The 57,671-nt window shown below is 59.4% G+C and carries 46 protein-coding genes and 3 tRNA genes (1 of these 49 running past the window's edge); 17 read left to right on the plus strand and 32 right to left on the minus strand.

Annotation, left to right across the window (positions count from 1 at the left end; all coding sequences use genetic code 11):
- The first annotated feature begins 335 nt into the window (after positions 1–335).
- A complete protein-coding gene (rng, locus tag ACYVI2_RS21340; RefSeq protein ID WP_415822263.1) occupies positions 336–1,799 on the plus strand; it encodes a ribonuclease G in 1,464 nt (487 codons plus the stop codon).
- Between the two features lie 45 nt (positions 1,800–1,844).
- Here the strand turns inward: rng and ACYVI2_RS21345 are convergent, their stop codons facing one another.
- The 3 genes from ACYVI2_RS21345 to msbA form a co-directional block, all read right to left on the minus strand.
- Complete coding sequence (locus ACYVI2_RS21345; RefSeq protein ID WP_415822262.1) at positions 1,845–3,083, minus strand: Hint domain-containing protein; 1,239 nt, start codon at positions 3,081–3,083, stop codon at positions 1,845–1,847.
- 266 nt (positions 3,084–3,349) lie between these two features.
- Entirely contained in the window at positions 3,350–4,075 is a 726-nt protein-coding gene (locus ACYVI2_RS21350; protein WP_415822260.1) for a TerC family protein, read from the minus strand.
- 198 nt (positions 4,076–4,273) lie between these two features.
- Positions 4,274–6,049: a lipid A export permease/ATP-binding protein MsbA gene (gene msbA, locus ACYVI2_RS21355; protein WP_415822258.1), complete on the minus strand. Its 1,776-nt coding sequence runs from the start codon at positions 6,047–6,049 to the stop codon at positions 4,274–4,276.
- A 129-nt stretch (positions 6,050–6,178) separates the two neighbouring features.
- On the opposite strand from msbA, the gene ACYVI2_RS21360 reads away from it, so the two are divergent.
- From ACYVI2_RS21360 to ACYVI2_RS21370, 3 genes are read left to right on the plus strand one after another with little or no spacing between them, the layout of a single operon-like run.
- On the plus strand, positions 6,179–7,090 hold the full coding sequence (locus tag ACYVI2_RS21360; protein ID WP_415822257.1) for a glycosyltransferase family 9 protein: 912 nt from the start codon (positions 6,179–6,181) through the stop codon (positions 7,088–7,090).
- A gap of 14 nt (positions 7,091–7,104) precedes the next feature.
- Positions 7,105–7,869 carry a YdcF family protein gene (locus ACYVI2_RS21365; protein ID WP_415822255.1) on the plus strand — a complete coding sequence of 255 codons (765 nt, stop codon included), beginning with the start codon at positions 7,105–7,107 and terminating at the stop codon, positions 7,867–7,869.
- Positions 7,870–7,883: 14 nt separating this feature from the next.
- Positions 7,884–8,153 (plus strand): YkgJ family cysteine cluster protein, encoded by a 270-nt coding sequence (locus tag ACYVI2_RS21370; protein WP_415822254.1) that lies wholly within the window; start codon positions 7,884–7,886, stop codon positions 8,151–8,153.
- A 105-nt stretch (positions 8,154–8,258) separates the two neighbouring features.
- On the opposite strand, the gene ACYVI2_RS21375 is transcribed toward ACYVI2_RS21370, so the two are convergent.
- From ACYVI2_RS21375 to dnaE, 5 genes are all read right to left on the minus strand, one after another.
- Positions 8,259–9,395 carry a glycosyltransferase gene (locus ACYVI2_RS21375; protein ID WP_415822253.1) on the minus strand — a complete coding sequence of 379 codons (1,137 nt, stop codon included), beginning with the start codon at positions 9,393–9,395 and terminating at the stop codon, positions 8,259–8,261.
- Between the two features lie 6 nt (positions 9,396–9,401).
- Positions 9,402–10,151 carry a glycosyltransferase family 2 protein gene (locus ACYVI2_RS21380; protein WP_415822251.1) on the minus strand — a complete coding sequence of 250 codons (750 nt, stop codon included), beginning with the start codon at positions 10,149–10,151 and terminating at the stop codon, positions 9,402–9,404.
- The gene (locus ACYVI2_RS21385) at positions 10,148–10,999 is read right to left on the minus strand and encodes a polysaccharide deacetylase family protein (protein WP_415822250.1); all 852 of its coding nucleotides are present in this window, start codon (positions 10,997–10,999) and stop codon (positions 10,148–10,150) included. The genes ACYVI2_RS21380 and ACYVI2_RS21385 overlap by 4 nt, the downstream gene beginning before the upstream one ends.
- Before the next feature lie 104 nt (positions 11,000–11,103).
- Positions 11,104–12,204: a glycosyltransferase family 4 protein gene (locus ACYVI2_RS21390; protein WP_415822248.1), complete on the minus strand. Its 1,101-nt coding sequence runs from the start codon at positions 12,202–12,204 to the stop codon at positions 11,104–11,106.
- Complete coding sequence (dnaE, locus tag ACYVI2_RS21395) at positions 12,204–15,695, minus strand: DNA polymerase III subunit alpha (protein ID WP_415822246.1); 3,492 nt, start codon at positions 15,693–15,695, stop codon at positions 12,204–12,206. The genes ACYVI2_RS21390 and dnaE overlap by 1 nt, the downstream gene beginning before the upstream one ends.
- Positions 15,696–15,818: 123 nt before the next feature.
- On the opposite strand from dnaE, the gene lpxO reads away from it, so the two are divergent.
- Complete coding sequence (lpxO, locus tag ACYVI2_RS21400; protein WP_415822245.1) at positions 15,819–16,718, plus strand: lipid A hydroxylase LpxO; 900 nt, start codon at positions 15,819–15,821, stop codon at positions 16,716–16,718.
- 175 nt (positions 16,719–16,893) lie between these two features.
- Here the strand turns inward: lpxO and ACYVI2_RS21405 are convergent, their stop codons facing one another.
- Positions 16,894–17,982: an ankyrin repeat domain-containing protein gene (locus ACYVI2_RS21405; RefSeq protein ID WP_415822243.1), complete on the minus strand. Its 1,089-nt coding sequence runs from the start codon at positions 17,980–17,982 to the stop codon at positions 16,894–16,896.
- A 113-nt stretch (positions 17,983–18,095) separates the two neighbouring features.
- Positions 18,096–19,487 (minus strand): serine dehydratase alpha family protein, encoded by a 1,392-nt coding sequence (locus ACYVI2_RS21410; RefSeq protein WP_460490350.1) that lies wholly within the window; start codon positions 19,485–19,487, stop codon positions 18,096–18,098.
- 240 nt (positions 19,488–19,727) lie between these two features.
- On the opposite strand from ACYVI2_RS21410, the gene ACYVI2_RS21415 reads away from it, so the two are divergent.
- Positions 19,728–21,389 carry a Na/Pi cotransporter family protein gene (locus ACYVI2_RS21415; RefSeq protein WP_415822240.1) on the plus strand — a complete coding sequence of 554 codons (1,662 nt, stop codon included), beginning with the start codon at positions 19,728–19,730 and terminating at the stop codon, positions 21,387–21,389.
- 72 nt (positions 21,390–21,461) lie between these two features.
- Here the strand turns inward: ACYVI2_RS21415 and ACYVI2_RS21420 are convergent, their stop codons facing one another.
- On the minus strand, positions 21,462–21,992 hold the full coding sequence (locus ACYVI2_RS21420) for a TetR/AcrR family transcriptional regulator (protein WP_415822239.1): 531 nt from the start codon (positions 21,990–21,992) through the stop codon (positions 21,462–21,464).
- A gap of 188 nt (positions 21,993–22,180) precedes the next feature.
- Between ACYVI2_RS21420 and ACYVI2_RS21425 the strand changes: the two genes are divergently transcribed.
- A complete protein-coding gene (locus ACYVI2_RS21425; RefSeq protein ID WP_415822238.1) occupies positions 22,181–23,719 on the plus strand; it encodes an MFS transporter in 1,539 nt (512 codons plus the stop codon).
- Positions 23,720–23,866: 147 nt separating this feature from the next.
- Here the strand turns inward: ACYVI2_RS21425 and ACYVI2_RS21430 are convergent, their stop codons facing one another.
- The 3 genes from ACYVI2_RS21430 to polA form a co-directional block, all read right to left on the minus strand.
- On the minus strand, positions 23,867–24,655 hold the full coding sequence (locus tag ACYVI2_RS21430) for a dienelactone hydrolase family protein (protein WP_415822237.1): 789 nt from the start codon (positions 24,653–24,655) through the stop codon (positions 23,867–23,869).
- 636 nt (positions 24,656–25,291) lie between these two features.
- Positions 25,292–26,137 carry a ZIP family metal transporter gene (locus ACYVI2_RS21435; RefSeq protein WP_415821702.1) on the minus strand — a complete coding sequence of 282 codons (846 nt, stop codon included), beginning with the start codon at positions 26,135–26,137 and terminating at the stop codon, positions 25,292–25,294.
- A gap of 151 nt (positions 26,138–26,288) precedes the next feature.
- Positions 26,289–29,006: a DNA polymerase I gene (gene polA, locus ACYVI2_RS21440; RefSeq protein WP_415821703.1), complete on the minus strand. Its 2,718-nt coding sequence runs from the start codon at positions 29,004–29,006 to the stop codon at positions 26,289–26,291.
- Here polA and ACYVI2_RS21445 point away from each other — a divergent pair.
- Positions 29,005–29,685, plus strand: coding sequence for an LOG family protein (locus ACYVI2_RS21445; protein ID WP_460490351.1), 681 nt, complete (start codon positions 29,005–29,007; stop codon positions 29,683–29,685). The genes polA and ACYVI2_RS21445 overlap by 2 nt on opposite strands.
- A gap of 484 nt (positions 29,686–30,169) precedes the next feature.
- On the opposite strand, the gene typA is transcribed toward ACYVI2_RS21445, so the two are convergent.
- The 8 genes from typA to scpB form a co-directional block, all read right to left on the minus strand.
- Positions 30,170–31,990: a translational GTPase TypA gene (gene typA / locus ACYVI2_RS21450; RefSeq protein WP_415821704.1), complete on the minus strand. Its 1,821-nt coding sequence runs from the start codon at positions 31,988–31,990 to the stop codon at positions 30,170–30,172.
- Complete coding sequence (gene truB / locus ACYVI2_RS21455) at positions 31,987–32,739, minus strand: tRNA pseudouridine(55) synthase TruB (protein WP_415821705.1); 753 nt, start codon at positions 32,737–32,739, stop codon at positions 31,987–31,989. Before truB ends, typA begins: the two co-directional genes overlap by 4 nt.
- Positions 32,740–32,779: 40 nt before the next feature.
- On the minus strand, positions 32,780–33,181 hold the full coding sequence (rbfA, locus tag ACYVI2_RS21460; protein ID WP_094822168.1) for a 30S ribosome-binding factor RbfA: 402 nt from the start codon (positions 33,179–33,181) through the stop codon (positions 32,780–32,782).
- A 29-nt stretch (positions 33,182–33,210) separates the two neighbouring features.
- On the minus strand, positions 33,211–36,336 hold the full coding sequence (gene infB / locus ACYVI2_RS21465; RefSeq protein ID WP_415821706.1) for a translation initiation factor IF-2: 3,126 nt from the start codon (positions 36,334–36,336) through the stop codon (positions 33,211–33,213).
- A gap of 81 nt (positions 36,337–36,417) precedes the next feature.
- A complete protein-coding gene (nusA, locus tag ACYVI2_RS21470) occupies positions 36,418–37,896 on the minus strand; it encodes a transcription termination factor NusA (protein ID WP_415821707.1) in 1,479 nt (492 codons plus the stop codon).
- Positions 37,893–38,399: a ribosome maturation factor RimP gene (gene rimP, locus ACYVI2_RS21475; RefSeq protein WP_415821708.1), complete on the minus strand. Its 507-nt coding sequence runs from the start codon at positions 38,397–38,399 to the stop codon at positions 37,893–37,895. Before rimP ends, nusA begins: the two co-directional genes overlap by 4 nt.
- 306 nt (positions 38,400–38,705) lie before the next feature.
- A complete protein-coding gene (gene rluB / locus ACYVI2_RS21480) occupies positions 38,706–40,574 on the minus strand; it encodes a 23S rRNA pseudouridine(2605) synthase RluB (RefSeq protein ID WP_415821737.1) in 1,869 nt (622 codons plus the stop codon).
- A 989-nt stretch (positions 40,575–41,563) separates the two neighbouring features.
- Entirely contained in the window at positions 41,564–42,697 is a 1,134-nt protein-coding gene (gene scpB, locus ACYVI2_RS21485) for an SMC-Scp complex subunit ScpB (RefSeq protein WP_415821709.1), read from the minus strand.
- A 77-nt stretch (positions 42,698–42,774) separates the two neighbouring features.
- Between scpB and ACYVI2_RS21490 the strand changes: the two genes are divergently transcribed.
- Positions 42,775–42,851 (plus strand) — tRNA-Met (locus ACYVI2_RS21490).
- 950 nt (positions 42,852–43,801) lie between these two features.
- Here ACYVI2_RS21490 and ACYVI2_RS21495 read toward each other — a convergent pair.
- Both ACYVI2_RS21495 and ACYVI2_RS21500 read right to left on the minus strand, forming a co-directional pair.
- Positions 43,802–44,341 carry an SMI1/KNR4 family protein gene (locus ACYVI2_RS21495; protein ID WP_415821710.1) on the minus strand — a complete coding sequence of 180 codons (540 nt, stop codon included), beginning with the start codon at positions 44,339–44,341 and terminating at the stop codon, positions 43,802–43,804.
- 56 nt (positions 44,342–44,397) lie between these two features.
- Entirely contained in the window at positions 44,398–45,426 is a 1,029-nt protein-coding gene (locus ACYVI2_RS21500; protein WP_415821711.1) for a CobW family GTP-binding protein, read from the minus strand.
- 155 nt (positions 45,427–45,581) lie between these two features.
- Between ACYVI2_RS21500 and ACYVI2_RS21505 the strand changes: the two genes are divergently transcribed.
- Complete coding sequence (locus ACYVI2_RS21505; RefSeq protein ID WP_415821712.1) at positions 45,582–47,699, plus strand: bifunctional 2',3'-cyclic-nucleotide 2'-phosphodiesterase/3'-nucleotidase; 2,118 nt, start codon at positions 45,582–45,584, stop codon at positions 47,697–47,699.
- Positions 47,700–47,951: 252 nt separating this feature from the next.
- Here ACYVI2_RS21505 and ACYVI2_RS21510 read toward each other — a convergent pair whose 3' ends face one another.
- Positions 47,952–48,158: a hypothetical protein gene (locus ACYVI2_RS21510; protein WP_460490352.1), complete on the minus strand. Its 207-nt coding sequence runs from the start codon at positions 48,156–48,158 to the stop codon at positions 47,952–47,954.
- Here ACYVI2_RS21510 and ACYVI2_RS21515 point away from each other — a divergent pair.
- Both ACYVI2_RS21515 and ACYVI2_RS21520 read left to right on the plus strand, forming a co-directional pair.
- A complete protein-coding gene (locus ACYVI2_RS21515) occupies positions 48,157–49,029 on the plus strand; it encodes a bactofilin family protein (protein WP_415821713.1) in 873 nt (290 codons plus the stop codon). The two genes, ACYVI2_RS21510 and ACYVI2_RS21515, sit on opposite strands and share 2 nt — an antisense overlap.
- Before the next feature lie 7 nt (positions 49,030–49,036).
- Positions 49,037–49,612, plus strand: a complete 576-nt coding sequence (locus tag ACYVI2_RS21520; protein ID WP_415821714.1) for an N-acetyltransferase — start codon at positions 49,037–49,039, stop codon at positions 49,610–49,612.
- Between the two features lie 9 nt (positions 49,613–49,621).
- Here ACYVI2_RS21520 and ACYVI2_RS21525 read toward each other — a convergent pair whose 3' ends face one another.
- The 3 genes from ACYVI2_RS21525 to ACYVI2_RS21535 all read right to left on the minus strand — a co-directional run bounded on the left by ACYVI2_RS21525 (position 49,622) and on the right by ACYVI2_RS21535 (position 51,297).
- Positions 49,622–50,035, minus strand: coding sequence for a GreA/GreB family elongation factor (locus ACYVI2_RS21525; RefSeq protein WP_460490353.1), 414 nt, complete (start codon positions 50,033–50,035; stop codon positions 49,622–49,624).
- A 376-nt stretch (positions 50,036–50,411) separates the two neighbouring features.
- Positions 50,412–50,487 (minus strand) — tRNA-Asn (locus ACYVI2_RS21530).
- Between the two features lie 228 nt (positions 50,488–50,715).
- Positions 50,716–51,297: a YceI family protein gene (locus ACYVI2_RS21535; RefSeq protein ID WP_415821716.1), complete on the minus strand. Its 582-nt coding sequence runs from the start codon at positions 51,295–51,297 to the stop codon at positions 50,716–50,718.
- Positions 51,298–51,493: 196 nt separating this feature from the next.
- On the opposite strand from ACYVI2_RS21535, the gene ACYVI2_RS21540 reads away from it, so the two are divergent.
- A tRNA-Thr gene (locus ACYVI2_RS21540) sits at positions 51,494–51,569 on the plus strand.
- Between the two features lie 53 nt (positions 51,570–51,622).
- Here the strand turns inward: ACYVI2_RS21540 and ACYVI2_RS21545 are convergent.
- Entirely contained in the window at positions 51,623–52,555 is a 933-nt protein-coding gene (locus ACYVI2_RS21545; protein WP_415821717.1) for a hypothetical protein, read from the minus strand.
- A gap of 199 nt (positions 52,556–52,754) precedes the next feature.
- Here ACYVI2_RS21545 and ACYVI2_RS21550 point away from each other — a divergent pair, with 199 nt between their 5' ends.
- From ACYVI2_RS21550 to ACYVI2_RS21565, 4 genes are all read left to right on the plus strand, one after another.
- Entirely contained in the window at positions 52,755–53,432 is a 678-nt protein-coding gene (locus tag ACYVI2_RS21550) for a GntR family transcriptional regulator (RefSeq protein ID WP_415821718.1), read from the plus strand.
- A 7-nt stretch (positions 53,433–53,439) separates the two neighbouring features.
- On the plus strand, positions 53,440–54,525 hold the full coding sequence (locus ACYVI2_RS21555; RefSeq protein WP_415821719.1) for an isocitrate/isopropylmalate dehydrogenase family protein: 1,086 nt from the start codon (positions 53,440–53,442) through the stop codon (positions 54,523–54,525).
- Positions 54,526–54,624: 99 nt separating this feature from the next.
- Entirely contained in the window at positions 54,625–55,614 is a 990-nt protein-coding gene (locus ACYVI2_RS21560; protein ID WP_415821720.1) for a Bug family tripartite tricarboxylate transporter substrate binding protein, read from the plus strand.
- Positions 55,615–55,625: 11 nt separating this feature from the next.
- On the plus strand, positions 55,626–55,925 hold the full coding sequence (locus tag ACYVI2_RS21565) for a putative quinol monooxygenase (RefSeq protein ID WP_415821721.1): 300 nt from the start codon (positions 55,626–55,628) through the stop codon (positions 55,923–55,925).
- A 27-nt stretch (positions 55,926–55,952) separates the two neighbouring features.
- Here the strand turns inward: ACYVI2_RS21565 and maiA are convergent, their stop codons facing one another.
- The 3 genes in view from maiA to ACYVI2_RS21580 are tightly spaced (at most 23 nt apart) and all read right to left on the minus strand, a layout consistent with a single transcriptional unit that may run on beyond the window.
- Positions 55,953–56,597, minus strand: coding sequence for a maleylacetoacetate isomerase (maiA, locus tag ACYVI2_RS21570; RefSeq protein WP_415821722.1), 645 nt, complete (start codon positions 56,595–56,597; stop codon positions 55,953–55,955).
- Between the two features lie 23 nt (positions 56,598–56,620).
- On the minus strand, positions 56,621–57,607 hold the full coding sequence (gene ispH / locus ACYVI2_RS21575) for a 4-hydroxy-3-methylbut-2-enyl diphosphate reductase (protein ID WP_415821723.1): 987 nt from the start codon (positions 57,605–57,607) through the stop codon (positions 56,621–56,623).
- A protein-coding gene (locus ACYVI2_RS21580; protein ID WP_094822186.1) for an FKBP-type peptidyl-prolyl cis-trans isomerase crosses the window boundary here: on the minus strand, positions 57,607–57,671 show its 3' end. 415 nt of this gene lie beyond the right edge of the window; the window shows 65 of its 480 coding nt (coding positions 416–480); its start codon lies beyond the right edge, outside the window; the stop codon is at positions 57,607–57,609. Before ACYVI2_RS21580 ends, ispH begins: the two co-directional genes overlap by 1 nt.

Consider the following 57,671-nt stretch of genomic DNA (forward strand, 5'->3'; position numbering starts at 1 on the left):
AATCATCATCGCGGGAATTTACTGCGTCACCACTTCGGCCCCACCCCCTCAACCCGCCTCGTCTGAAACTGCGTTTCGTCTGAATTCGTGTTCAAGCAGCGAAGGAGCGAGACTATACACGATTTTTTGAGGCGTTGGCAAATCGGTCGATAAATTTGAAAATAATTTGGGGACGAGGCAGATTCAGACGGATTTTCCGAGCTGTTTTCCCTATGCGGCCTCACAGACGTACGCCATACCAGCCCATTGATTCAATATAGGGCGATATAAAGATCGGCAGCCGTCTGTCACCGTTTACTATTGACGCTGAATCCACGATAACGCGACCTGAGCTTATGAGCGAAGACATCCTGATCAATATCACCCCCTTTGAAACACGGGTTGCCCTGGTGGAACAGGGCGCAGTACAGGAATTGCACGTAGAACGCAGTATTCAGCGCGGACATGTGGGAAATATTTATCTGGGCCGCGTCGTGCGGGTGCTGCCCGGGATGCAGAGTGCTTTTATAGAGATAGGCCTGGAGCGCGCCGCTTTTATTCATATTGCGGACCTGCGCGAGAACCGCAGTGAGCGCAGCCAAGGCCTGACGCCTACCCCTATCGAAAAGCTGCTATTCGAGGGTCAGACCCTAATGGTGCAGGTGATCAAAGACCCGCTGGGCACCAAAGGAGCTCGCCTCTCGACTCAAATCAGTATCGCCGGACGTATGTTGGTGTACTTACCGCATGACCCGCATATTGGTATCTCGCAAAAGATCGACTCGGAAGCTGAGCGGATTCAACTGCGCGAACGCCTGCAGGCACTCATCCCCGAGGATGAGAAAGGGGGTTTGATCGTGCGTACTCAGGCCGAAGGCGCCACCGACGATGAGCTGAGTGCGGATCTGGAATACCTGCGTAAGCTCTGGGCGAGCGTACAAGCCGCGGCTCGCAGCAACCCCGCCCCCGCCCTGCTGCATCATGACCTGACGCTCGAGCAACGTGTGTTGCGCGACATGGTCGGAGCCAATACCGGGACCATTCAGGTGGATTCGCGTACGACGACCACGGCCTTGATCGAGTGGGCGCGTCTCTATACGCCATCAGTGGCGGACCGTATTCAACATTACAGTGGTGAGCGTCCGCTATTCGATACGGCTAATGTGGATGCCGAGATCGCGCGAGCCCTGTCGCGCCGGGTAGATCTGAAATCGGGGGGATACCTGATTATTGATCAGACCGAGGCGCTGACCACCGTAGACGTCAATACGGGTGGTTTTGTGGGTGGCCGCAACTTTGATGACACGATTTTCAAGACCAATCTGGAGGCTGCCCAGGCTATCGCCCGCCAATTGCGACTGCGTAATCTGGGGGGCATTGTTATCCTGGATTTCATCGATATGGAGGACCTGGAGCATCGGGAAACTGTGTTGGCCGAACTGAAAAAGGCGCTGGCACGCGATCGTACCCGCATGACAGTCAACGGATTTACGCAGTTGGGGCTGGTGGAAATGACGCGTAAACGCACGCGGGATTCGCTGGCGCATCAGTTGTGTGAGCCCTGCCCTATGTGCGAATCGCGGGGGAATGTGCGCACGGCCCGTACGGTCTGCTATGAAATCCTGCGCGAGATTTTGCGGGAAGCGCGTCAGTTCAATCCGCGCGAGTTCCGTATTCTGGCCTCGCAAAATGTCGTGGACCTGTTCCTGGAAGAAGAAAGCCAGCATCTGGCGATGCTGGGAGATTTCGTCGGCAAGCCGGTCTCGCTGGAAGTCGAGACGGCTTATTCGCAAGAGCAGTACGACATCATCCTGGTTTGAAGGGTGTCGTTTCCCAGGAGCGCTGATCCTGGGACAAAGCGGCGGCTATGCCCGGCGTCGGATCTCTTCCGGCGCAGGGGCGGCTGCTTCCAGCCGGTTTGCGCGGTCCATCAGGGCCTGCTGCAGCGCTTGGACTGGTGCCCCCTTACGCACGATACGGATGCCGGGGATTTTCTGGCGCCCTACTGGCGGCTCAAAATCTGCTCGCAGCGATACCGTGGACGCATTCTGGAACATGGACCGGTTGCCTGTGTCCACGTAGGACTCAGCGGGCACGCCCTCTGCCAGAAGGATGTCGAATGACTCCAGCTCCAGGTGGAAGTACTGGAACTTGGGCATGTCGAGCTGCTGAACGATTGTCTTGCCATTCACCAGCGCAAATGCCGGCACAAGCATGCCGTCGAAGAACAGATGATGCCACGGAGATACCATTAAGTCCCGATGCGGCACGTTGTCGGCCAAGGAGTCCCTCTTGAACAAAATGGGGAACGCTTTGGCAGCATGTGATGCCGGAATGGACCTGCGATACAAAGTGCGATAGCCGACCCACTTTACTGTGGCCACGCCCCCGTTGGCCGTCATGACTTTGTCGCCTGTGCGCAATGTCTCGATCTTGACCTCGCCGTCCGGTGTGGCGATGTGGGTCCCTTTCAAATAGCAGGCATAACTGACGGTACCGCCCTCAAAGCGCAGCTTGGAAACGTCCAGTATGTTTTGCACCCCAAACTGAGCGATCTGATTGCCTTGAGCGTCCACAAATGCCAGTTGGTCGCCATTAAGCGAGGACGAATCAGCGCCAACGACCTGAATCGTGCTCCCCGGACCCAACCCATTGATCAGCAGATTGTCCTGGATTACGTCGCTGGGGGTATAGATAAAAGAGGTACCGCTCGCGGTCATGTTCAGATTGACACTGCCGATTGAAGTGCTGTCACCGGAACTGGGCTGGACATATTCCAATGTCGTGTTCGAGCCCATCGTGAAATCGAGCGACTCAACGACGGGATAAAACACGGTCGTCCCTGTTGACAGCATCGTGGAATCCAACGCCTCAAAGCGGACATGTATTCCGTCTACCAACGTAAAGTCGGGACTGATGATCAGATTCGCCTGGTTTGCTGCCACGGTGAAATCCATGACATCCGTTGATCCCGACTCATTTGACAAGGTGACATAGCTGGCTTTTTCGTAGCTGCCTACCACCAATCTATCGGAGCCGGGGACAGTGTTTTGATCAACGGTCAATAAACGAATTTCGTTAGGAAAACGCAAGACATCGGCCATTCAATAGGCTCCTGGATAAGCTAAGACCGGTTTATGGTTTTCTCAGAGCGCGCCTGCTTTTCTAGGGAATTGTTATTGCTGCATTGCACCGCTTTCCCACCCCGCCCTGGGACGGCAAAGCATATCGGCAAAATTAAAATTCTGTAATACTAATTATTGACTTTATGTATCGATGAGACACAAGTACGGACATAAAACGACTTGTTTCTCATAGATGCGAGGGATTTCAAGCCGAACTTCGGTTGAAACGGCGTTGTGTATATTAGTTACGTTTCAAGGGAATCGCGCGACTTTTGCTCTCGCCTACGGTGGTAAGCGGCCAGCCTTTTGCCCACGGCAACGACAACGAATGCGCCCGCCAACTCTGCGGCAAGCTTGGCTGCCGTGGTGGGCTGCCCCAGGCGCTGCACAAAATAGCTGTCTGTGATCAACATGCCGCCGGCAATCCACCCCAGCAGCCCTGCCCCGAACGCGACCAGCAGGGGAAAGCGGTCTATCAGCTTGAGTAATAGGGTGCTGCCCCAGATGATGATGGGCACGCTGACGAGCAGGCCAAAAATGACGTAGAAGATCTGATGATCGGCATGGGTGTTTTCAGCAGCCCCCGCAATGGCGATGACATTGTCCAGGCTCATCGCGAAATCCGCCACGATGATGGTTTTGACTGCCGCCAGCACAGACGCCGTACTTTGGATCTTGTCGTGACTGCCGGATTGAGGAACCATCAATTTGATGCCGACCCAGAGCAACAGCAGACAACCAAAGACTTTGAGAAACGGAACGCTCAACAAAGCCAAGGCAAAACTGATCAGGATCACGCGCAACATGACGGCGCCGGCGCTGCCCCAAAGAACGCCCTGCATACGCTTGGCCGGCGGCAAACCGCGACACGCCAAGGCAATCACGACGGCGTTATCTCCCCCCAGCAGGAGATCGATAAGGATGATTTGAAATACCGCCCCCCAATGAAGGGTCTGCAGAAACTCTAGCATTGGCGTACCCGGATCTGTATGGATATTGCGAGACGCATCGACGTGCCAGGGGCCTCGTCCGCACTCACGGCAATACAAAGGGCGCTTTCATGGCGGACTCCCACCATTGCAGCGGAATCAGATCAGTTTACCTTCAGCTAGTTGTCAGCACACATTCAGTTTGTTGTCATGAGGGGCTCACCGCGCTAAAGCGGCGAGTCAGTCCTCGCGGAATTGCATGTTGTAGAGCGAGGCATAGAGGCCCTGTGCGGCCAACAGCTCTGCATGTGCGCCTTGCTCAACGATCCGGCCGCCATCCAGAACGATGATGCGGTCGGCGTTTTGCACGGTAGACAGGCGGTGTGCAATCACCAGCGTGCTACGACCGCGCATGAGACGCTCGAGCGATGACTGAACTTGACGCTCGGACTCGTTATCGAGTGCGGAAGTCGCCTCGTCCAGAATCAGGATCGGGGCATTTTTAATCAATGCGCGGGCAATCGCCAGGCGTTGACGTTGTCCGCCCGACAGGCGGGCGGCGTTTTCGCCCACGGGGCTGTGCATGCCCTGCGGCAGGCTGTCGACGAACTCGAGCAGGTTGGCGGCGGCCAAGGCATCGCGTATCTGTTCGTCGCTCGCCTGCCCTAATGCGCCATAACCCACGTTGGCCGCGATGGTGTCGTCAAACAGCACCACGTCCTGGCTGACCAAGGATAAATGGGAACGCAGGCTGCGCAGGGTGAGCTCATTGATCGGCACATTGTCGATCAGAATATCGCCCGCCCCAGGGAGGACGAAACGCGGCAACATATTGGCCAGTGTGGTCTTGCCGCTGCCTGAGCGTCCGACCAAGGCGACGGTCTGCCCGGGTTCGATCTGAAAGGAAACGTCATGCAAGGTGTCGCGCTCGGCATCCGGAAAGCGATGCGTGACCTGACGGAACTCAATGCGCCCGCGCACCGGTTCGGGCAAAGTGCGCGTGCCGGTATCGACCTCGGGATCCTGATCGATCAGGGTAAAGACGCTCTCTGCCGACACCAGCATTTTCTGCATTTTGCCGGCGAGGTTGGTCAGGCGTTTGATGGGGTCAAAAATCTGGGCCAGCGCAGCCATAAAAGAGGCAAAGCTACCGACGGTCAGATTGCCGTGATTGGCCTGGCTGAGCGCTACGGCGATGATGGCACCCACAGAGATCGAGATGCAGACCTGGGTCAACGGCGTCATGGCAGCATCGGCCGTGGCAGTCCGCATGGCGAAACGGCGCAAGCGCGCATTCACGAACGCAAAACGGCCGCGCTCCGCCTCATAGCCGTCGAACAGCTTGATGACGCGTTGACCATTGATGCCCTCGCTGGCCACACGGGTCAACTCGGCATTCATATTAACGGTTTCGCGATTGATGCGACGCAGGCGCCGAATGAATGCGCGCGCGATCAGGACCGACACGGGCAGCATGACCAGGATGATCAGCGTCAGCATCCAGGACATGTACAGCAGCACGCAAATCAGCGCGATCACGACGAGCGTTTCACGCACCAGGACGGTGATCACATCGGTGGCGTAGCCGGTGACGTTGCCGGCATCGATGGTAAAGCGATTCAGCAGCCGCCCGGTATCGCCGCGCTTGAAGTCCGCATCGGGCAAGCCGAGCAGGCGCTCGAACATGTCGCGGCGCATGCCGAGCAGGACATTATTGGCCACCCAGGCCAACAAGTAATCGCTGAAAAAGTTACATACTCCCCGTAAGAAGATCAGACCCACCACGGCGAGGGGGATCGCCCACACGTAATACGGCTTGGTGCCCGCAAAACCATCATCGAGCAAGGGCTTCATGATGATGGCCAGCGTCGGCTGCGTGGCGGCGGCGCCAGCCATCAGCAGGATAGCCAGCAGCAGCCCCTTCCAGTAGGAACCGACGCGGCTATAGACGCGCTTCCAGAGTTCGGACTTGACCGGATGAGATCCAGCGGGTGCGTGACGGGCGTCAGAATTCAAGAGGGGGCTCGCTTTAATACAATTGTGCTCGGGATTGTACCGTTCGACCGTTCCAAGGAACTGAAGTTGCCCACATCAGAGATTTCTTGCCTTTATGTCCGTCTGCCTAATTGGGTTGGCGATGTTTGCATGAGCCTGCCCAGCCTGGCACTCCTGAGCGCGACTGGCTTGCCGGTCGTCGTCTGTGCACGCCCCTGGGCGCGCGACTTGTTGGACGGCGTTGTCAAACATGATTTCATCCCCATGAAGGGCCGCCTGAAAGAGGACTACCGCGCTGTGCGCGAACATCGGCGCACATGGGGTGCGGCCGCGAAGCGGGTGCGGGGCGTGACCCTGCCCGACTCGCTCTCGAGTGCCGCGACGTTTCGGCTGGCTGGAATCCCCAGCGCCGGCTATCGGGACGATGGCCGCAGCCTGCTGTTGCGCTGGCCGATTGCCAAGCCCGACCCGCGCCTGCACGCCGTGCAATCCTGGTATTACCTGACACGCAGCGCTTTGGCGCGTTGGGGACTGCCAGTAGGTACTGAACAACCGGACTCAACGCTGAATTTGCCCATCACTGCCGCCCAGCAAGAGGCCGCAGATGTGCTGTTGCGTGAGGCCGGTCTGACGGCACAGCGTTTTATCTTGATTGCCCCCACAGCGACTGGCCTGCACAAAGGCAAAGTTAAAGTCTGGCCACATTTTGATACGTTAACGCGCGCGTTACAGGCACATGGCCATACCGTGGTAATGTGCCCTCCTCCTGCCGAGGTTGAGCAAGCGCAGTGCAATGCGCCGACAGCGCGCCTGCTGCCTGCTACCCCTCTGGGAGCCTTTGCCGCGCTGACGACACGCGCCTCATTGGTGATATGTAATGATTCTGGGGTGTCGCACATCGCTGCAGCGGCTGATGCATCGCAACTGACGCTATTTGGCGTCACGAGTCCAGGACGTACGGGCCCCTGGTCGCCCCGTGCGATCTGCCTTGGATCGGACGGGAACTGGCCTGCTGCCGACGAAGTCGAACGTGAAGTCGGCAACTTGCTGCAACCTGCTTGACCGGATTTTTTTACATGACTTTTACGAATTACCTGGCCAACCTCATTATTCCGCAAAACCTCTGCGTGACTTTTGTCGTTCTGGGTTTGGTCCTAGGCCTGTTTCGCTTTCGCAAGACAGGCGCTGCTCTCGCTGTTGCAGGCATCATCTGGCTGACGGCCTGGTCGCTGCCTGCGACGTCGATATGGCTGGGAGGCTCACTCGAGGCACGTTACCCGCACCTGCCTGCGGCGGAACTGCCCGTCGCCGACGCTATTGTGGTGTTGGGCGGCAATACGGCGAATGGGCGCGCCAATTGGTTTCTACCCTACGACAAGGACACAGCGATCGTGCGGGTAGATACTGCCACTAATCTATACAAGGCCGGACGAGCACCTAAGGTGGTCCTGTCTGGCGGGGCGCTGGAAGGCGATATCAGTGAAGCTCGCGGCATGGCCTATACGATGAAGCAACAAGGCGTCCCGGAAAGCGCCCTGGTACTGGAAAACGCCAGCCGCACGACCTATGAAAATGCCACGCAGACCGAAGAAGAACTGAAAGAGCACGGTTTCAAGCGCATCTTGCTGGTGACCTCGGCACTGCATATGCCGCGCGCAATGGCCGCCTTTTCCAAGCAAGGCGTGTCTGCCATCCCGGCCTCGACGCCGCCACAGATTTTCTTGCCGCCCGATGGATCGGTGACACCGTGGCTGCCGCATATGCGAACGCTCGATGCCAGCCGCAGCATTATCAAAGAGTATGCCGGCCTGCTCGTGTATTGGCTGCGGGGATGGGTCTGAGCATGGGGGCCGCCATGGAATGCCGCCCGGGGTGCGGAGCGTGCTGCACGGCACCGTCGATTTCCAGCGCGATCCCTGGGATGCCGCACGGCAAACCTGCGGGTACGCCCTGCATCCAATTGGATGAAATGATGCGTTGCCGGATTTTTGGCCAGCCTGAGCGGCCATCCTGTTGCTCGGGTCTGCAAGCCTCTTTGGAAATGTGCGGCCAGAACCGAGAGGAGGCGCTTCAATGGCTGATGCGCCTCGAACTCGACACCTCGCCGCTGAAGCACCCCGTGTGATGGCTCGCCGCCGGACTGATCGACGGCCGGCCGAGATGAAGGCGAACTGCCATGAACTATGAGGACCCGGCGCAGTCGAGACGTCTGTGACGTCAGCTCGTCAGCTCAGGCTGTCAACGTCTCTCGATAAACGTCCACGGTCGCCCGAGCAAAATCGTCGAGGCCAAAAAAATCGACGGCACTACGCCGCGCCGCTGCCCCCATGATGGACACCCTGCTGGGGTCTTGCAACATCAAGGTCAGAGCTTGAGCGATGGCGGGAACATCGCGAACGGGCACGATCCAGCCATCCTCGCCGTCTCGGACATTTTCCGGCAGGCCGCCCGCATTGCTCACCAATGCAGGCAAGCCCAGCGACATCACCTCTCGACAGGCATACGACAAGGCTTCGCGATAGGACAGTACGAAGCCGACATGGCAACAGGCCAGAGCATCGCGGACGTCGTCCAGCAAACCAGGGAAAAAGACTTGGTCCTGCATGCCTGCCGCGCGTACGCGTGCCAGCTTGTCGTCATTGGGAAGATCACCCGCCACGAGAATGAAAATGCGCTCGCGCAGATCAGCAGGTAGGCTGCCTGCGGCGTCGACGAGATCGAGCCAACCCTTTGCATAATCGGTACCGCCAGCGCTGCCAAGCAATAAATGGCCACGCCAGGCAGGACCGAAATAATGATCGCGCAGCGCCTCTGCCGAAGAAGACCCGGTCTCTGAAACCTGCGTGATATCGAACGGAGCAAAATAATCGGTATCGATGCCATGCCGGATCGTGGTGGTCGGTACGCGCCGATATGGCGAGGCCATCACCATGTTCCGCACAAAGTCGCTGACGGCAATGACATGATCTGTCGCCAAGGCAGCCCGCATGCGATGGCCCAAGGAATCCAGGGGATGATCGTTATGCTTGGTGAACACAACACGCGGGCGATGGCGCATGCCCATCAGTGCAAGCATGACCTGCTTATGGTCTGCCGAACCATTGACATGAATGATGTCGTAGCGCTCTTGCGCAATCAAACGCCTCAACGCGGCGCGTTCGCCAAACCAGGATGACAGCCGCGTCGTGAAACGCATACCGACGGTGCGCACACCAGGAATCGCCCCCGCGTAGCGAAACAGCCGGCTCGTGTCCGGCGCAGCCACGGTGATCTGATGATCACCCGCCAGCGCTTTTGCCAGGCTGGTAATGTAGGTCGTATGGCCGCCCCCATTACGCGGGTGGAAATTGGTGTAAAGGATCTTCACTGAGGATTATTTACGCTGATCAGACAAAAAGCTGAGCTTGGCGTATCGAAAAAAACTGCCTGCCGCTGCCGTCACGGCCAGCACCAAGCCGTGGCGCCCGTCAAGAAACCCTCGACGAATCAAATAAATACGCACAAAAGTCCAAAACCCGTGGCCCAATGCACTGAACACCGTCGCCCGTTTACCACGGGCGTACATCATGGTTGCGGCGTCCGAAGAATAACGGTTGATCTTGTTGATCAGCGCATCCAGATTAGGATACGGATAATGCTCGAAATGCCCCTTCAGTTGCAATACGGGGCCTTGCGGCACGACTCGCTCGTGCACGGCGGCGTCAGTAAAGCGCCCAGTGCCACGCTTGAACAAACGCAGCACGTAGTCGGGCCACCAGCCACTGTGGCGGATGAAACGGCCGCAGAATTCCGACAATCGCGGGATGTCATAGGCCTCGGCCTTTGGCGACGCAAGCACCGCCTGGATCTCGCGGGCCAATTCTGGTGTGACACGCTCATCCGCATCAATGGACAGGACCCAGTCGCCAGTGGCCAGATCAAGCGCGCGGTTTTTCTGTGGTCCGAAGCCCGGCCAATCGGACGTGGTTTCGACACGTGCGCCAAAATCGCGGGCGAGTTCGACAGTATTATCCGTGCTGCCGGAGTCCACCACGATGAACTCGTCGGCAAAGGCCACCGATTCCAGGCAGCCCACGATGTGCTTGGCCTCGTTTTTGGTAATGATGATGACCGAGAGCTTCATTTACGATTCCTCAGCCGTCTTTTCCACGCCTTCCAGGCGTGATAACGCGGGCCAACGATGGGATGACGGGACATCCAGATGCGACGGTTCAACCAGGATCCGCCGAGGTTGCGTACCGCAAAACGATAGATGTGCTCGGGGTTGGTGCCCGGCAGGTTTTGGCCCAAGGCATCAGTGGTGTACAAATGTTTGAAGCCTGCCTCGCGGGCCATCTGTACGTAATCGTCGTCAAAGTAGCCCTGTGGCCAGCACAGATGATCACTGACACCACCTAACTCGCGAACCAGGGCTGCACGGGAATCTTTTAATTCCTGGGCAACGTGCTCGCGTTTGGCAGCAACGTCAGGGCCGCATTCCTTGTCCCAACGGGTATGGGTGTGCGTATGGGAATGCACTTCGAAGGTCCCTGCCGCCAACATGGCGCGCACCTCGCTCCAGCGCAGCATCACCTCGTCGGTGCGGCCCTCTGCGACCAGGCGTTTGCTTTCATGGTGATCGGGCGAATGCGGCACGGGCAAGCCCTGCCCCTCGTAGGGACGCACGTCTCCCTGGCCGAGCCAGCCTGTAATCAGAAACAGGACGGCTTTCATGCCATAGCGTTGCAGAATCGGATGCGCGTATGTCCAGTTATTCAGATAACCGTCGTCAAACGTAATGAGAACGGACTTTTCGGGAACGGTACCGCCGGCCAGATAATCAGCGAACTGCTGGGCGCTCAGCGAGGTGTAGCCTGCACGGGCCAGACCCGCGATCTGTTGTTCGAACACCTCAGGCGTCACGGCAATCATGCCGCCAGCCGGGTGGACATGGTGATACATCAGGACAGGAACGTTGGGCGCGTTAGACATGCGGAATCACTCTTGAGCACGTTACGCCAGAGCGGCGCGGCTGTTGGCCTGGGCCGCATGACCGTTGGTGCGGTGCGCGGACGCGAGATCACTGGTGATAGGGTTCACGATCGGCGCTCCGCCAACCATTTACGGTAGACCGCCTCTGTGTTTTCCGCCAAACGTGCGGGAGAAAACACGCCCTCTTCCCACACCATGCGACGGCCGGCTTCGCCCATTTCGCGGCGCAGTTCGGGATTGTCGATCAAACGCTCCAATGCGCTTTGTAATGCAGCGTGATCGTGCAGCGGCACCAGGATGCCGGTCACGCCGTCACGCATCATTTCGGATACGCCGCCGACATCCGTGCCGATGACCGGCAGCCCGGCGGCTTCGGCCTCGACGTATACCGTGCCGGACGCTTCTTGTTCGGTGGCCAGCGCAAACAGATCAAAGCCCGCCAGCAGATTGGGCACGTCGCGCCGCGTGCCCATCAGGTGGATGCGGTCCTGCAGGCCCAGTTCCTGAATGTAGGCCTGTGTGTTTTCGAACGTCGGCGAACCCGAGCCCACGAATACCATATGCAGTTTGGGCCGCGTCGCCATCAAGGGGCGCATGGCGTCGATCAGGCTTTTATGGCCTTTGGCCGCACGCATCACCGCGACACAACCCACCACGATATCGTCCTCGGCCAAGCCGAGTTCGCTGCGCAATGTCGAGTGCTCGACAGGCGGCGGCAGAACAACAGGGGAATACAGGGTGGCGGTATGTTCGGCGGGCACACCTCGGCTGACCAGATAGCGGCGCACATACTCGCTGACTGTGGTGACACGATGCGGCAGCCAGGTGTAGGACAGCATCGATCCGACTTTACTGGCCAGATGGCGCGTGCGTACGATGAGCGGCGTACCGGCCAGACGCCCCGCCGTGCCGGCGATCAGGGTATCGATACGGCTGTGAGTGTTGACCACATCGTAATTGCCCTCCAGCAGAATGCGCCGCACGGCGACTACGCCCTTGAGGTATTTGACCAAGCCGCCCATGGGCACGGTATGTACCGTAAACCCCGCGTCACGCAGACGCGGCACCAACTGGGCTTGCGGCTGGCAGACGGCCTCGATGTGATGGCCGCGCGCGCGCATGGCATGCATTTCCTTGAAAATGCGGTGTTCCTGCCCGCCGAATGCGACGGCCGCCTCGGAGTGGAGTATGCGTAGCGGTTGCATCAATAGGTCACCTCTACCCCGTCAGGATTCGCCCAGGCAGTCAGGTTGTCAAGCAAAGTATCGGCCATGCGCACACGCCATTCCTCGCCCAGCCGTACCGTGCACAAGAAATTGTCATGCTCGTAAATAATATCAACCGGCACACCAGGAATGCCATTTTCCGGCTCGGCCCGGAATGGGTTGAGCATCTGGTGGAGGCGCTTGGCGTCGGCCTGGCCGTTGAGTTTGACGCGCAGCGATTTCGCGCGCGCCTCGCGGGCCAACTGCAAATCGTAAAGCTGATCCGCCACGATGCGCATACCGCCGGAATAATCGTCATTGCTGACTTTGCCCTGGACGATGATCAGCTGGTCTTCGCGCAAGCGGGAACGATGCTTTTCGTACAGCTCGTTGAAAACGGAAATTTCCAATTGGGCAGTGCCATCATCCAGCACTGCAAATACCATTTTGCCGCGCCGGGTCATCATGGTCCGCACGCCCGCCAATACGCCGCACATCCATTGCAAATCTCGCTGTGGCTCGATACGTGCGAGCTGCGTGGGCACGATGCGGCGGACCTCGTCGCGCCAGTAATCAAACAAATGGCCGCTGAAGTAATAACCCAGCGCTGATTTTTCCTCAGTCAGCTTGGTGTGCAGGTTCCACGGGGCGACCTTGCTGAGTTCGCCTGCGACCACGTCACCGCTGTCGTCGCCAAACAAGGAGGCCTGATTCGCGCTGCGGGCGGCCTGCTCGGCGGCTTCCATTGCGGTGCTGACCGAGGCCAGCATGGCGGCGCGGTTAGGCTCGATGGTGTCAAATGCCCCCGCGCGAATCAGCGCCTCGATCGTGCGGCGATTGACGGCATGCTTGTTAATACGCCGACAGAAATCGAACAGATTCGCAAAGGGACCCTCCGCCTCGCGAGCACGCAGGATTTCCTCGACGGCGCCTTGTCCGGTGCCCTTGACCGCACCCAAGCCATAGCGCATGGTGCGAGGCGGCTTGCCCTGCTTGGTGTGCTCGTCCTGCACAGGCTCGAACCGGTAACCCGACGCGTTGACGTCGGGCGGCAGCACTACCACGCCGTTTTCCTGGGCATCGCGGCAGAAAATCTGCACTTTGTCCGTGTCGTCCATGTCCGACGACATCGTGGCGGCCAGAAACTCAGTCGGGTGATAGGCCTTGAGCCAGGCGGTCTGATAGGAGATCAGCGCATAGGCCGCCGAGTGCGATTTGTTAAAACCGTAGCCGGCGAATTTTTCCATCAAGTCGAACAGCTTGACGGCCAGATCCGGGTCATGGCCTTTTTCCTTGGCACCCTTTTCGAACAACTCGCGGTGCTTGGCCATTTCCTCGGGCTTTTTCTTGCCCATGGCGCGGCGCAGCAAGTCAGCGCCGCCCAGCGAGTAGCCGCCGATGATCTGCGAGATCAGCATCACCTGCTCTTGGTAGACGATGACCCCGTAGGTGCTTTTCAGCGTGTTTTCCAGATCGGGGTGGAAATAATCCACCGCCGCACGTCCGTGTTTACGGTTGACGAAGTCATCCACCATGCCGGATTCCAACGGACCCGGTCGGTAGAGCGCCAACATAGCGATGATGTCTTCGAAGTTGCTGGGCCGAAGTTTTTTCAACAGCTCTTTCATCCCGCGCGATTCCAGCTGGAACACAGCCGTCGTGTTCGCATCGCACAGGATCTTGTAGGCCGCCTGATCGTCGAGTTCGAGCGACATGATGTCGAACTCGCGCTTGGATTCATTGAACTGGCGTACATAGCGTACGGCCCAATCCAGAATCGTCAAGTTTCGCAGCCCCAGAAAGTCGAACTTCACCAGGCCGGCGGCCTCGACGTCGTCTTTATCAAACTGCGACACCGCACTGTTTTCCTGCCCCGGCTGGCAGTACAGCGGGCAGAAATCGGTGAGTTTGCCTGGCGCGATCAGCACCCCGCCCGCGTGCATGCCGATGTTGCGGGTCAAGCCCTCCAGGGGCTGGGCCAGGTCAACTAGCGCGCGGACTTCTTCTTCTTGTTCGTAGCGTTCTTTGAATGCCGGCTCGTCTTTCAGGGTGCGGTCGAGCGACCAAGGATCGGCCGGGTTGAACGGGATCAGCTTGGATAGGCCATCGCAGAACAGATAGGGCATGTCCAACACCCGCCCCGCATCGCGGACCACGGCCTTGGCGCCCAAGGTACCAAAGGTCGCAATCTGGCTCACGGCGTCTCGGCCGTATTTCATCTTGACGTAGTCGATGACGCGTTCGCGGTTGTCCTGGCAGAAGTCGATATCAAAGTCGGGCATGGATACCCGCTCGGGATTCAGGAACCGCTCGAACAGCAAGTCATAGCGGATCGGATCCAGATCGGTAATGCCCAGCGCGTACGCCACCAGTGAGCCCGCACCCGAGCCCCGGCCCGGACCGACGGGCACGCCGTTGCTCTTGCCCCAATTGATAAAGTCCTGAACGATCAGGAAGTAGCCCGGAAAGCCCATCTGAATGATGGTTTTGCACTCCCAGCGCAGGCGCTCGTAATACTGCTCGCGCTTGGCGTCGCGAACGGCCTGGTCGGGGAACAGGAATTCCAGGCGCTTTTCCAGGCCGGCCTCGGAGAGCTGTACCAGATAGTCATCCAGAGACACGCCCTCGGGCGTGGGGAATATAGGCAGCCGTGGCTTGCCCAGCACCAGCGTCAGATTGCACCGCTTGGCAATTTCGATGGTGTTGGCCAGCGCCGAGGGCACATCGGCAAAGCGCCGCGCCATGTCCTCGGAACTGAGTAGATATTGCTCTTTTGTGAAACGGCGCACCCGGCGCGGATCGGCCAGGATCTCGCCCTGGGAGATACATACGCGCGCCTCGTGAGCCTGAAATTCGCTTTGATCCAGGAACTGCACGGGATGAGTGGCCACGACGGGCAGTCCGGCCTCGGCGGCCAGACGCATGGCGGCCTGGGTATAGGCCTCGTCACCGTCGGCGCCACTGCGCTGCAGCTCGATATAAAAAGCCCCGGGGAATAATTGCCCCCATTGCCTCGCCAACGACAACGCCGTGACGGCATTGCCCGTATCCAGGGCATGCCCGATGTCGCCGCCCCGCCCCCCAGAGAGCACAATCAGCCCCTCTCGACCCGCCAGCCACTCACGGCGGATTTCGGCACGGCCTCTGCCCTGGTTGGTCAAAAAAGACTGAGTCAGCAGCTCGCAGAGGTTCAGATAGCCTTTGTGGTTGCGTACGAGCAACAGCAGGCGGAAAGGCTTGTCGGGGTCATCGTCATTGGTCAACCAGACATCGCAGCCCGCGATCGGTTTGACCCCCTTTCCACGTGCGCCCTTATAGAATTTGATCAGCCCGAAAATATTGGACAGATCCGTGAGGGCCACGGCGGGCTGGCCCAGCTGGGCGACCCGCTTGATCAGGTCAGGAACGCGCACGATGCCATCCACCACCGAGAACTCGGAATGGACGCGCAAATGGACAAAGGCAGGCTTGGAGGTAACGGCTTCAGACATGGTCGGAATTGTACCCAGTCGGCCGTCTGCGCGGGTACGCCAGGGCCGCACTCCGTCATCTTTTGCCAAGCTATGAGAAAATAAGTTGTCTTTTATCGGTTGGCTCTCTGAGAGCTATGCGTTATGAAGTGGCTGATTCTTGCTATCTGGCTGGCCTCCATCCTGTTTGCACATTTTCGAGGCCGTGTGCGTCTGCGTCTGTCCCGTCAGCTGTTGGATCAATCCGCCGTGCTGGCGCCGGTCAACGCCTTTATGGTGCTGTGTTCGCGTGTGCCGACCACCCCCTACCTGCCCTCGCGCGAGATTCCTGAGTTGCAGGTACTGGATGACAACTGGGAAGTCATCCGCGACGAAGCGCTAAAAATGGCCGAGCTGCGCCGCATCAAGGCCGCCGAGAAGCATGACGACATCGGCTTTAATTCATTTTTCAAATATGGGTGGAAGCGTTTCTATCTGAAATGGTATGACGCTCGTCATCCGTCGGCAGAGGAACTGTGCCCGCGCACCGTCGCCATCCTGAAAAGCCTGCCTAAAGTCAAGGCGGCCATGTTTGCCGAGCTACCCCCTGGCGGCAAGCTCAACAAGCACCGTGACCCCTTTGCAGGCTCGCTGCGCTATCACCTGGGCTTGACTACGCCCAATGATGACAGATGCCACATCATCGTCGACGGCGAGCCGTATAGTTGGCGGGATGGTGAAAGCGTGGTCTTTGACGAAACGTATGTGCACGAAGCCCACAACCAGTCTGAGGCCAACCGCATCATTTTGTTTTGCGACATCGAACGCCCGCTGAAATGGCGATGGGCCGAGGCGTTTAACCGGTGGTTCGGGCGTGTCGTGATGTCGGCGGCCAGCTCGCCGAACGATGGCGGCGATCAGACCGGCGCCATCAACAAACTGACGCATGCCCACTGGGTCATCGATCAAAAGCGCAAGCAGTTCAAGACGTGGAATCGTACGGTGTACAAGATCACCAAGGTCGTGTTGATTGCGCTGGTGATCGTGGCGTTTCTGGCGCTGTAATTGCAGAATTACTGCCACCTACGCTGAATGATTCATGGTAATCGAGCGCGGTGGTGGATTGTCGTTATCGACGGATCACGGATGCTGTATGAGTCCGGACAGATCCGCCGATAACGCATCGGCGCGTCGACATATCAATGCGCCGATGCTTTCGTCAACGCACGTCGCGGATCAATTATTGAATTGATTTGTTGTCAGCGTCGGCTGCGGGCGCGTTTTCGATCTCACCCTCGCCACCCAGAGTCGTGACAAGATTGCCGCTGACCACGGCCTGCTCGGGTACGACGTCAGCAGGCTCGCTGAGCAGCTCTTGTGTTGCATCGGTCGGCTCCGAGTTTTGCTCCGCAGCAGCGTCGCTACTGACGTTTTCGCTGTCGGCGACTGCCGACGCCACGGTCTCCATGCGAATCCCTGTGGCGTACTCTACCGTGTCTGCGAATGCCTGATAGGCCCGCGTCGTCGCTTTTAGTAGATCAGCACGGACCCCTTCGCTAAACCACGACGCGAGGTATGCCAACATCTCGGTACGCGAAGTCGTCAGGAGGCCCACCATGTTCCTGTCAATGAAATTTTGCTTTTCATGCTCTGCATAGGGCAGAGCGATATCCAAAGCAGTCTGTCCATTCCGATCCTTGATGCTCCTGTCCGCACCGGCCGCTATCAGCGGAGCAACGACCTCGTATCCGAAGTTAGCAGCAGCGTGATGCAGCGCCGTACGCCCGGTCTCGTCCTGTGCATCGAGGTGCAGTCCATTACGACACAGATACCGTGCAACATTCACCGAGTTGCTTCCAGATCCGGCAATGGCGACAAGCATCAGCGCGTTGCGCCCATGTCGATCGACAGCATTGGGATTTGCGCCTCGTTCGGCCAATTGGCGCAAGATAAGGCCGTTGCCGTACTTTGCTGCTGCCATCATGGCCGTCTCGCCGTTTTTGTCGGTAGCCTCCAGTTGATCGGCAGGCGCCATCTGGATCAGTTCGTTGATCAAATGTTTACATGCGGGTTTGGGATTTTTTGCCAGATAAATGAACAGAGGATCGTTGTAGGAATCGAGCGGGTTTTGAGAGCCCAGTAACTCGGTGTCAATTTGACCATTATTGATCCATGCTTCGAGTGTCGGCGCATCGTCTTCAAATAGGGCTGTGTAGAACTGCTTAAGCGTCACGGCGCTGCCCGCTGTGGCTGATTCAGGCTGGTGAATCGGAGAGGTTGCACCCACCGCAGTAGAAAGGTTATTAGTACTGCCAATGTTTGGTAGCATCTGACTGAGCTCCGTCTGAAATTTGACAAGACAAACCTGAGAAAACTCAGGCGCGTAGGAGCACTCTGAGTAACCGTGCTTTCCCTGGCGTTCCTCAGACGGCGCTTAATTTTCTAACACTCCACGATATTCACTGCTAAGCCGCCACGGGCTGTTTCTTTGTATTTCGTTTTCATGTCCGCGCCGGTTTCGCGCATGGTTTTGATGACCGAGTCGAGTGACACGTAATGTTGGCCGTTGCCACGCAAAGCCATGCGGGCCGCGTTGACGGCTTTGACGGATGCCATGGCGTTGCGCTCGATACAGGGAATCTGGACGAGGCCACCTACAGGATCACAGGTCAACCCCAGATTGTGTTCCATGCCGATTTCGGCGGCGTTTTCGACTTGGTGTACGGTGCCGCCCAGCACGGCTGCCAGCGCCCCGGCGGCCATGGAACAGGCGACACCGACCTCGCCCTGGCAACCGACTTCGGCGCCAGAGATCGAGGCGTTGTATTTGTATAAGAGACCAATCGCTGCAGCCGTCAGCAGAAAATCGCGCACGCCCTGGGCGTTCGCGCCCGGAACGAAGCGGTCGTAATAATGCAATACAGCCGGGATGATGCCCGCCGCGCCATTAGTGGGCGCGGTCACGACGCGGCCGCCTGCGGCGTTTTCCTCATTGACGGCCATCGCATAGAGATTGACCCAATCCATGACGGACAACGGGTCGGACAGGGTGCGTTCGGCCCGCTGCGTCAGGCTGCGATGTAGCTCGGGCGCGCGGCGGCGCACTTTCAGTGGGCCGGGCAAGTCGCCATCCGCTTCGGGGTAATTGATGCCGCAGCCTCGGCTGACGCAATCCTGCATGACTTGCCAGATGCGATCCAGCGCAGTGTCGACCTCGGCCTGGGTGCGCCACACGAGTTCGTTGCGCATCATCAATTGCGCCACCGTACAGGACTCGGCCTGGCACATTTCCATCAGCTCGCGACTGGTGCGAAAGGGAAATGGCAACTGGTCATGCGCCGCGATGATCTGGCTATTCGACGCGCCCGCGGTCACCACAAAACCACCACCCACCGAGAGATAACGGGCTTCGCGCAAGGCGTTGCCGACGGCATCGTAGGCATGGAATTTCATGCCGTTGGGATGCTCGGCCATGGCCTCGCGGCGATAAAACAGGATGTGCTCTTTCTCGATAAAAGGCACGGCAAAATGGCCTAGCAGCGCGAGAGACTTATTCGTGCGCACCGACTGCAGCAGCCCCGCAATCGCTGACGGGTCCACGGTGTCGGGAGCCTGCCCCATCAACCCCAAGATGACGCCTTTGTCGGTGCCGTGTCCCTTGCCGGTCGCCCCCAGGGACCCGTATAGCTCTACCCGTACCGAGGCCACCTGAGACAGCAGTTCATCACGCTCCAGACCCTGTGCAAATAAAAGCGCGGCACGCATGGGGCCCACCGTATGGGAGCTGGACGGCCCTATACCGATTTTAAAAAGATCAAATGCGGAGACTGCCACGATTAACCTCTGTGAAAGGGACGATGAGGATCATATAGACATGATACGCGGACGACAGCCACGCCATCGACAGCGCTGGTCAAACTGGGGACAGAGATATAAGGTATGGGTAAAGGAAGCTCGGAATTCTTTGCCCGATGACGATTTCCCCCCGGCATCGCGCCGTGCGATGATTACATATGACAGGTTTGTTTCAATCCAAATCCAACGACTCGTGCCGTTGATTTTTTCAGGCTGACTATGTCGGGACTCATACCCCTCCTCGATTTTGCGGGATACGTGGCGCTGCTGTTGTGGGGCGTACACATGGTGCAGACGGGCGTACAGCGTGCGTTCGGTGCGGCCTTGGGGGCAGCGCTAGGGCGCGCCCTGGGAACGCGATTACGGGCGTTTTCGACAGGGTTGGGGATTACCGCCGCGTTGCAGAGCAGCACGGCAACGGGGCTGATGATCACGGGGTTTGCTGCCGGCGGACTCGTGGGCCTCGCTCCTGCGTTGGCTGCGATGCTGGGTGCCAATGTGGGCACGACCTTGATTGTGCAGCTGCTGTCGTTCGACCTGACCGCGTTGGCCCCCATCCTGATCCTGGCCGGGGTATGGATGTTTCGCCGTTACCCGCCTGGCCGTACCCGTGACCTGGGCCGGGTGTTTATAGGCCTGGGGCTGCTATTGCTGTCACTGCATCAGTTGGTTGAGCTGTTCGCTCCTCTGCAAAATGCGCCTTTGCTGCAGCAAATACTGGATGCGCTGGCCACCCAGCCTGTCGCCGCGGTACTGTTGTCGGCGGCGCTGACCTGGGCTGCACACTCCAGCGTCGCCATCGTCGTCTTGATCATGTCCTTGTCGGAGCATCACCTGGTCTCGCCCGCGCTCGCGCTGGCACTGGTATTGGGCGCCAATCTCGGCACGGCGGTCAATCCGATGATCGAGGGCGTCACCGGCGATGATCCAGCCGCTCGCCGTCTGCCCCTGGGCAATCTCCTGACACGGGTCATCGGGGTGGTGCTGGGGCTGGTGTTGCTGCCATGGCTGCCGGGTTGGATGGGTTGGCTGGAGAGCGACAATGCGCGTCTGGTGGCGAACTTTCACACCGTGTTCAACGCCATGATCGCCTTGATTTTCCTGCCGCTGCTGACGCCGTATGCGGCGCTGCTGACGCGCTGGTTGCCTAAAAGAACGGATCCCAATGACCCTGCCAGACCTCAGTATCTGGACGAATCGGCGCACGATGTGCCGGCGGTTGCCTTGGGGAACGCTGCACGCGAGGCGCTGCGTATGGCCGATATGCTGCAGACGCTCTTGCTCTATGCCCGTGCGGGCTTTAAACGCGATAACCGCCATCGCCTCGTGCAGGCGCGCCAATTGGATAACGCCGTGGACAAGATCGAAACGGCTATTACTACCTATCTGGCCTTGCTGGACCGCGAGGACATGACTCGCGACGATACCCGACGGCTGGACGATATTCTGGCCTTTGCCAGCAACATTGGGCACGCCGCGGACATCACGCATCATGGCCTGCTCAATCACATTGCCCGTTTGCGCAAACAAGGCTGGGTTTTACCGGCTGAACAACGTCAGCAATTGGACGAGACGCTGGCCCGCTTGATCGCCAATCAACGCGAGGCGGCCGCCCTGTTCATTAATGATGATGTGCGCCAGGCTCGCGAATTGGCAGGTGAAAAATCGCGTTTCCGGGAACTGGAAATGCAGGAATCGGAAGCGCATCTGCAGAAAATCAAATCCGGGCAAATCGATGCGGCAGAAGTCGGCGCGCTGTATTTGGATATTCTGCGTGACATGAAGAGCATCAATTCGCACTTGGTAGGTGCGGCCGCCTATCCATTGCTGGCTCGCCATGGCGAATTGTTGCCGAGCCGGCTGCGCGAAACAGGGAATTGACGGGATCCGAGCCACGATGCCGATGCGGGCTGGCGTGCAGGCCAGCCTGATGCCGGTGTCGTCCCGTCAGCCTCACAGCAATTGCTGCAGATCATCAAACATGGATTCCCACTCGGCCTCGTCGACGTCCATAAAGCCGAAGAATCGCAACATGAACGCTCCCTCTGTCGCCAGAAATGCCAATCGGGCGCGCTTGCCCTCTGGCGTGGTGGCATCCAGCTTGGCAATACGCTCTCGATACCATTTGCGCGTGCTGACCAGGTGCTCGGGCGTTTGTGCCAGAGCCGCCAGCAAACTGGCTGATTTGGCGCTGGCCTCGTCGGTACGCCGGGTCGCCGCGACGTGGGCGCGCACGGCATCCACGGGATCGGTGCTGCCCGCCATGGTCTGCGCGAACAATCTGTCGTAGGACGCCCCCCAGCGTGTAAACAGCGCGTCCACCAGGGCGTCTTTGTTCCCAAAGCAGTATTGCACGCCGCCTTTGCTGATGCCCACGGCCTTGGCCACGGCGTCGATGGTCAAGCCTGCCGCGCCCGAGGTTTCGATAATGGCCTCGGCGGCGTCAAGCAGCTGTTCACGATCTACGGTACGGGTTCGGCCCATTGTTACTCTTTTTTAAATACATACGTATGGAATTAAATTATAATCCCGTTCATCATCCGGTACCAGGCTGGATGCCGTTCAGGACCCACATTCTGGCGCATGTCCTGCCGCAGGACGCCATCGCCCCAGTCTGCCATGGGTAGGCCTGCTCGTTCAACGGCATCGCCTTAGTCCCGGCGGGGCAACCCATGTCGTCTTTGCATACTCCATCATCACACGCGTTACGCTGGCTCATCCTGGCCATTGTGTCGGTCGATCTATTCTTGATTGTGATCGACATGACCGTGCTCTACACGGCACTGCCGCACCTCACCCTGGCCCTGCAGGCTACGGCGTCTGAAAAACTGTGGATCGTCAATGCCTATCCGCTGGCCGTCGCCGGCTTGCTGCCCGGGATGGGCACCTTGTCCGACCGCTATGGGCCCAAGCGGCTCTTTGTAGGCGGCATGGCGATATTCGGTATCGCTTCGCTGCTGGCAGCCTATGCGGCCAATCCGGAATGGCTGATGGGCGCCCGCGTTCTGCTGGCGGTAGGCGCGGCCATGATGATGCCCGCCACGCTCGCGATCATTCGCCATACGTTCCAGGATACCCGTGAGCGGGCGATCGCCATCGGCATCTGGGCAGCGGTCGCCTCGGGCGGCGCAGCGTTTGGACCGGTCGTGGGTGGCGCCCTGCTGGAGCACTACTGGTGGGGATCCGTGTTTCTGATCAACGTGCCGACGGTGTTGATCGTGTTGCCGTTGGCAATGTGGTTTATCGAGGATCATCGCAGTGGCTCGACCCGGACCTTTGACCTGATAGGTTCAGGGCAAATCCTGGTCGGCCTGGTCGGCTCGGTGTATGCCGTCAAAGAGCTCAGCCAGCGCGCGCCGTCTTATAGCCTGGCGTTGTTGGCGGGACTCATCGGCGCCGTCTTTTTGCTGTTCTTTGTCAAACGGCAATTACGCACGACGGATCCGCTGATCGACCTGCGGTTGTTCCGTAATCGCAAATTCAGCACGGCTGTGATCGTGGCGCTCGCGGCAGCGATCGCCTTTGCAGGCATTGAATTGATTTATAGCCAATGGCTGCAGTTGGTCCGTCAGATGTCGCCGTTGCAGGCTGGACTGTTCATCCTGCCTGCGCCGCTGGCTTCGTTCGTTGCGGGGCCGATCGCGGGCTTGCTGATACCGAGGCTGGGCGAAAACCGTGGCATGTGGCTGTCGATGCTTGTTGCCGGGCTCGGTGCATTTGCGTTGGTCGGCACCCATCAGATGGCGCCGGTCTGGCAACTGGTCAGCCTGACGATCATGGGTTTTGGGCTCGGGATGGCGCTGACAGCAGCATCGAGCTCGATCCTGAGCAATGCGCCCGCGGATCAGGTCGGCATGGCTGCCTCGGTCGAAGAAATGTCTTTCGAATTGGGCGCCGTGCTCGGTGTCGCGATCATGGGCAGCCTGGCCACGGCAGTGTATGGCGCCACCTTGATATTGCCCGACAACAGCACGCTGCCTGCGGTGGTGTATGACAGCCTGGACGAGGCTCTGGCCGTCGCGGCGACGTCCGCACCCGCTGTCGCAGCCATACTCGCCGAACGTGCGCGTGCTTCGTTTGACTATGCACTGCTGGCGGTGATGGCCGCAACAGGAGGGCTGCTCCTCACAACGGCGTGGCACACGTGGCGCAAGAGGACCGATCAACCTGCCCCGCACACAACCCTGGCGGCGGACACTGCTGGCAGGTAAGAAAAACCCAGAAGGGGGTATAGCCAGCGCGTGCTTTTGATCTGCCCTCGTCGCGGGAAAACCGTGACACGAAGCGTAACTATCACGCGGAAACCCGTTGATGCCGTGACAGAACACGGCATCAACGCCGACCGCACGATACGATCATCACAGATACCGTTGGAACCACTCCAGCATACGTTGCCAGCCGTCACGAGCATCGACTTCGCGATACATGGGACGATAGTCTGCGAGAAAACCGTGGTTGGCTTCCGGATAGATCACGATTTCCGAGGCCCGTGCGGCTTCGTTGCCGCTAGCCAATACGGACCGTAGCGCCTGGACCGTATCGAGGGGAATGCTGGCATCCTGGCCGGCATACAGGCCAAGCACGGGCGCGTGCGTATTCGCTGCCACATCCACGACCGTTTGCTTGATCAGGGGGCCATGGCCGGTAGCGACCTTGCCATACCAGGCGACGCCGGCCTTGACGGTGGGATTATGCGCGGCATACATCCAGGTCAAGCGGCCGCCCCAGCAAAATCCTGTGACGCCAACGCGCGAAGTATCGCCGCCATGTTGGCCGGCCCATTCGATGCAGGCATCGAGATCGGCGTAGACCTGTTCGTCCGGGACTTTTGCAACGATGTCGGAAATCAGTTTAGGAATATCGGTGTATTGCGACGCGTCGCCCTGACGTTGATACAGGTCGGCGGCAATGGCCAGATAGCCGGCTTTGGCCAGGCGGCGGCAGATGTCTTTGATGTGCTCGTGCACGCCAAAGATTTCTTGTATGACCAGGACGACGGGCAGGTCCTTTTCCCCTAGCGGTGCGGCGTAATAAGCAAAGATGGTGCCGTCGTGCACGGGTAGATCGATACCGCCCTGCTCCAGGCCTTCGCTATCGGTGTGAATCGTAGTGGACGTGGGCTGGCCGGCTGCGGGGGCAAAACTCATGACGGGACTCCTATGCCAATGACCTGGCCGATTTGGCTGGTCTCAAGAGTGAATGTACTTGGCGGTGGGAGTGGGTGCAAATGTCTGGGCGGTGTTGAGTACTTTCGCAGTACGGGTGGAGTGGTTTTGCTTAGGGATGGTTTATTTGTCGGTAGATGGCTGGTTTTTTGAGGGGGATTAGATAGTTTGCTGGCGACGGATAGCGTTCTTTAGGCGTTCCGCAGGCGGGGCAAAGCGCGATGCCGGCCTAATCGCAACGGCTCGGCCCATGACCAGGGGCCTCGGTCCCCTTCGGGGACTACCCGTCGCTCAAAAGGCCGGCATCGCGCTTTGCCCCGCCTGCGGAACTCACAGAAATGAAATGCATCGGTCGTCAAACGATCCGTTGGCCACCACTAATGCCCTCAGCCAACGAGCATCCGTGGCCTGCCTTCCTTGTGAGCCGGTGTGCCGCGTGCGTAGGCTGCGCCGGCCCGTTGAGCGGCGGGCAGTCCCCGAAGGGGACCTCGGCGCCTGGTCTTGCGCCGAGCCGCTGCGATAGGGCCGGTGCAGCCTGCGCACGCGGCATACCGGCGTCTTAAGAACTCTGACCGCTGACTATCGAGACACCCAAAAGCGCCACACTGAACATCCGCATCAATGCGCGTGCCCAGCCTCATGATGTTCCTCGTGCACGACCGTATGATTGTGCCCACCATGCTCATGCCCATGGTGCATGAACGACGTCACACCGTATATGACCGCAACACCGACCCCAACAAGCACCAACTGAGGAATCGCATCAGACAACGCACCTCGTTCATGCATTTGCGGAATCAGATCCGACACGGAGATATAGAGGAAACTGCTCGCAGCGATGACCAGAACATAAGGAACCAGATCCTGCGCCTGCTGCAAAAGGAAATAGCCGATCACCCCGCCCAGCGCAGTACATAGGCTGGTAAACAAGATCAATATAAACGCCTTGCGCCGCGCCAAACCCGCATTGAGCAGCACCACGAAGTCGCCCAATTTGTGCGGCACCTCGTGCACGATGATCGACGAGGCTGTGAGTACGCCCAGGATAGGATCGGTGAGAAACGCCGCCGCAACCAATACGCCATCGCACAAATTGTGCAAAGAACTGCCGACCAGGATCAGCACGCCCCCGCGCCCAGCCTCGTGCCGGTCGTGTCCCTTGTGATGATGATGGCCATCACCCTCATGGTGGTGGCTATGCCGCAGCAAGGCGATTTTTTCCAGGACGAAAAATCCCAGCAACCCCGCCAAGAGCAACGCAAATAAAGTGTGAGCATCGGCATCTGCCCCCTCGAATGCCTCGGGCAGCAAATGCAGCAGCGCAACGGACAGCAATACCCCAACCGACAGGCTGACCATGTGATGCAGGTACTTGCTGAAAACGCGGTACGCCAGCCAACTGGCGATAGACACAGCGATCAGGCCGCCGGCGACGGTGGCCAGCAAGATCCAGAGAAGCAGCATGGGGAATGAGGCAGAAAGGAAGCGTAAAGTAATATTATATCGTTACAGGCTTCCTTTCGCCGATGGCCCGGATATAGGCCAGCGGAGTTTGCGGCAGTCTATTTACGGCATCCAGTCTGGACACCGTTTCTAGAGCCGGCAAACCCGCACCTCAGTGCGCCTGCTCCCAATTGGGACCGACCCCTACCTCGGCTACCAATGGCACGCGCAGCGTCGCAACGCTGCACATGAGCTCAGGTACGCGCGCACGCACGACCTCGAGTTCGCTGTCGGGCACCTCGAGCACCAGTTCGTCATGTACCTGCATGATCATGCGAGTCGCCAATTGGTCGGCATCCAGCCAGTCTTGCACTGCCACCATGGCCATTTTGATCAGATCGGCTGCGGTGCCCTGCATGGGGGCATTGATGGCGGCGCGCTCTGCGCCCTGGCGGCGAGGCCCGGATGCCGCGCGGATATCGGGCATCTGCAGGCGGCGGCCAAAGACGGTTTCGACATAGCCTTGTTGACGCGCCAATTGGCGCGTCTGTTCCATGTACTGCGCCACGCCAGGATAACGAGCGAAATAACGGTCGATGTATGCCTGAGCCGCATCGCGCGTAATTCCCAGGTTGGACGCCAAGCCGAATACGCCCATACCGTAAATCAGGCCAAAATTGATGGCTTTGGCAGCCCGGCGCTGCTCGGACGTCACATCAGCAAGAGCAACACCAAAGATCTCGGACGCGGTGGCGCGGTGGATGTCTTCGCCAGCGGCAAAGGCCCGCTGCAAATTCTCATCATCGGAGACGTGCGCCATGATGCGCAACTCGATCTGGGAATAGTCGGCCGACAGCAATACCCCGTTTTCCGCAATGAAGGCTTCACGTACACGGCGGCCGGCCTCGGTGCGTACGGGGATGTTCTGCAAATTGGGATCGGACGACGCCAAGCGGCCCGTGATCACCGCAGCCTGCGAATAATGCGTATGCACCCTGCCCGTGCGCGCATTGATCATGCGAGGCAGCTTGTCCGTGTAGGTCGATTTCAGTTTCGACAGGCCACGATATTCCAACAAGACTTGCGGCAAGGGATAATCCTGCGCGAGCTTGGTCAGGACTTCTTCGTCGGTTGACGGGGCTCCGCTGGCGGTCTTGCGCACGACAGGCAGTTGCATGCGGCCAAACAGGATTTCGCCCAGTTGCTTGGGTGAATTCAGATTGAACGGCTGGCCTGCCAGGTCGTAGGCTCGCTGCTCTAACGTCAGCATCTCCTGGCCCAGGCGATGGCTTTGCTGGCCCAGTTCGGCCGCATCGACCTTGACGCCATTGCGTTCGATCACGGTCAATACGCGAGAGACCTCGATTTCCAGTTGATAAATGCGTTCGAGCCCCGCGTCAGCGGCCACGCGCGGGCGCAAGGCTTGATGCAATTGCAACGTGAAATCGGCGTCTTCGCAGGCATAGTGGCCGGCCTTTTCGACGGCGACTTCGTCAAAGCCGATTTGCTTGGCGCCCTTGCCGCACAAATCCTCGTAGTTGATGCCGCTGCGCCCCAAATAACGTTGCGACAAATCCGCCAGACCAACACCGCGGTGTGATTCCAGCACATACGCCTGCAACATGGTGTCGTCCTGGATGCCTGCCAGCGCGATACCTTCGTTGGCAAACACATGGGTGTCGTATTTGGCGTGATGCAGCAGTTTGGGCCGCGCGGGATCTTGCAGCCAAGCACGCAGGCGCTCGAGGACTTCGGCTTTGGGTAGTTGCTCGGGATGATCCGGACCACGATGCGCCACAGGGATATAGCAGGCCACGCCCGGCTCGACCGACATGGAAATCCCCACGAGGCTGGCCTGCATTTCATTCAGCGAGGTGGTTTCGGTGTCCAGCGCCACGAGCGGCGCCTCCGCGATCAAGGCCATCCATTCGTCAAACGCCGGCCAGCCGGCAATGACCTGATAACGGAGTTCTGCTGGTGCAGCAGGCGCCTCGGCGATGACACGCGCATCGCCTTGCGGCACCCGTTCAGCGTCGCCCGTGAGCTCGCGCAGCCAGCTACGAAAACCGTATTTCTCGTAGAGCGCTTGCAGCGTCCCGGTATCGGGTTGGCGAGGCTCCAGATCAGCCATCGCATTGACATGGCCAGTCAGATCGCAATCGCACTTCACCGTCAACAACTCACGCGTCAACGGGAATTGTGGGATCGCCTCGCGCAGATTGCTGCCCGCCACCCCTTTGATGGCCTCTGCCTGTTCGACCAAGCCCTCAATGGAGCCAAACTCGCTCAGCCACTTGACCGCGGTTTTGGGGCCGACCTTGGTCACGCCCGGCACATTGTCCACGGCATCACCGATCAGCATGAGGTAATCAACAATACGCTCGGGCGAGACGCCGAATTTGTTCTGCACACCCGGTTCATCCAGGACCTCGCCGCTCATGGTGTTGACCAGCGTCACATGCGAGTCCACCAGCTGCGCCAAGTCTTTATCGCCAGTCGACACAATGGTGTGAATATCCTGCTTCGTCGCATGGCAGGCCAACGTACCGATCACATCGTCCGCCTCGACGCCCTCGATGGCCAGGACTGGCCAGCCTAACGCCTTGACGGCCTGATGGATCGGCTCGATCTGCGCAGCCAGATCCTCAGGCATTGGCGGCCGATGCGATTTATAGTCGGGGTAGAGATCGTCACGGAAGGTCTTGCCGCGCGCATCAAAAATACAAGCTGCGTAGTCTGCCTTATGATCAGACACGAGCTTACGCAACATATTCACGACACCATAGAGTGCGCCCGTAGGTTCGCCTTGCGCATTGCGCAAATCGGGCATAGCGTGAAAGGCGCGGTACAAATAACTCGAACCGTCTACCAGCAATAAGGTTTTCTTCATGGTTACAAAGGCAGATTTAGAAACGCCCGCCGGCAAGCAAATACCGGTGATTATGTCAGAGATACGGACGGCGGCAGAACAACTGGCCGATTTAGGCCCCGCCGTCAGCTTGTTTGGCAGCGCGCGCACCAGCCGCGGCTCGCCACACTATGAAACCAGCGAAGCCATCGCACGCGCACTGGCCAAGGCCGGCTTTGCCGTCATCGCAGGCGGTGGTCCCGGCATCATGGAAGCCGCCAATAAAGGCGCATTCGAAGCAGGAGGCACCAGCGTCGGGCTGAACATCAGCCTGCCGCACGAGACTCACAATAACAAATACCAGACGATCAGTTTGTCATTTGAGTATTTTTATTCTCGCAAAGCGACGTTTTTCATGCATAGCTTTGCTTACATCTCGCTGCCCGGCGGCTTCGGCACCATGGACGAGCTATTCGAGGCCCTGACACTAATCCAGACCGGCAAAGTGCCCCCTGCCCCCGTCATCCTGGTCGGCAAGGAATACTGGCAAGGCCTGGTAGGCTGGCTACGCGACCAAATGCTGGCCAACGGAATGATCAGCGCTCACGATCTGGAACTCTTCATCATCGAAGACGATCCACAAAAAGTCGTGCAGCACATACGTGAATTTCACCACATGCACCAGACCGACGCCCAATACGCACCGTCGCTGCCAAGCTAACCCGCAGAGCCGCAGCCCGCATATTCGAGCGCACGACGCAACTTTGCAGGAATAAGCACAACTCTCCGCGCGCGACCACCGCTTCACGCACGGAGACACTGTGAGTCTGCGCCGGGAGCCGAGTGCCGCGCCGGCCCGTAGAGCCGCGATTCAGCCTCGCGCAGCGAGGCCGAGGCGCTAGGCTACTACTGCTGTGAGTCCCTTGCGGGTGCCGGGACGCCACGCCGGCCCGTAGAGCGGCGGGCAGTCCCCGAAGGGGACCTCGGCGCCTGGTCTTGCGCCGAGCCGCTGCGACAGGGCTGGCGTGGCGTCCCGGCACCCGCAAGGGACGGCTCAATAGAGAATCTCTGCGCCAGCACAAGAGCCCCCATCTCGCCCAACATCACCCACACCAAAGCAAAAACAATCACCGATCCAAAACAAAACAGGCGCCCAACCTCAGGCGCCCGTTCTTCACACTAACTAGCTAGGATAAGCTAGGCTATCAAGCACTTTCACGCGCCGCACGACGACGCTCGTGCTCTTGCAGATAGCGCTTACGCAGCCGGATCGACTTCGGCGTAATTTCCACCAGTTCATCATCATCGATGAACTCAACCGCATACTCGAGCGACATCTGAATCGGCGGCACCAGACGCACCGCCTCATCCGTACCCGATGCACGCACGTTGGTGAGTTGCTTACCCTTGATCGGGTTGACGACCAAGTCGTTATCGCGGCTATGGATACCGATGATCATGCCTTCGTACAAGGCCTCGCCCGGGTTGACGAACATGCGGCCACGATCCTGCAATTTCCACAGCGCATAAGCCACCGCGTCGCCGTTGTCCTGGCTGATCAGCACGCCATTGCGACGCTCGCCGATGCTGCCTTCGCGCAAGGGTGCGTATTCGTGGAAAATGTGGCTCATCAAGCCCGTGCCACGCGTCAAGGTCAGGAACTCGTTCTGGAAACCGATCAGGCCACGGGCCGGGATCAGATATTCCAGACGGGTACGGCCGCGCCCATCAGGCTGCATGTCTTGCAAGTCGCCCTTGCGGCGGCCGAGTTCTTCCATGACGCCACCTTGGTGAGCGTCTTCGACGTCGACGGTCAGCGACTCGAACGGCTCGCATTTGACGCCGTCGACTTCCTTGAACACCACACGCGGACGCGACACGGCCAATTCGTAGCCTTCGCGACGCATCGTTTCCAACAAAATGGTCAAGTGCAATTCGCCACGGCCCGATACTTCGAACACGGTATCGTCGCCGGTATCGCGCACACGCAGCGCCACGTTGGACTTCAGCTCGCGGTCCAGACGGTCACGCAGCTGACGGCTGGTGACGAACTTGCCTTCACGGCCAGCCAAAGGCGACGTATTCACCATGAAGTTCATCGTCAGCGTCGGCTCGTCAATGCGCAGCATGGGGAATGCTTCGGGGTTCGCCGGATCCATGAGCGTGCAGCCAATACCGATGTCTTCGATACCGTTGATCAGGACGATGTCGCCGGCTTCGGCTTCCTCGACCACCTCACGCTCCAGGCCCTTGAATTTCAGCACCTGGTTGATGCGGCCTTTCGAGATCGAGCCTTCGGGACCGAATTGGAAAGCCACATCCATGCCAGGACGGATACGTCCACGGTTGATGCGACCCACGCCGATCTTGCCCACGTAGTTGTTGTAGTCCAGCGAGATGATCTGCATTTGCAGCGGACCATTGGGATCGTCGTCACGCTGCGGCACGTGCTGCAGGATGGCTTCGAACAACGGGCGCATGTCGCCTTCGCGCACGTCCGGCGTCAAACCGGCGTAACCCGACAGACCCGAGGCGTACACCACGGGGAAATCCAGTTGCTCTTCGGTCGCACCAAGCTTGTCGAACAAATCGAACGTCGCGTTGATCACGAAATCCGGACGAGCGCCCGGGCGATCAATCTTGTTGACCACGACGATGGGCTTCAGCCCCAGCGCCAGGGCCTTGCGCGTCACGAAAATGGTCTGCGGCATCGGGCCTTCGACCGCATCGACCAGCAGCAACACGCCGTCCACCATGGACAGCACGCGCTCGACTTCGCCACCGAAGTCCGCGTGTCCCGGGGTATCGACGATATTGATGTGCGTGCCTTCGTATTCAACAGCACAGTTTTTCGCCAGAATCGTAATGCCGCGTTCTTTTTCGAGGTCGTTCGAATCCATGACCCGTTCCGAAACCGCCTGGTTTTCGCGGAAGGTACCGGATTGGCGCAGCAACTGGTCGACCAGGGTAGTTTTACCGTGGTCAACGTGGGCAATAATGGCGACGTTGCGCAAGGCGCGAGTCATAGCGGGTCCTTTAAGGTCGGTGTGGCGGGCAGCAGGCCCGCCGGCAATTCATTCAATGCAAGCAAAGCCTGCTTGGGATCAGTCATGGCCTGCAAGGCCTCGAGCGTAATGGCGCGATCCAGCGAAAACGGCCCGACGTGCGTGCGCCGCAGCGCCGCCAGGTGGGCATAACACCCCAGTGCCCGGCCGATATCCTGAGCCAGGGTTCGTATGTACGTCCCCTTGCTGCACGCCACATCGATCTCGGCCTGGCTGCCATTCAGCGATAACAGGTCGATGCGGTAAATCTTGACTTGACGCGCGGGGCGGTCCAACTCGATACCCTGGCGTGCGTATTCGTACAACGGCTTGCCGTCCCGCTTCAGCGCTGAATACATCGGCGGGATTTGCTCGATGATGCCCTGAAAGCGTGACAACACGTCGAGCAAGGCAGACTCGGTCACACTCACCGCGTCCGTCGCACGTGCTGTCACGATGCCGGTCAAATCGCCGGAATCGGTTTCCTCGCCAAACTGCAGCGTCGCCCGATAGGATTTGTCGGCGTTAAGCATCGCGCCGGAGATCTTGGTCGCACGCCCCATACAGCACACCAGCAAACCAGTGGCGAAAGGATCCAGTGTACCCGTATGCCCTGCCTTGGCGGCATCCATGGTGCGTTTGGCGCGCTGCAAGGCGTGATTACTGGACAAACCCACAGGTTTGTCTAGCAACAGGACACCGTCGAGCGCAAGCCCGCGTCGTTTAGCCATCGTCGAATCCGGGAAAAAAGCAGCAGTAGACGACAGCCGATCAGCGCTGGTCTTCAGGTTCGTCGGGCTCTTCCGCGACCGGGCCAGGCCGGTTTGCGCGGTCGATCAATGCCGACATTTCGATGCCACGCGCGATTTGCTCGTCATGGACGAAGCGCAATCGGGGCACGGTGTGGATGTGCAGGAGCTTGTACAGCAGGGAGTGCAGCCAGCCGGCTTTTTCGTTGAGCAGCGCCGCCGCGGTGTCGGGCTCGGCGCCCATCACCGTGAAATAGACCTTGGCATGCGCATAATCAGCCGACAGCTCCACACCGGACAGCGTGATCAATCCAGCGCGGGATACGTCGATCTCGCGCTGAATGAGGCCAGCCAGATCCTTTTGGATCTGGTCGGCCAGCCGCAAATTGCGGCCGGGGATGGATTTAGATTTGTGACGGCTCATGTAACACGTATGAAATTCACGATCGCTTTTTACAGCGTACGCGCAATTTCCTTGATTTCGAAGACTTCCAGTTGGTCGCCCACTTGGATGTCGTTGGTGCCACGCAGCGTCAGACCGCAATCAAAGCCGGATTTGACCTCTTTGACGTCGTCCTTGAAGCGGCGCAACGAATCCAGCTGACCGTTCCAGTGAACCACATTGTTGCGCAAGAGACGGACCTGCGAATCGCGGCGCACCACACCGTCGAGCACCATACAACCAGCGATGTTGCCGATACGGGAAATCGAGTAGACCTCGCGGATCTCGACCAAGCCGATGATCTCTTCTTTTTTCTCGGGCGCCAACATGCCCGACATGGCTGCCTTTACGTCATCCACAGCGTCGTAGATGATGTTGTAGTAGCGCAGGTCGATGCCGTTGTTCTCGGCCAATTTCTTGGCGCTTTGCTCGGCACGGACGTTAAAGCCGATCACCACGGCGTTCGAAGCGATAGCCAGGTTGATGTCGCTTTCCGAGATACCGCCCACGGCCGCATGCACAACCTGGACACGGACTTCGTCGGTCGAGAGTTTGGTCAGCGAAGACACCAGGGCCTCTTGAGAGCCTTGGACGTCGGTCTTGACGATCAACGCCAAGGTTTGCGTACCCTCGCCTAGGTTGTCGAACATGGACTCGAGCTTGGCAGCCTGTTGACGCGCGAGTTTGACGTCGCGGAACTTGCCTTGGCGGAACAGCGCGATTTCGCGGGCCTTGCGTTCGTCGGCCAGCGCCATCAACTCGTCACCAGCAGCCGGCACATCCGTCAGGCCCTGGATCTCGACCGGAATGGACGGACCAGCTTCTTGGATCTGCTTGCCGTTTTCATCCAGCATGGCGCGAACGCGGCCGAAGCTGGCACCCGCCAGAACCACATCGCCGCGCTTGAGCGTACCGCTCTGCACCAGGATGGTGGCAACCGGACCACGCCCCTTGTCGAGACGGGCTTCGATGACGAGCCCCTTGGCTGGCGCGTCCACGGGCGCGGTCAGTTCCAGGATTTCGGCTTGCAGCAACACGTTTTCGAGCAGATCGTCGATGCCGGCACCAGTTTTGGCCGACACAGGGACGAACGGAACGTCACCGCCGTATTCTTCGGGCACGACTTCCTCGGCGACCAGCTCTTGCTTGACGCGGTCGGGGTTGGCTTCGGGCTTGTCGATCTTGTTGACGGCCACGACCAGCGGCACACCGGCAGCCTTGGCGTGGTGAATGGCCTCGCGAGTCTGCGGCATGACGCCGTCGTCGGCGGCGACCACCAGAATCACGATATCGGTGGCCTTGGCGCCACGGGCACGCATGGCGGTAAACGCCTCGTGGCCCGGGGTATCCAGGAAGGTCACCATGCCGCGATCGGTTTGCACGTGATAGGCGCCGATATGCTGGGTGATGCCACCGGCTTCGCCAGAAGCGACCTTGGCACGGCGGATGTAATCCAGCAACGAGGTCTTGCCATGATCGACGTGACCCATCACGGTGACGACCGGTGCACGAGGCAGTGCCTCGGCTTCGACGGCACCCGGAGTTTCGTCGAGGAAGGCTTCCGGATCGTCGAGCTTGGCGGCGATCGCCACGTGGCCCAGTTCCTCGACCACGATCATGGCGGTTTCCTGGTCCAGCACCTGATTGATGGTGACCATCTGGCCGAGCTTCATCAATTGCTTGATGACTTCTGCGGCCTTGACGGACATCTTGTGTGCCAGGTCGGCCACGCTGATGGTCTCGGGAACGTGCACTTCGCGAGCGATGAACTCTTGTTGCACGGGCTCTTGGCGACGCTGATCGTTTTGTTGATTGCGACCGCCCTTGCCACCTTTGCCACCCTTGCCACCGGCGCGCCAGCCGTCACGGCTGGGGGCAGCAGACTTGGTGTCGGCAGGTTTCTTGCGCGACGCATCATCATTCCAGGACGACGATACCTCTGCCGTCTTGATAGTTTTCTTCGAGCCCGCGCCGGCGCTCGGCTTGTTGGCGTCTTTTTTCGCGCCCGCCGCAGCCTTGCCGCTGGGCTTGTGCAATGTACCCGACAAGGGAGCGGGGGCTTCCGGCTCGGGCGCACGCAGGACTTTGCGAGGACGATTCAACATCTCGCGCAAGGCAGCGGCCTCGGCCTCGGCGGCACGACGCGCGTCTTCGCGCGAAGCGTTATCGCCAGCAGATTGAGCCAATGGCGGCGGCGCACGGCGCTCGGCGCGCGTCATACGAGGCGCAGCAGCGTTGGACTTGGACGAAGAAGCAGGCGGAGTCAGTTTGGCAGACTCGGCGGGAGATTTGGCAACAGTATCGATTTCAGCTTGCACAACAGGTTCCGGCGGGGCCGACGGGGCCTCGCGCTCGGGAGCGGCTTGTCCAGCGGCAGGCTCAGCCGAGGCAACCGGCTGTTCTGCCGGCACGGGTGCCGGTTCGGGTTGGGACTCAGGCTCGGCCTGGGCCACGGGGGTAGCAGGTTGAGGCTCAACGCTCGGCTCAGCCTCGGGTTCGGAGACGCTCTCGGCGCCAGATTCGGCAGCCACGTCAGGCGTTTCCGCTGCAGGCTTGGCGGCCGGTGCCTCGACCTGGGTTTCGTCGGATGCGGGCGCAGACGCCGGCTCGACCACGGGGTTGGCCGTCTGGCTCGTTTGTTCCTCGGCAGATACCGTTGGCTCAGCCACAGGCTCAGCAACAACGGGCTCAGCGGCGGGAACGGCGGTTGCCGTCACGGTTTCGTTCGATTCTTGAACAGGCGCAGGCGTGGGCGCAACGGGCGCAGGCGCAGTCGTCGATACCGACGACTCGGCGGCCTCGGCCTGTTGTGCAGCAGCCTGTTCCTGAGCGATCTCGGACGGATCCCGCTTGACGAACACGCGTTTTTTGCGGACTTCGACCTGGATGGTACGAGAACGGCCAGTGGCATCTGCCTGGCGGATCTCGGAGGTCTGGCGACGCGTCAAGGTGATCTTCTTGCCCTCGGTCGCGCCATGAGCGCGGCGCAGAGAGTCGAGCAGCTTCGCCTTGTCGCTGTCGGTTACCGCGTCGTCCACCGAGTTGAGGTCAACACCGGCCGAACGCAGCTGCTCGAGCAGCACGTTGGCTGGCATTTTCAGCTCGGTAGCGAACTGGGCGACAGTATTACTCGACATTAGGCTATCTTCCCTCTATATGCAGCGATTACAACAACGATGAATGGGTTTTGAATCAAACGCTCGGCAGGATGCCGCCGGTTATTCCTCGTTGAACCAATGAGCCCGGGCACGCATGATCAAGTCGCTGGCCTGTTGCTCGTCGATCCCGGCAATTTCCGCCAGCTCGTCAGTAGCCAGCTCTGCCAGATCGTCACGGGTCAGCACTTGTCGCTCGGCCAGCTTGGCAGCCAGCTCGGGCGTCACGCCTTCGAGCTCGAGCAGGTCCTGAGCCGTTTCAAGGCGTTCTTCCTGGGCGATGGCCTCGGTCAAGAGCGCATTGCGGGCACGGGCGCGCAACTCGTTGATGGTGTCTTCGTCAAACGCTTCGATTTCCAGCAACTCAGGCAGGGGCACGTAAGCGATTTCCTCGATACCGGTAAACCCTTCATCAATCAGGATGTCGGCGACTTCCTCGTCGACGTCCAGCTTGTCCATGAATGTAGTACGCAGGCCGGCGCGCTCGGATTCCTGGCGGCTGAGGCTTTCTTCTGGCGTCATGATGTTGATCTGCCAGCCGGTCAGCTCGGAAGCCAGGCGCACGTTTTGGCCTTTGGCGCCAATGGCCTTGGGCAGGTTTTCCTCGTCGACCACCACGTCCATTGCGTGTTTGTCTTCGTCGACCAGGATCGATTCGACATTGGCCGGCGCCAGAGCGCCGATGACGAATTGCGCAGGGTCTTCGGACCAAAGCACGATATCGACCTGTTCGCCACCCAGCTCGTTACGCACAGCGGTCACGCGCGAGCCGCGCATCCCGACGCATGTCCCGATGGGATCAATGCGCTTGTCGTAGGCGATCACGGCGATCTTGGCGCGTACACCCGGGTCGCGAGCGGCGGCCTTGATCTCGAGCAAGCCTTGTTCGATTTCGGGGACTTCGTTTTCGAACAACTGGCGAATGAAATCAGGCGAGGTACGCGACAGGATGACCTGTTGGCCACGCGCAGCGTGATCGACCTTTAGCACATAGGCGCGCAGACGATCACCGACGCGGAAGTTTTCCTTCGGGATCATCTCGGAGCGTGGCAGGCGGGCTTCGATCTTGCCGGTTTCGACGATGATGTCGCCCTTGTCCATGCGCTTGATCGTGCCGGAGATGATGGTCTCGCCACGATCCAGAAAGTCGTTGAGGACCTGCTCGCGCTCGGCGTCACGGATTTTTTGCAGGATGGCCTGCTTGGCAGCCTGGGCGCCGATACGGCCGAATTCGATCGGCTCGAGCGGTTCTTCGATGTATTCGCCGACCTGAATATTGGGCAGGAGTTCGATGGCGTCGGACAGCATTTCCTGTTTGTCCGGTTCTTGGAGGCCGGCCTCGTCAGGCACCACCAGCCACCGGCGGAAACCCTCGTGGCTGCCAGTCTCGCGATCGATGGAGACGCGGATTTCGGCGTCGTCCTTGAAACGCTTTTTCATGGCCGAAGCCAGCGCGCTCTCGAGCGCTCCGAATACGACTTCACGCGTGACGTTTTTCTCACGCGCCAAGGCATCGACCAACAGAAGAATTTCGCGACTCATCGCTTTTTGCCCTTGAAATCCAGAACGGGATCCAGTTTGGCACGCTCGATATCACCGAACGTGAAACTCAATACCTGAATGTCGTTCTTTTTTGCCTCAAATTCGAGACCGAATACGGCCTGCTGCGCAGTGGCCGCCGCGTCGCCCGCTGCGCCCTGCTCTGCCTCAGGCAGAGACAGAATGCCGGAAAACACCTTTCGTCCATCCAGCGGCTCGCGCAGTTTGATCTCGATACGTTCGCCCACGAAACGGCGCAGCTCGGCCTCGGTGCGCAACGGGCGATCCGTGCCCGGCGAGCCGACTTCGAGCCGCTTGTAGTCGATGTTTTCGACTTCGTAGACGCGCGACAACTGGCGCGAGACCTGCTCGCAGTCCTCGATGCGCACGCCGCCGACCCTATCGATGGTGACGCGCAATAGGCCCAGCGCAGCACGTTCGACGTCGACCAATTCGACGTCCATGCCGGCCAATGCCTGTTGGGTCAATGCGTAAATATCTGCCATACACTCAAAAAAAATGGGCTGCAAACCCAGCCCACTGTATCGCCCGGCCCTCGGATCATCTGATGATGGGACACCCCACCAGCACGTAATACCGAACCCAAGCCCAAAAGAAGCACACCCGAATACCTATCCAGGCGACAGCATATGCTGCGGCACACGGCAAAGACGCACCCGTGGGTCACCCGCAGGTCCATGCGCGCCATGAAAACCAATGATTTTACCAGATAATTGCGAAAATTGCCTGCTATGTCGCGGGTTTACGTCAAGGGCACCAGGACGGTGCCCTTGACGTCGCGCCGGCACAACTCAACGGTCGCCACGCCCACGGCCACCGCCTAGAAAGCCCAGGCGAGACTCGTGCGCCGAGGCACCCTTGGGCTGCCAATCGTCGCCTTTGGGGCCGCGCTGCGGACGGCCTTTGCCACCACCGCTGTTGCCTTGCGGCTTGCCGTTGCGGACCGCCTGATTACCACGCGGCCCACCCTGGCCGCCGCCAGGTTTTCCATTGGGCCGATTCGGGCCTTTGCGCTGATTGCCGGCAACGCCGGGAGCGCCCGGTGCCGATGCAGCCCCCTCGCCGGCCGGCCCCGTGGGGCGACGCGGCTTGCCGTGCTTTGCAAACTTGCCATCGCCACGCTTGTTGCCGCCCTGATAGCCGCCTTCACTATTGCCGCCCTGCCCGGCATTGCCATAGCCACCGCTACCGCCCTGCCCGCCTGCCGGATTGCCGCCCACGTTGCCGTGGCCACCGCCGAACTGGGCGCTCGGCCCCTTGCCGCCGCGCCGTCCGCCTGGCTTGTGACCACCCTGCATACCTGCCGGCTTGCCACCGGGTTTGCCGCCCTTGCCGCCACGCCCGCCGTCTTTACCCAGCGGATGTCCATTGGCATATCCACCCGTGAACATCAAGCCAGTACCAAAAGGGTCGGACGGCGAGGACGCCACCTGGCCGGCACTGCCCGGACGTCCGCCCTGCAATTTGCCGCGGCGACCGATGCGCGCACCATTCATGCCGTTGCGGTCCATCGTGCCAAACCCGGGAGGCAAAGCACTGTCATGCGAACGCGGTTGACGCGCATGACGACCACCGTCGGCATCGTCGTCTTCGCGCAACAGACCCAGCTGCACCATCAACGCCGTCACCAAGGAGGAGTCCAACTCATCCCAACGACCGCGGCGCAAATTACGCGGCAACACCAAATCACCAAAGCGAGTGCGGATCAGACGGCTGACCGTCACGCCTACCGCCTCGAACATCCGGCGGACTTCGCGGTTGCGCCCTTCTTGGAGCGTAACGCGATACCACCGGTTGCTGCCGTCGCCGCCCAGATAATCCAGCGAGCCAAAGGCAGCCATGCCGTCGTCGAGCTGAATACCCTCGACCAGGGACTTGCGGGTGGCGTCGTCCATTTCCCCCAATACACGCACCGCGTACTCACGCTCGGTACCGTAACGGGGATGCATGATGCGATTGGCCATGTCGCCTGACGTGGTGAAAATCAGCAGCCCTTCGGTGTTCAAATCCAGACGGCCGACCGACAGCCATTTGCCAGTACGCAGCTTGGGCAAACGCGCGAACACATTGGCGCGGCCACCAGGATCGTCGTGGCTCACGATTTCGCCTGCAGGCTTGTGATACAGGATGACACGAGGCGGTTTTCGCGTATTGGTGCGAGCAACCGGCTTGCCGTTGACCCGGACCAGGTCCGAGGGCGAGACGCGCTGACCGATGTGCGCGGGCTCACCGTTGACCGACACGCGGCCGGCAGTGATCAATTCTTCCATTTCGCGGCGCGAACCAACGCCCGCGTCCGCCAGGACTTTGTGCAGCTTGGGCATCGCTGCATCGCTATTCAGATATTTGCCCAGGCGCTGCTCGCTGCGATCGGCATGCTCTAAATAAGAGAGCATTTGCTCGGCCTCGCGCTCAGCGCCGCGACCGCCAACCGCCTCGCCCGACGGCGCGGCCGGCGCGCCCTCCACCGATCCCGGTGCCCCCGCGACACCCGTCGCATCACCACGACGGCGACGGAACGGGGTGCGCAGCTTACGGCCACGGCCACCACGCGCCGCATTGGGATCCCCTTCATTGGCCTGAGCTGCCGCGGCCTGCGCAAATTCGGCGGTAGCGGGCGATGCCTCGCCAGACTCCGACGCCGGCCGCTGATTTGCCATGGCGTTTCCGCCGCGCCGGCGATTCGGACGGCCCTCGGTCACGACGGGCCCTGCCGACGCCGCACCCGCAGACCCGCTCGACGCAAAAGACTCGGCCGCCGACTGAGCAGCAGGCCCGGCCGATTCAAACAGATCCGCCTGCGTAGATGTGCGAGTTTCTCTCACAACTGGTCGAGCGGGCACGAAGGGCGCCTCAGATGGCGTAGAGCCGGCAGAGGAAGATCCAGCCGCCGCCTCATGCGAGGCAGCCCGTTCAGTTGCAACAACAGGCGCGTTACGCTCAACTGCCGCTGCGGACACGCTCGGCACTGCCTTGGCGACAGGCGCCGCAACACCAGACGAGATGGCGCTTTCTGCCACCGCAGGCGTCACCGTATCAGCCGATGCCGCGCCTGCGGCGGCTTTGCGGGTACGCGTGCGCTTGGCGGCCGGTTCTGCTGCAACTGCCTCGGCCGAGCCGCTGGCTGCCGCCTTGGGTTTGGCCGACTTGCTTGCCGCCGATTTGGTGGCAGCAACTTTAGCCTGCGTGGCGGATTCGGGTGCTGAGCCTGCCGTCGAACTGTCTGCCACCGCTTTATCGGCCGCCGACTTGGCTGCTGCCGTTTTTCTGGCTGCAGTCTTTGCCGCCGGTTTAGCCGCCGCCGTCTTGACCACTGCGGGCTTGTCTTCTGCCGGCTTGGCTTTAGCCCTGGACGATGCCGGCTTGCCCTCTGCCGATTTGGCGGCGGATTTGGCTGCAGCCGTTTTCGTTGCCGTCTTCGTCGCCGCTTTGGTCGCCGCAGACTTGGCCGCGGTCTTCGTTGCCGTCGCCTTCTTGGCGGGCACTTTTACCGTCGACTTGGCCGCCGCAGACTTACTGGCAGCGCTTTTGGTCGCTCGGGTTTTCGTCGCAACAGGCGACTCGCCGGCCAGCGAATCAGAAACAGGGGAATCGTCTTGCATTTTTTTACGCGTCATTTCGGTTGTCACGGAGACAGCTCCAGAATTCTTTAAGCTTTCGCCAATCCGCCTTGCGCGGATTGGTCTTCATCATCAGCGGATGGCGAATCGTCAGCCTCGGAGACTTCGGTCTCGGGCGCAGACTCTTGCGATTCCGCTTCGGTAGTTTCGGTAGTTATTGATTCAGCATCGACGCGAGGCGTCTCCAGCCCCGTCTCATCCGCCACGGCGGGATCTGCATCCAGCACCGCCACATCATCGCGGACGGCTTCGGTTTCCGCCTGCTCCTGGGCTGACGCAAACGCCACATCGGCTTGCGCCTCTACCGCGGCAGGCTCAAGCGCCACCTCGGCATCAATGGCATTGTCGTCGACAACTGCCGCGCCCTCTGTATCGGATACAGACACTGCGTCCAGCTCGGCATTCGCCTCCTCGCCGGACACTGACGCAGAACCAGAAGACTCATCGACAGATGCACTCTCGACTGGCTCCGCAGTCTCAGCCTGAACAGCAGCGTCGCCTTCGGCAGCACCTGCGCTGGCATTATCTGCCTCAGCGCCCAGCGACTCGGGATTGTCCGCGCCGGACTCCGGCGCCTGAGGATCACTGACCTCAAGGGTGACCTCAGAGCCCCCCAGATCCAGCCCATGCAACGCCGCGGCGGCCTGCGCACTATCCAATGGCGGCAACTCATCCAGCGCACGCAGCCCCAGATCATCGAGAAATTGCCGCGTCGTTCCGAACAATGCCGGCCGCCCCGGCGCGTCGCGATGACCGATGACCTCGATCCAGCCACGATCCTCGAGAGTCTTGACGATTTGAGACGAGACCGTCACGCCACGAATGTCTTCGATGTCACCCCGCGTCACCGGCTGGCGCCAGGCCACGATCGCCAGCGTTTCCATCACGGCGCGAGAATACTTGGGCGGCCGCTCGGGATTCAGGCGTTCCAGATAGCGCTGCATTTGCGGACGGCTCTGAAAACGCCATCCCGTCGCCAACTGCGCCAGATCCATTCCGCGATTCGCCCAGTGCTCCTGCAGTTCCTGCAGCATCGCCCGCAGCCGATCGTTATCGAAATCGGGGTCTTCGCCGAACAGCTTGCGCATTTCGGTCAATGGCATGGGCTGGCTGGCGCAAAGCAGCGCAGCTTCCAGCACATAAGTTGCCTCGCTATTGTCCATTGAGCTTCTGTCTACCTACATAAAAAGGGCAAATTTGCATCGAGTCTGAAAAGACGCTATGATTTCGTTCTCTCAGACGCGGGGTGGAGCAGTCTGGCAGCTCGTCGGGCTCATAACCCGAAGGTCGTAGGTTCAAATCCTGCCCCCGCAACCAAATTTCATAAAGGCCTGGCTTACCGCCGGGCCTTTTTGTTTGTTGTGATGATCGTCACAAGCTCGCTCGGCAAAACAGGCTCCGGCGGCAGCGCCAAGATCGGCGCCCGCCCGCCCGCAGGGGCTATACAGCCCCTGTAGCGGAAAAACCAATGTAGCGTGGACTTGCGTAATGTTCACGACGTTCCTGTTAGACGTGGCACCGTGCCGCCCTGCACCGAAAAGCGCCTTGGGCTCGCACCATGCCGCGCGTATCAGTGCGCAGCGCCGCACCAGCGGCATTTGCTGAAAAAATGAACCTGAATCGCCTGGCCCCAAAGCACAGGACGGAGACACAGGACACCCCCACCCCGGAGCGATACACATATCAGACCGATGACACCCTGTGACCATGCACAGGACGAACTCGTCTGACAGCGATACTAAGCCGACGATTTTTAGACATATGGGACGACCATCTGTCTGCATGACCGGCCAGCACGGGCGGCCTGCCAACTCATCCGGCGACCCCACGACCAGCGCTGGAACCGTTGTAACGGCACCGGCTGTCGGACGGCCCGCCGCGGAAATACCCGCCGCGACTTTGCCTGCACCCCCAGCTAGGCAACACGGTTATACCGGAGCACATTGCCGGCCCATGAGGCTGGCAGCTGGAGTGACGTTGGTCTACATGAAGACAGTTCCACAATTATACCCACAATGCCCTCGCAGACAAAGCATAGCGCGACAATCGGCCACTACGATTGTGCGGCGAATCCTTCGGACCCGGGCAGGTTTTGATCGAGACCGGCATTTGCTGATCGTGGAGGTTTGAGGTCTACCTTTCGGCTCTGGTTCACATCGGTCGGGCCGATCCCATTGACGGCCTGGGTTTGAAGTAGATCACGAGAGCGCACGATCACGGCTTGGGTTTTGAGACAGCCTCCAGGAATTGCGTGACAGTTTTCTAGGCTAGATATTGAACACGAGTTTCAAACTATCTTGGCCCGGCGTGTGCCAATAGTCATAGCCATTTTGCTCATCGTCATCGAAAAGCGCAGCGATGAACGCACCGAAGGACGATGCCTGAGGACACAGATAGTTGTTTTCGGCGCTTCCCCAACTCGCCCAATTTCGCACCCAGCTATAGACCGCCCCAAAGTCGTCGGCGCGTAGCGAAAGAACGATTTCGAGAAGACCGGGATCAGCTCCGATTGTGAGGCACCCGGCGGGCAATCGGTCCCCTAGTTCATGGCTCCAGTCCACAGCCCGATCCCAAGAATAGAAAGGATCAACAAAATGCTCGGTCGGATTCGCGCTCCCTTCCTCGGGGAGCAGCGCAGTATGTCTGAACATATTCGGATATGGTCGGCCGCCATTATATTTGATCAAGAAGACGCGATAATCGGCTGACAAGGCGCGACCGGTCGTCTGTTCCCAACTAGAGATCGTCGAAGCTACAGTTTCTCCTGCTTCCCAGCCTTCGCCGGCAGGCCTGATCAATCTATCCACGGAAACGCTCCTTTCGCAAAATTCCCAAAACTCGAGACAACTTTAGCAACCAGTCTTCAAAACACGGGCAACCGCAGCGAGGTACGCAGCTGTCGGATCAGGATTTCAGGATCCAATTCGCGGACGATCAACACCAACCAAGAACGATGCCCGCCGTCAGGCCAGGCCGCCAACGGCTCAAAGGGATAAAGGTCGCGATGCACACCATGAATGGCGCAAGGCAAAGGTTCACCCTCGAATCCGACCACGCCCTTGATGCGCAACAGGCCGCGATGATGGGATTCTTGAAGTTGCGCCATGCCTGTCAGAAATACGGCCCGGCTGACTGACGCTGACCATTGCAATACGGCATGCCTGATTTGAGGATGGCGGACGCCGCCCATCGACAAAAAACCCAATAGCCAGCGATTCGATTCAACCGGATCCGTCTGCGGGCGCTGGAGCTCGGGGGCTGTCAGGAGCCCATCCAAGGGCATATCAGCCTGCTGCACCAGGACGGGCACGCCAGGGTTGACCTGCCGGACCGACTGTATAGCCCCCTCCACCACCACGGACTCGACAAGATCGGCTTTCGTGCACACGATCACATCCGCCGCGGCCACCTGCTGCGCTGCCTCGGGCTGCTCCAGCAACTGGGTTCGAATGTGTTTCGCGTCTACGACCGTGATGGTGCCGCGGTAAACATAGCGCTCAGCGACAAAGTGTTCATGACGCAGCGTGAACAAAATCGCTGCAGGCGCAGCCAACCCCGTCGTTTCAATCACCACCCGGCGAAAGCGCGGAATCTGCCGGCGCAATGCCGACATGAAGAGTTCGCGCAACGTGTTCACCAGGTCCCCATTGACGGAACAACATATACAGCCGCCTTCGATGAGAGCGATACGGCCATCCGCATGGCGCAACAAATGATGATCGACACCGATATCGCCCACCTCGTTGACGATGATGGCCGCGTCCGCATACGCAGGCTCGCGCACCAGGCGATTGAGCAGCGTGGTTTTGCCGCTACCCAGAAAGCCGGTCAGCACCGTCACGCCGATGCGATGATCGGCGGCGTCATGAGGAGATTGCTCAGAGGCGGACATGACGAAATTCTGACGGCTCAGCGCCATAAAAGAAAGAGAAAAGCAGCGACACCATACGACATACTGTCATCTCCCAGACATCCATTGGTCACAACCCGGTCAGCAACACCCGCAATACTCGGCGACTCTATTTATAACTACATCAGGAGTTTCCGATGTCTGTGCGCGTGCCGTTCCTGAACCCTCGCCGAGCCCTCCCGCGAGCGATGCTTGCGCTGGTTTTGGCGGGTTCCCTTTCCGCTTGCAGCAACAGTGACGACTCTGACGACGATAATGCATCGCCACCAGAGGTCCAAGAAAAAGCCTCGGCAAATCTGGCCCTGCTGGCGACGACCGATCTGCATTTCAATGTTCGCAGCTACGACTATTTCAAGCTCGCGGAAGACCCTACCTACGGCTTTGAACGTACGGCCACATTGATCCGAGCCGCCCGCCAGGAATTCCCGAATACGTTGCTCGTGGACAACGGCGACACGATTCAAGGAACGGCGCTGGCCGATTACGAGGCCCAGGTCTCGCCCATCACGTGCAGCCAGCAATCCTCGATGTACAAGGCCATGGCGGTATTGCAATACGATGCCGGCACGCTGGGCAATCATGAATTCAACTACGGGCTGCCCTATCTGAATCAAGTGCTGGGCGGCGGGCTGAACGTGGAAGGCGTAGACGCCAGCCTGTCATGCACGGGCCCGGGATTCCCGATGACGCTGGCCAACGTGCAAAGCGTCGCAAGCGGCAAGGAACTGCTGCCGCCCCATGTCATTCTGGAACGCGAAGTCAACGCCACGCAGGAGGACGGCGACCCCGTCAAGCTACCCATCAAGATCGGCGTGATCGGCCTGACCACCCCTGGCATCATGAACTGGGACAAACGCTATCTGGAAAACAAGGTCACGATCAGCGACGGCCGCGCCGCCGTTCAAGCCCAAGTTACCCAAGCACGCGCCGAGGGCGCCGATCTCGTTTTCGTACTGCTGCACGGCGGCATGAGCGATGCGAATTATTCCGCGGACATGGAAAATCCCGGCCTGTACATCGCACAGGTCGCCGGCATCGACGGCCTGATCATGGGGCATCAGCACAGCACATTCCCCGATCGCGGCACGAACCCCGCCTATACCTATCCCGGCGTGGACAATGCCGTCGGCACGGTATACGGCGTGCCGGCCGTCATGGCCAGCTCCTGGGGCAAGGGCCTGGGCGTGATTGACTACGCCCTGCAATGGGATGGCCAGGCGTGGAGCATCGACACCTCGAAAACCACCGCTGAAATACGCACCATTCAAAGCACCGACGCCAATGGCGGCACGCAATATGTCGCAGCCGACTCAGCTGTCGCAGCATCCGTGCAGACACAACACGAAGCCGCGGTGGAATATGTCAAAACACCCATAGGCAACTCGAACTTCCGCATGAGCACACTGTTTGCTGATGTCGGAGATCCGGGGGCGATTCAGTTGGTCAATCAGGCACAGCAGGCCTATGTCAGCGACTATGTGACCGCCAATCTGCCACAGTATGCCGACCTGCCCATCCTGTCGATCAGCGCGCCATTCAAGGCGGGATTTCAGGGCGGCGGCGACTACACCGATGTCGCGCCAGGCGCGCTCGCCATTTATCACGCTGCGGATCTGTATCTGTACCCCAACACGGTGTATGCCGTGAAGGTCACAGGCGCAGAGCTCAAACTCTGGCTGGAAAATGCCGCTTTGCGCTTTAACCGGATTGACCCGTCATCGACACAAGATCAGTGGTTGATCAAAGACACCAAAACCGGGCAAGTGCCTTCGGGACAATCCGCTTTCGCCGGCTATAACTTTGATATGTTCACCACACCAGATCTGCGATATGAGATCGACGTCACCCAGCCCCAGGGCAGCCGCATCAAAAATCTGACGTATCTCGATGCACCGGCAGATGGCAAGGATTTCATCGTCGCCACCAATAACTATCGTGCCGAAAGCAGCGCTCGCTACATCCTGGGTGAAGGCAAGGCGTTCGACATTGTCTACGCATCACCCGATGCGAATCGCGATGTGGTGATCAACTACATCAAGAGCAATCCGCAAATCACCCGCAGCGCAAATGGCTCGGCGCGCAGCTGGCGATTTACTCCCGTAAAAACCGCCGGCGCCGTATTGTTCAAATCCGGCAAAGACTCATTGAGTGTCGCCCAAGCAGCTGGCCTGACAGGAATCGCGCTGATCAACGCGGATGATGGATCTGGCGAGGGACGTGCGGTCTATGACATTGACCTGTCGCAGACCAACTGACCCGGAAGCAACGCGGCGGGGCCGGCTCCCCGTCGCACCGGCAGAACAGGCGCAAACGCCAGCGGATGTGCAAACCTGCTGGCGTTGGCCTACAATTCGGCTCCATGCATAGCCGCCTCACCTATTCACGCACTCTGCTGCGTGCGACAGCCACCGCCCGGTGGCCGATCTGGCGTGCTCGACATCCACTACCCACAAGCGCCGGCCCAGCCGCGGCTTTCGCCGCACTTGACTAGCCCGGCGACCTCCCACTTATCTTTTTTGCGCAATTCCTAGGTCGTCGGGCATCAGCCGCGCGAATAGGTGTTGCTCGTTTTTACGATACTGCTCTGGAAACCACGGCCATCCCAACGCGGATGGCGTTGCCGCAACGTTGCGGTATGCACCGGCGTACAGGCCGCACGAGCACACCCCTATGGCCAGCCACCACACGGCATAGGCCAGCCCAGGGACTCGCATGGACATCACCAAGGACTTCATCAAACTCAAACAGCCCTGCGCTGACGGCTTTCGCTGGTATCTGCGCCATGCGCCACCGCAAGGCACCTACCAACAATTGCTGGACGCGCTCGTTGCCGATGGCCGCACAAAGGATGCGTGCTGGCTGCTGGATCAATTTGGCCCAACGGACGCAGTATTGAAACTGGATCACCTGGATGCAGAAGACTTTGTCTTTGCAGGCGCCATAGAAGTCCGAGGCACGCTGGAGGTCACCGGCACGTTGCGTACTGGACGAGGCATTCGCGTGGGCGGCGGAATGCGGGTTCAAGATCGCTTGCAGGCAGGCGACGATATTCATTGCTCCGGCGCGATATTTTGCGGCGACACGCTGCACGTGAACGGCCGTGTTCACGCTGCGTGGAATATCCTTGTCCAGGGTGAGGTCGACTGCGAAAGCATTCGCGCAGGCTGGGACCTGACATGCACCGGCCCCGCTCGAGTGCGGGGCGCAGTGCACGCCGGTCAGGACCTGCAGGTCAACACCCTGCATTGCGAAAAAAGCATTCGCGTGGCCGGGAACGTTACCAGCGAGGCAGATATTGTCACGCGCCAAGGTGTCGAATGCGGCGGATCGCTGCAATGCGGCGGACACCTCTATGCAGGCTGGGGCATCAAGGCGCTAACGGAAATATCGGCAGCCAACGCCATCAGCGCCGGAGAAAGCCTGTATACCGAAGGCGAGATTTGCGCGGGCGAAGGCTACGGCATCTATGCTGGCCTGCAGGTGCCCGAACACGCATGGGAAAGCAGCGCGAACGTTCACGCGTGCCGCCGGCCCGGGAGCCTGCGCAGCGGCCATTGGACCTCGGTTGACGATACGCAAAGGTAGAGGCGACATGAGAATCGATGTAGCCCGCGGAGGCACCCGGCTGGAGGCTGAGCTGGACTCGCTGTACCCCCATTGCCTGCGAAACGCAGCAGTAGACGGGACAATATTTTTACCCAATCTGCGCGACAAGCCCCTGCCCCGCTATCGCCGCACCGCATCGGGTGAAACCTTTTTGTATGTAGAAGATCCGGCAAAACGCTGGCTGGCCGGCAGCACCACTTTCAATCGCGTGACAGGGCTGGATCGTAGACTGGATCAATACATACGATCCCCACATTCTCGTTACCGAGAGCCTTATCAACGCAGAGGACTCGCCAAGCGCCTCTATTTAGAAGCATTGGACGCCGGCCTGTGCCTGCTGAGCGGCGCCCGTCAATCACCAGGCGCGTTGGAGCTCTGGCGATCATTGAGCGAGCACTACCCATTGCATCACGTGCAACTGCAGGACAGACGCCTGATCGACCTGGGCAGATCTATCGAATGGAGAACATTCGAAGACCTGCACACCCGGCTATTACTATGCGGCGCGGGTTGGAGCGCGCAACGGTTGCTCGCGCTGGCAGCCGGCAATCCGTCACGCTAGCGACGTGCCTCAAAGCGCGAGCTCGCCGCTGGCCTCAGGCTGAAACAGCAGAGCCTCGATGTGCAGGCTCGACGTGGCGCCACTCGGATCGGCCCAGGACACCGTCGCACCCGCGCGATGACCCAGCAACTGACCGCCGACCGGGGACAGCACTGATAAAAATCCCTTGGTGGCATCGGCCTCGCCTGGGTAGCAAATCGTGATCTCGCGGACATTGCCATCCTGATCACGGACGCGCAAACGCGAATTCACGGTGACGACATCATCGGGAATATCGCTAGGCATCATGAAGTCGCCTTCGTCAAAGCCTTCCAGCACCGTGTGGGCCAGACCATCCGGCGTGGGGAATCGTGCGGCAAGACGCTCGACGCGGACGCGATCGAGCTCAGAGAAAATACGTTCGGTATTAGAAACAGCGGTCATCATGGACTCCTGACAGACAGAAAAAAATAGGGATGTCTGGCTTGGCCCGGCAGCAAACTCCTGAGGATGGAGTTCTGATCTGCTGCCGGGCTTAGGAGTCTGCGTCGGTGTTATGAGCCCTGTTGAACGAGCGCGCGCCAACGGCGCACCGGCGTCCAGTGCGCGCAAAAGCAACGATAGCGAAGGCAAATCGAGCAGCCGCGTTCATGTAGGGAATGGTACCTCATATGTGCTGCCCACTGAAGACAGGAGCAACCATGAGAGAGTTGGAGCCTATGCGCTGGACTCAACGCAAAAAAACGAAAACCGGAAAAGCAAAACGCCACCTGAAAGGCGGCGTCGAATTTGCTGTGTCGGTACTTCTCTTTAGCGTTTTTGGCTCCCCGAGCTGGGCTCGAACCAGCGACCTGCGGATTAACAGTCCGTCGCTCTACCGACTGAGCTATCGGGGAACTGCTAAAGAAACGAGATTATGAACGAATTTTTGGAAGTGTGCAAGTCGAGGGGCAAGAAAGTTTATATTTTTTGCTCCGCGCTTTTCGCGCTGAGTTTATCGATCCTTAAAGGGCCGGTCGGCGGGTTTTATCCACGATCAACAATCAAGCCAGCAGCCCGTGAAAAAATTCGATCGGACCGCTGTTGTGCAAGGTGGGAGCGTATTGGCCGAAACCCGCGCAAAGCTATTGCCGACGTTGGGCTTCCACTTGGATTTTTAACTCTACCTCCGGCTTGAATCCCATATTCAACGCAAAATCGATCCCGTAATCCGCACGATTTAACTCGGCCGACACATCGGCACCGCAGGCCTCGCGCTTGGTCATGGGGTGCATGATGCACTTGAAGTCATCAATGTCTAGCGTAATGGGCCGGGTCACGCCATGCATAGTCAGCTCACCGTGGGCCTTGTCCGGCACGTCGCCGTCAAACTCGGTGAACTTCCCTTTGAAGACGGCGGTGGGATAACGCTCTACATCGAGGATATCGGCCGCCATCGCGTGCTTGTTCATTTCGTCATGCCCGAAATCAACGGATTTCATATCCACGGTGACATCGATGCTGCCGGTGCGCGCGGCGCGATCCAACACGACGGTGCCGCTGGAGCGGTTGAACTTGCCGCGCCAGGTCGATAACCCACCCATATGGTCGGCCTCAAAGCTGGGATACGTATGGTCCGGGTCCAGGTCGTAGGTGACCGGCTCGGCGGCCGCCGCAGCGCTCAGCGCAATGGTGCAAGCGAACGTAAGGGCTCTGACTGTGTGCATATGGACTCCTGATTAATGAACCGGCGGATGCGGCGTTCATAGATTGACTGACAAATACTGCAACCGTTCGCGCGACGCAAGAACAAATTCGTCGTTCGTCTCGACAGGAGCCAAAAATTTCTGATATGATTTCGGTCTTTGGTGCTGCGCCACGGGCGTAGGCGCTACTGGCAAAGGCGCATTAGCGCTAATGCACGCCGGCATAGCTCAGTTGGTAGAGCAGCGCATTCGTAATGCGAAGGTCGGGGGTTCGACTCCTCTTGCCGGCACCAGGATTCAAAAAAGGCTGACCTTGCGTCGGCCTTTTTTCTTTTCTGAGCCTGATTTATTTGGCGTGCTTGGGTGGCTTGTCTGGTGTACAACCAGCGCGTCGAGGCACATCGGTGCTCGCCGCAAGACGCAAGGTACTGCCCTTGCCGGCCGCAGCATAGACCAGCGTCTGCGCGCGCCACGCAGAGAGATCTGCATATTTCACCAACGCATCCGACGGCCCATCGCCAGGACTGAACTCGAGCTTGGGCAAATCGGTGCAACTGTCCAGGTCAAGCCTGGCCAACTCGCGCCCCTCTGGCCAGCGCACGGCACGAAATGTCGGTCCTACCTGATAGCTCTGTTCGCGACCGCGGCTGAAAACTCTGCCGATATTGGGCAAGTCGACCCATTTATCGGGCTCGATCTGGACGTACTGCGTACGGCGCGCACGTGCCAAATAGGCTACGCCATCAGAAATATCGAGTAGACGCCCTTCGCCCAGATAGACCACCTGAAACGGCATATGCTGAATCATCACCGTGTCTTCCCAGGCCGTCTGAATGCGCGTCCAACCAGCCATGCCTGCATCCAGGAAACGGGTCTCATGCAAGCTGTCGCGCTTGGCGTCACTCGACATGGAAATACGTTGCACCTGTAATCGGCCCTGCATCACGCGCACACGCGCCAAAGCCGTCTCGCCGCCGGTAAAGAACACCAACATACCGTCAGGCAGAGGCTGAATCGGGCCGGCACAGTAAAAGCGCTTGAAATCGCGGCCGGGAAACAGCAGAAGGCTCACGTCGTCACCACAAAGTTTGGCACCGTTGAACGTGACCTGATAGGTGTAGCCGCTCTGGCGTTGACCCGTAGCAGGATTGGTTTGGCCGTAGGGGACGCGCTCACCGCGCAAACCATCCCGGTCGTATAGCACCTCGGTCGCGCCTGGCGCGGCCAGCCCGAACGCAATCGCGCAAGCCGTCAACCATTGCCACCCCTGCTTCACCATGCTCTGCCTCCGGTCGGGTAGTGAGCGGTGACTATATAGCATCGCGAGATGCAGCCGATGGAGATGGGGTGCTGCAGACGCGGCGTGATTGCCGCGATGACTTATTTCGCCCGCGGGTTTTCCCCAGCTATCCCGACAAACAACGTATACATTAACGTATTAATTAACGCATGCGCAAAACTGAATTTTCTTTACCCCTATGAACGCCAAACCCCAGCCCACCACATCACTCGCCGATGCCGCGTACGAACAGATTCGCCAACGCATTCTCGATAACGCCTGGCCGCCCGGGCATCGCGCTCTGGAACAGGAGGTCGCCCTCGCACTCGGCATGAGCCGCACGCCTGTGCATGAGGCACTGATTCGCCTGCATGCCGAGCGCCTGATCGACCTGGTGCCGCGTCACGGCATGCTGGTATTGCCGGTGTCCCCGAACGACATGCGCGAAATTTATGAGGTGCTGACTGCGCTGGAATGCATGGCGGCGGAATTGCTGGCACGCAAAAAGCCGACAGACGACATGCTCGCACCGCTGAGCAAAGCGACGGATGACATGGAGATCGCGCTGGAACGCAATGATCTCGATGCATGGGCGCAAGCGGACGAAACATTTCACATGGCGCTGGTGGAATTGGCCGGCAATCAATTGCTGGCGGATGGCGTCATGAAGCATTGGGATCGCGCCCATCGCGCGCGCATGTTTTCTCTGCGCTTGCGTCCCAAGCCAGTTAATTCGACGCGCGAGCATCGCGCACTGGTAGCCCGCTTGCGCGAGGGCGACGCCGAAGGCGCCTCCCGGGAAAACCGCGCGCATCGCGAACGCGCCAGCCGTGAGCTGTTAGCCATTTTCGATCAATTCAAACTCGCACAGATGTGAGGCACAAGTGACTAGTTACGATATTGCAGTATTGCCGGGTGATGGAATTGGCGTGGAAGTCATGAACGCCGCGCTGGAGATCCTGCGGGCGCTCGAGCCGCGCATCGGCCGCAAATTCACCTTGACGGTGCACCCGGCCGGCGCGCAACTGTATGCCGATACGGGCAATGCCTTGCCGGACTCCACGCTGAAGGCATGCCGCGATGCACATGCCATTCTGTTTGGTGCAATGGGCTTGCCTCATGTGCGCGCAAAGGACGGCACTGAAGTCATTCCGCAACTCGATCTGCGCTTTGCGCTGGACTTGTATGCGGGCGTACGTCCCATCAAGACCTGGCCCGGCCTGCCCGTCCCGCTGCGCGATCCGCGTGCTGCGCAAATCGATCTGGTGCTGGTCCGCGAAAGTACCGAAGGCTTGTTTTATGCGCGTGGGCGCGGAACGATTGAAGGCACCGGCGAACAGGCCCACGCCCTGGATACGATGAAAATCACGCACCAGGGAACCGCGCGAGTGTGCGATTTTTCGCTGCGGCTCGCCGAGCAAAGAAAAGCCGCGGGCAAGCGGGGCCACGTCACTAATGTGGACAAGGCGAACGTCTTTACGTCCATGGCGTACTGGCGGCAGATTTTCGAACAGCGCGCTCAAGCCTTTCCAGGCATCACGACAGAAAATGCCTATGTCGATGCGATGGCGCTGAACTTGATCATGAAGCCCTGGCAATACGACGTACTGGTGACCGAAAACATGTTCGGCGACATTCTGTCCGATCTGATCGCAGCGCTCGTGGGCGGCATGGGCATGGCGCCCTCGGCGGATATCGGTGATCACCACGCCGTCTTTCAACCTGCTCATGGCACGGCGCCAGATATTGCGGGCCAAGGCATAGCCAACCCGAGCGCCATGCTGCTCTCGGCGGCCATGATGCTGGAATGGCTGGCAGACCGCCATGCGGATGCCGCCCTGGCCGATGGGGCACAAGCCATAGAAAAAGCCCTGCGAACATCGTTCGCCAATAAAGAAGTCTTGCCGTTTGATTTTGGCGGCAAAAGCACGACGGCGGATATCGCCAATGCCGTGTTGCGCCATCTATAAGGCCGCATTACCACGCGGCAGTCTGTTCAAAGAATAAATGGGAGGCCACTCCCATTCTGGAGACAACGCACCCTCGAGGTGCCCCAAGGAGGAACACCCATGACCGACCCTCGCATGTCACGCCGACAGTTTGTGGCGCTGCCGGCCGCCGCTGCATGCCTGATGCTGCCCTCTGTAAGTGCTTTTGCGCAGAATTACCCATCGCGTCCGATCAAAATCGTCGTCCCCTCGCCGCCTGGCGGCACGACGGATTTGATTGGCCGCCTCATCGCCAACCAGTTGCAGGCCGCGTGGACGCAGCCGGTACTGGTAGAGAACAAGCCAGGAGCGGGCTTGCGTCTGGGCGCCGACTATGTGGCCAAGTCTGCCCCGGATGGCTATACGCTGCTGATGGCAGCCGTTCATCACTCGATCGCTCAGGCGGTATATAAAAAGAATAGCTACGATCTGCAAAAGGATCTCGTCCCCATCAGCATCATCGCTAACGTTCCGAATGTGCTGATCGTATCCGCGTCACTGCCGGTGAAGAATGTGCAGGAATTTATTGCGCTGGCCAAATCCCAGCTGGGCAAAATCTCGTATGGCAGCACCGGCTACGGCACCGCACACCACTTGATCGGCGAGCAATTCAATGACATGGCGGGCACACAGTTGCTGCACGTTCCTTATAAAGGCAGCGCGCCAGCAATCACGGACTTGATGGGCGGGCAGATTCATGCAATGTTCGACACGGCGTCGTCGTGCTTGCCTTACATCACGTCGGGAAAAGTCCGCGCGCTGGCCGTCACCTCGGGCAAACGATCGATTGCTTTGCCTGATGTGCCTACGCTTTCGGAATCGGGCTTGACCGGATTCGACATCGCCACCTGGTTTGGCCTGATGGCACCGGCAGGCACGCCTAAAGCAATCATTGCACAACTGCAGACCGAGATTGCGCGCATACTTGCGGTGCCGGAAATACGGCAGCAACTCAGCAACGCGGGGGCCGAGCCCGTGGGCAGCACATCCGAGCAGATGGGCAGTCAGATTGACGCGGAAATTCAGCGCTTTTCCGCGCTCGCCAAGAAAATCAACCTGGAACTGGATTGAATCAAAACACTATGCCAAACCCACCCTATGTCGTCTCAGTCGAGATCGTGATCAAACCAGAACGGGTAGCGGAATTCTTGCCTCTCATACTGGAAAATGCGACGGCATCACTGCGGCAGGAATCCGGGTGCCAGGTATTCGATGTATGCCAGGCACCCGATGATGAAGCGCAATTTTTGCTGTATGAGGTCTATGACGATGAAGCCGCCTTTCAGCTTCATCTGAAGACCGAGCACTTTCTCAAATTCGACCGGCAGACGGCATCGGACATACTGTCCAAGACCGTTCGGATTTTTGCCCGCCTGCAGTAGGCGGGTCAATCCTCGCGAGACGGTTTGTTATTCGGTATCTGGCTGTTTGTCCGGCCCAGCCAGATCGAAAGCCTGTAACTCGCGGCAGGCGGCATCGATGCGCACGACGTTCGGCATCGCAGATAGATCACATTGCAGACGGCGTGCGTTGTAAACCTGAGGCACCAGGCACAGGTCGGCCAAGCCGGGGGTATCCCCATGGCAGAACTTGCCTGTCGCAGGCGAGTTGGCCAACATGGTCTCTACCGCCCCCAAACCCAGATCGACCCAGTGCCTGTACCAGGCATCCTTTGCCGCATCGTCGACTTTCAATTCGCGCTTCAGGTATTTGAGCACGCGCAGATTGTTCAGCGGATGCGTGTCGCATGCAATGGTCTGGGCAATGGCGCGGACGCGGGCACGGCCCACTGGATCAGCGGGCAATAGCGCGGGATCCGGGTGAGTCTCGTCCAGGTATTCGATGATGGCCATCGACTGCCCCAGCACCACATCGCCGTCGATCAGCGTAGGCACCAAGGCGGTCGGGTTCAGCTCGCGATACGATTCGGAGAGCTGCTCTCCCCCGTTTTTCAGCAAGTGCACGCCCAGGTATTCGTACGACAGGCCTTTCAGGTTCAATGCGATCCGCACACGGTACGCGGCCGAACTGCGAAAATAGCTATACAACTGCATGTTGTCTCCTCATACACGCAAACTCAGGTGGCTGATGCCGCGTCCGCCGCGGGCGCGGCTTTGCGCGACAAGCCCTTGGGCAGCGGGAACGCAATGTTTTCCTCCAGACCGGGCATTGTGCGCACCGACAGCGCGCCCAGTTCTTTCAAGCGTTGTACGACTTCTTGCACCAGGACCTCTGGGGCGGAAGCCCCCGCAGAGATGCCAATACGCCGGCGCCCCGCCAACCATGAGGGATCGATAGAGTCGGCGCCGTCCACGAGGTAGGCGTCGATGCCAATACGCTCGGCCACCTCGCGCAAACGATTGGAATTGGAGCTATTGGGGCTGCCCACCACCAACATCAGGTCGCATTCGGGCGCCAGGATCTTGACGGCGTCCTGGCGATTTTGCGTGGCGTAGCAAATGTCGCTTTTCTTGGGCTCGACGATATCCGGAAAGCGGGTGCGCAAGGCCGCCGACACCGTCGCGGCATCGTCCACTGACAAGGTGGTCTGCGTCACGAACGCGAGGTTCGATGGATCGGTGACTTGCAGGTTTGCCACGTCTTCGGCGGTCTCGACCAGATACATCCCGCCCTGGGCCTGGCCCAGGGTGCCCTCGACTTCGGGATGGCCTTTGTGACCGATCATGATGATTTCCCGGCCAGCGGCGCGCATGCGCGAGACTTCGATATGCACCTTGGTTACCAGGGGGCAGGTCGCATCGAATACCTGCAAACCACGTGCTTCGGCCTCTCGGCGCACGGCCTGGGACACGCCATGCGCAGAAAACACCACAATCGATCCCGCAGGCGCCTGATCAAGCTCGTCGATGAAGATCGCCCCCTTGGTCCGCAAATCCTCGACGACGTAGCGGTTGTGCACGATTTCGTGACGCACATAGATAGGCGCGCCGTGCAATTCAATGGCGCGTTCGACGATATCGATGGCCCGATCAACCCCCGCACAGAAGCCACGCGGCTGAGCCAGCACAACCTCGGCGTTGGCGTCAGTGACCGGATGAGTCATTACAGCACTCCTAAAATATCGACATCGACACGCAGCGATGTTCCCGCCAGGGGGTGATTAAAGT

It is taken from the genome of Bordetella tumbae, from assembly GCF_054780995.1.

Bases quoted from the DNA above. Each gene is read 5' to 3' on its own strand.
- rng (WP_415822263.1), top strand. From the start codon at position 336: ATGAGCGAAGACATCCTGATCAATATCACCCCCTTTGAAACACGGGTT.
- ACYVI2_RS21345 (WP_415822262.1), bottom strand. From the start codon at position 3,083: ATGGCCGATGTCTTGCGTTTTCCTAACGAAATTCGTTTATTGACCGTT.
- ACYVI2_RS21350 (WP_415822260.1), bottom strand. From the start codon at position 4,075: ATGCTAGAGTTTCTGCAGACCCTTCATTGGGGGGCGGTATTTCAAATC.
- ACYVI2_RS21360 (WP_415822257.1), top strand. From the start codon at position 6,179: ATGAGCCTGCCCAGCCTGGCACTCCTGAGCGCGACTGGCTTGCCGGTC.
- ACYVI2_RS21365 (WP_415822255.1), top strand. From the start codon at position 7,105: ATGACTTTTACGAATTACCTGGCCAACCTCATTATTCCGCAAAACCTC.
- ACYVI2_RS21370 (WP_415822254.1), top strand. From the start codon at position 7,884: ATGGAATGCCGCCCGGGGTGCGGAGCGTGCTGCACGGCACCGTCGATT.
- ACYVI2_RS21380 (WP_415822251.1), bottom strand. From the start codon at position 10,151: ATGAAGCTCTCGGTCATCATCATTACCAAAAACGAGGCCAAGCACATC.
- ACYVI2_RS21385 (WP_415822250.1), bottom strand. From the start codon at position 10,999: ATGTCTAACGCGCCCAACGTTCCTGTCCTGATGTATCACCATGTCCAC.
- ACYVI2_RS21390 (WP_415822248.1), bottom strand. From the start codon at position 12,204: ATGCAACCGCTACGCATACTCCACTCCGAGGCGGCCGTCGCATTCGGC.
- dnaE (WP_415822246.1), bottom strand. From the start codon at position 15,695: ATGTCTGAAGCCGTTACCTCCAAGCCTGCCTTTGTCCATTTGCGCGTC.
- lpxO (WP_415822245.1), top strand. From the start codon at position 15,819: ATGAAGTGGCTGATTCTTGCTATCTGGCTGGCCTCCATCCTGTTTGCA.
- ACYVI2_RS21405 (WP_415822243.1), bottom strand. From the start codon at position 17,982: ATGCTACCAAACATTGGCAGTACTAATAACCTTTCTACTGCGGTGGGT.
- ACYVI2_RS21415 (WP_415822240.1), top strand. From the start codon at position 19,728: ATGTCGGGACTCATACCCCTCCTCGATTTTGCGGGATACGTGGCGCTG.
- ACYVI2_RS21420 (WP_415822239.1), bottom strand. From the start codon at position 21,992: ATGGGCCGAACCCGTACCGTAGATCGTGAACAGCTGCTTGACGCCGCC.
- ACYVI2_RS21425 (WP_415822238.1), top strand. From the start codon at position 22,181: ATGTCGTCTTTGCATACTCCATCATCACACGCGTTACGCTGGCTCATC.
- ACYVI2_RS21430 (WP_415822237.1), bottom strand. From the start codon at position 24,655: ATGAGTTTTGCCCCCGCAGCCGGCCAGCCCACGTCCACTACGATTCAC.
- ACYVI2_RS21435 (WP_415821702.1), bottom strand. From the start codon at position 26,137: ATGCTGCTTCTCTGGATCTTGCTGGCCACCGTCGCCGGCGGCCTGATC.
- ACYVI2_RS21445 (WP_460490351.1), top strand. From the start codon at position 29,005: ATGGTTACAAAGGCAGATTTAGAAACGCCCGCCGGCAAGCAAATACCG.
- polA (WP_415821703.1), bottom strand. From the start codon at position 29,006: ATGAAGAAAACCTTATTGCTGGTAGACGGTTCGAGTTATTTGTACCGC.
- typA (WP_415821704.1), bottom strand. From the start codon at position 31,990: ATGACTCGCGCCTTGCGCAACGTCGCCATTATTGCCCACGTTGACCAC.
- truB (WP_415821705.1), bottom strand. From the start codon at position 32,739: ATGGCTAAACGACGCGGGCTTGCGCTCGACGGTGTCCTGTTGCTAGAC.
- rbfA (WP_094822168.1), bottom strand. From the start codon at position 33,181: ATGAGCCGTCACAAATCTAAATCCATCCCCGGCCGCAATTTGCGGCTG.
- infB (WP_415821706.1), bottom strand. From the start codon at position 36,336: ATGTCGAGTAATACTGTCGCCCAGTTCGCTACCGAGCTGAAAATGCCA.
- nusA (WP_415821707.1), bottom strand. From the start codon at position 37,896: ATGAGTCGCGAAATTCTTCTGTTGGTCGATGCCTTGGCGCGTGAGAAA.
- rimP (WP_415821708.1), bottom strand. From the start codon at position 38,399: ATGGCAGATATTTACGCATTGACCCAACAGGCATTGGCCGGCATGGAC.
- rluB (WP_415821737.1), bottom strand. From the start codon at position 40,574: ATGGCAAATCAGCGGCCGGCGTCGGAGTCTGGCGAGGCATCGCCCGCT.
- scpB (WP_415821709.1), bottom strand. From the start codon at position 42,697: ATGGACAATAGCGAGGCAACTTATGTGCTGGAAGCTGCGCTGCTTTGC.
- ACYVI2_RS21500 (WP_415821711.1), bottom strand. From the start codon at position 45,426: ATGTCCGCCTCTGAGCAATCTCCTCATGACGCCGCCGATCATCGCATC.
- ACYVI2_RS21505 (WP_415821712.1), top strand. From the start codon at position 45,582: ATGTCTGTGCGCGTGCCGTTCCTGAACCCTCGCCGAGCCCTCCCGCGA.
- ACYVI2_RS21515 (WP_415821713.1), top strand. From the start codon at position 48,157: ATGGACATCACCAAGGACTTCATCAAACTCAAACAGCCCTGCGCTGAC.
- ACYVI2_RS21510 (WP_460490352.1), bottom strand. From the start codon at position 48,158: ATGCGAGTCCCTGGGCTGGCCTATGCCGTGTGGTGGCTGGCCATAGGG.
- ACYVI2_RS21520 (WP_415821714.1), top strand. From the start codon at position 49,037: ATGAGAATCGATGTAGCCCGCGGAGGCACCCGGCTGGAGGCTGAGCTG.
- ACYVI2_RS21525 (WP_460490353.1), bottom strand. From the start codon at position 50,035: ATGACCGCTGTTTCTAATACCGAACGTATTTTCTCTGAGCTCGATCGC.
- ACYVI2_RS21535 (WP_415821716.1), bottom strand. From the start codon at position 51,297: ATGCACACAGTCAGAGCCCTTACGTTCGCTTGCACCATTGCGCTGAGC.
- ACYVI2_RS21545 (WP_415821717.1), bottom strand. From the start codon at position 52,555: ATGGTGAAGCAGGGGTGGCAATGGTTGACGGCTTGCGCGATTGCGTTC.
- ACYVI2_RS21550 (WP_415821718.1), top strand. From the start codon at position 52,755: ATGAACGCCAAACCCCAGCCCACCACATCACTCGCCGATGCCGCGTAC.
- ACYVI2_RS21560 (WP_415821720.1), top strand. From the start codon at position 54,625: ATGACCGACCCTCGCATGTCACGCCGACAGTTTGTGGCGCTGCCGGCC.
- ACYVI2_RS21565 (WP_415821721.1), top strand. From the start codon at position 55,626: ATGCCAAACCCACCCTATGTCGTCTCAGTCGAGATCGTGATCAAACCA.
- maiA (WP_415821722.1), bottom strand. From the start codon at position 56,597: ATGCAGTTGTATAGCTATTTTCGCAGTTCGGCCGCGTACCGTGTGCGG.
- ispH (WP_415821723.1), bottom strand. From the start codon at position 57,607: ATGACTCATCCGGTCACTGACGCCAACGCCGAGGTTGTGCTGGCTCAG.